Source organism: Synechococcus sp. HK05 (assembly GCF_019104765.1).
GTDB lineage: Bacteria > Cyanobacteriota > Cyanobacteriia > PCC-6307 > Cyanobiaceae > Vulcanococcus.
The window spans coordinates 107,984-165,654 of the sequence record NZ_JAHRXJ010000011.1 but is presented as its reverse complement, the minus strand read 5'-3'; the positions used below and the strand labels follow the sequence as shown (position 1 = coordinate 165,654).

Sequence of the window (57,671 nt, the reverse complement as noted above, 5' to 3'; positions counted from 1 at the left end):
GCTGCTGAATTATCATGGAGCAGCTGCACAAAGGCTGGTTGGCGTAACAGGTTACCGCCGAAAAGCATGCGGTTGCCAATGAGGTTGCGATCCAATTCTTGAGCCAGCTGCGTACGGCTGAAAGCCGCCCCTGGTTTCACGGCGATCTTGAAGCCAAACCAGGAGCAATCGGTGCGGCAACCGCTGCTATCCCAGCAGAAGCCCTGTTCCGGATCCCAGTGGGTTGCATGGGTGGGCAGGGCGAATTCCAAGACGTCCTCCTGAGCCGACAGGCCCCGGCGCAACGTCTCCCAGTTCTGCTTGCGGGCCTCAATGAACTCTGGTAAGCGCCGCAACTGCACCCGGCCGATAGCCGCCTGAGGATCCAGCGGCTTGAGATTGAAGCCCAAGTGACTGTAGGTGTACTTGTGGTCGTATCCCTCAGGCAACTCTCCCAGCTGCCAGCCGAAGCGCTTATTGCAGGTGTTGTCGATGCCACTAGGGCACCAGCAGTCCCGGCCCCAGTCGCGAAAGCTCTCGGCGATTACCTTGAGTTTCTGATCGCGCACGATGTTCACTGCGCCGCCCTCACCCATGGTGAGGTGGTGCGGCGGGTAGAAGCTCTGGGTGCTGATGTCGCCCCAGGTCCCCGTCCAGCGAACAACACGATCCGGCCCATCATCAAGGCCAGGGCTGTTTTCGTTGAAGCCCAGGCTCTCGGCCAGCGGCCGTGGCATCGAGTAGCTGCAACCAAGGGCGTCGCAGTTGTCCTCCACCAACCAGAGGTTGTACTTCTGGCAGAAGGCCAGGGTGGCAGACAGATCGAAGGGGTTGCCCAAGGCGTGGGCCATCATCACGGCCTTGGTTTTACCTGCGATGTAGGCCGCCTCTAGCTGATCGCAGCGCGCATTGCCGGTTATTGGATCAGCATCAATGAATACAGGCACGGCACCCACCTGCACGATCGGGGCCACCGTTGTGGGAAAGCCCGCCGCAACCGTGATCACTTCATCACCGGGCTTGATCCGGCGTTCTTCTGGCAGCTTGGCCGAGGTGAGTGCCGAGATTGCTACCAGGTTCGCGCTGGAACCTGAATTAACAAGCAGAGAGTGGCGAATGCCCAAGAAGGCGGCCAGCTCCTGCTCCATGGCGGCGCCTTCTGAGCCCAGTGTGAGCCAGAAATCGAGAGTGGCGGATACGGCTGCCTCCACCTCGGTCTCCGTGAACACACGCCCGGCGTAAGGAATCGGGCTCCCTTGGGTCCACGGGGAACGAGTCGGATCCGCAGCCGGGCGGTAGGCCGCATGGGCCTGTCGGGCATAATCGCGGGTGAGGCTGAGGATCTGGCTTTTGAGCTCTGTGAGGGATGTCACGCAGGAGAGGGGGTGAGGAAAGCAGCCAGATCGTCCCGGCAGCATTCAAGGGCAGAAGCCTGCCCGTCCTGAACGCGTCGGTACCAGTTAATGGTGCGCTCTACCGTTGTCGCAAAGTCCCAACGGGGAGCCCATCCTAATTGGTGATGGGCTTTGTCGATCACCAAATTTAGACGACTGGCCTCATGCAAGGCATGGGGATCACTCTGGTCGTGCCAAGCTCCGGGCCAGTGGCGCAGTGCCTCTTCAACCAGCTCACGTACTGGGCGGTTCGCCTCGAGGTGCGGACCGAAATTGAATGCACTAGAGTACTCTGCGGATGTGGACAAGTACTCGGCCAGCTGTAGATAGCCCCCGAGAGGTTCCAGAACGTGTTGCCAGGGGCGAGTGGCTCTCGGGTTGCGAACCACAATGGCTTCGCCTCGGCTGAGGGCACGCATCGCATCAGGAACGATTCGATCTTGGGCCCAATCGCCACCACCGATTACGTTTCCGGCACGCGCGCTGGCAACGCGTAGATGCGGCGTTTGATGGGGAGCCGTGCCGCAAAAACTGGAGCGCCAGCTGGCGATGGCGATCTCCGCGGCCGCCTTGCTGCTGCTGTAGGGATCATGCCCACCGAGGGGGTCGTTCTCGCGGTAGCCATAGACCCACTCGTTGTTTCGATACACCTTGTCTGTGGTGATTAGCACCGTGCTGCAGGGCTGATCGAGTAGCCGGAGAGCCTCAAGCAGATGAATGGTCCCCATCACGTTCGTGCTCCAGGTGGCCACCGGCTCTTCGTAGCTATGCCGAACCAATGGTTGCGCGGCAAGGTGAAACACAACGGTGGGTTGTGTTTCATTCACAATCGCTTTCAGTAAATCAGGATCTCGAATATCTCCTACGCGATGGTCAATCAGCCGCTTCAGCTGGAGCTGATCGAAGAGGTTGGGGCGCCCTTCTTGTTCCAACGCTACCCCGGTGACTTGAGCACCCAGCTCCTTGAGCCAGAAAGCTAGCCAGCTCCCTTTGAAGCCTGTATGACCCGTCAGCAACACTTTTTGGCTGTGCCAAAACTGGCGATCGGAATGAGAAAACGACTGTATGCTCGTCATCCGCTCAGCCCCAGAATTTCCAAGGAGCCTGATTTCGCTTCCAGAGATCCTCTAGCAGTGTTTTATCCCTCAGCGTATCCATAGGCTGCCAGAATCCTTCGTGATGGTATGCGGAAAGTTCACCACTCTCAGCCAAGGTTTGAAGTGGTTGCTGCTCCCAGGTGCATTGATCACCATCTACAAGATCAATCACTGAAGGCTCTAAGACAAAAAAACCACCATTGATCCAGTTGCCATCGCCTTGTGGCTTCTCTTCGAATGACAAAACCCGACCGCGCTCAAAAGCGAGTGAGCCGAAACGTCCGGGAGGCTGGACGGCCGTCAGGGTGGCCTTGCGACCTTCGGCTTTATGAAAAGCGGTTAGAGCAGAAATATTAACGTCGGCAACGCCATCGCCGTACGTGAAGCAGAAGGCTTCATCATCAAGATGTTCGCGTACTCTTCGCAAGCGTCCCCCGGTGAGGGTTGCTTCGCCAGTATCCACGAGCGTTACCTTCCAGGGTTCGGCTTTGCGACTATGCACTTTCATAGTATTATCGGTCATGTCAAAAGTTACATCGCTAGAGTGTAGAAAATAGTTGGCAAAGTATTCCTTGATCACGTACCCTTTGTAGCCACAGCAGATAATGAAATCTTTAATGCCGAAGTGGCTATAGATCTTGAGGATGTGCCAAAGAATTGGCATTCCGCCTATTTCGATCATTGGCTTTGGACGACTACCTGTCTCCTCGGAAATGCGAGTTCCCAGGCCTCCGGCAAGAATTACTGCCTTCATGGTTGCGTATCAATAAATGGTGTAATCGGGTTTTGACTCTTCCGAAGTGATAACAAGAGTTAGTTCACCATGTCGCTTCGTTAGGACACCAATCCATCTTAACATCGATTGCACCTGTGCCGCTTGCAATCGAAGCGCTGCTGGACCATCTATTGTGAGTCAGCTGTTGTGATCGGCTTCAAGGTCTGCAAAGTTTTGCTGTAAGCGCGGATTCACCACTAAGGGCTACCGTCAGTGCGCCTCCCTGTGGCGTACGACGGCTCAGTATAATCTACGTGAGCCATGTTCTGATTCTTCCCGGTGTATTGGGTGTGTAAGACTAGTCCATGTAAAGCAGCGTGAAACATGCCTGTCTTTTTTCTGATATCGCAGGTATTTGGGGCTAGATCTGCTGAATTAATCTATTTTACTCCCTTATGTCAGGAATGCAGGTATTTCTGCAGAGTGACACGCTTTGAGGAAAAAACTCCTTCAGTCCTGGAGACCATCCGGTCTTTTTGTGGAACCTTTCATCTGAATCCGATTATTCACCCTCGCAAAGTTAGGGCTGTCACCCCCCCCCCTCTCTTGACAGCAAAGTTGATGCTTCTTCATTTAGATCACTAACGGGGCTTCATAGAGCACAGCAACGCGTCACTACAGCGAGGCCCTCAAGGCTGACGCGAGAAGGCGGACAGGCCCGCCGCACCGGTAGAGTTTGAACCAGGTCACAGCATAGCTGAGCGTTCACGTCGTGACTCTCTACAACTTGAGGAAGGCCTTGAGGTTGCAAAGAGAGGTGGTGCCGGCATCCGAGAATGGCCTGATGGCTTCGGGGCTGTTTACAAGTTCACTGTGGCTCTCGAGACCACTGGGTTGAACGCCACCGCTTCACCTGCTCCGGGTACAGACCCCGCTCCCGGCAGTAGGCACTGATCTCGGTGGCGTTCAGTCCAGCGGTCCCTACCCACATCGTCAGCAGCTCGTAGTCTGCAAAGTGGAAGGCCGGCAACGCTGAGAGGTATTTCACCTCCTGCTCATACCGCCGCCGGCGCAGGGCGTTGAGGCGCTGAACATCTCGGCATGCAATTTGCCCTATTCGGCGGGTTCCTCGAAATCGTCCCTGCCGCTCAGGATCCGCTGCTGCTCCAGCCCCGTTTCACATGGCCGTGCGTTGCCTTGACGATCCCGTTTTCATGGGCCACGCCGCGGCAGGGTCGCCGCAGCCGCGTTGATCCCTTTGAGGCCCATGCCGATCTCATCCCCCAGTGGTTGGAAGCAGAAGCAGACGTGGGCAGCAAGCAGCTCCTGTAGCGGCTGATCGCACTGGATCCAGAGCGCTATGGGCATCAGCACAAACGCACCCTGCAGCGACGGATCAGGGATTGGCGCATAGCCAGGGTGCAGGAGTGCCTGGAGAGCGCAGCACAGCGACCAGAAACCAAGCCAGAGACTGCAGAAAAGATGTTACAAGGCATCATTTAAAACGGGTAACAATTCATTGATGCAAAGCGCCCCTCAACCTGCTTGTCGTCGGACAGAAGGGAGTCATGTCAGTCAGATTCACAATGCCAGCCCCTGACTGTTAGCCGAGTGAATGGCTTCTTTGGCCTCAAGAGAGAGCCCTTCTTAGTTGATTATTGCAGATAAGTCCGCAAGTGCTCAGATGATCATCATGACCAATAATAATCACAAGAATCTGGAGCTAATGGCTATCTCGATCGCCAGTATGTGTAAGGAAAGGACCGCTATTGCCATCTTGTTGGAAGTCTGCAGTTTGATGCAATAGTCTGTGATCCTCGAGTGTGTGGTTAATTACAGCAAAGGCATTGTGATGGATATTTCCACAGATTCCGGCAACCTCGATGAGCTATCTATGACCGTTCAATGCTTCGTTGCCGCCCACTTATATCAATCCATTGCATCAGGATCTGAGAGTGTGCACTTTTCGAGTTAGACGTTGTCTTAAGATGACCATCCGTGCCTCATCGTTAAGAACTTGTACCACGGCGACCACAAGCAGACCATTTGCCCGTATCCTATATCCGGCACATTACAAGCCTAAGGTAATCCTCTCTACCACGACCTATGTGCATCCCTATTAGACATTGTATTGCCTCCTAAGCAAGCTTCTTGCTTTTTCCGCAATCCCTTGCTGCTATGACCATTCCCAATGCCTATGCTACTATGTAATATCAAACTTCTTTTCCGCAATGTATATTGTTACCGGTTGTTGCGGTTTTGTTGGATCTACTCTGACCAAAAGACTGCTCAAAAGGGGTTGTTATGTTATAGGAATTGATAACCTCTATCGACCTGGCTCTGCCGCAAACCTATCCTTTATCCAAGAGATGCCGGAGAGTCTTTGCAATTTCAGATTCATACTTGGCGACATTTCAACACTTGATCTAGCTTTTATCAATTCCGATATTTCTGCCATTTTCCATTTGGCCGGACAGGTTGCAATGACCAAGTCCATTAACAATCCATTGTACGACTTTAACTGCAATGCCTATTCCACATTACGTCTTCTCGAGGCAGTAAGAACCCAGTCTCCCAGTTCATTATTTATTTATGCCTCTACCAATAAAGTCTATGGAGATCTCGAATGGATTGAATATCGTGAAACTGAAACAAGATATATCTGCTCTAATTATCCGGAAGGATTTGATGAGTCTCTTCCACTTGATTTCTCATCCCCTTATGGATGTTCAAAAGGTGCGGCTGACCAGTATACTAATGATTATGCTCGAATCTACGGCCTCCACACTTATTGCTTTCGACATTCTACTATCTATGGTCTAGGTCAAAAAGCCTCTTATGATCAAGGTTGGGTGGGTTGGTTTCTGTCTCAAGTAACCCTTGCTAAGTCTAACCCTGCGCATCGCTTTACCATCAGCGGAAACGGAAAGCAAGTTCGCGACATCCTACATGTGGAAGATGTTTGCACTCTGTATGAGCTAGCCGCTACCGGTAAGTGTCCCTCAGTCACAGCAAACGTCGGAGGCTCCTTTAATAATAGCCTCAGCATCCTCGAGTTACTTCGTTTAGCTTGTAAACATCTTGGCGTGGATCACCAAGAGCTTAACATTGACTATATTCCTGCGCGTATATCCGATCAGCGAGTCTTTATATCGCTTAATCATTGCGCAAGTAACACATTCGGTTGGCAGCCAAGTATCAGTATTGATCAAGGTCTGAGTGAGCTTCTCAGCTCTGTCCCACCTTCTACCTGAATCTAGTCCTTATAACCACACTGCTTCCCCTTCTTCAACTTATCCTTATGTACAGCTTGTGTTCAACAAATCGACGCTGTATTTTCTCTCTGTACTATCCAAGTTATCTCGTGCATTGCATCAATCAACACCATGCAGCCTGAACTTACTAAACAACCCTCACTATGCATCTACGGTTGTATGCGGTTGTGGGTTTGGTGGAGTTGTGATCGTCTAATTGGTGCCCAGCTATCACTAGGCTTCATTTCACATTCTTCTATTCGAACTTAGCTGCCTACTCCTTTTCGTTTCTATTCATGCTTTTGTTGATCTAACTACTTGATCTGATCTTCGCGTTTCCTTGTGTCTCTAAATGTTACGCATTCTTAAGCTATCTTGTCTCTTATTTGCCTAATATCTTCCCATTGGCCCCTTCTTTGGACTATACCCACTGATACACCTATGGACTGATTCCAGTTGTGCCCTTTAGCCTATAGCGATACCTCCGATTTTCTTTGCCGATTAATCTCTAAGTTAATCGCTTTTCTCTTGATGCAATTCTTCGTGTCATTTGCTTCCCTCTCTCATATCACCCGCATAAATCGGCTTTTCCACGTTAATATCTATATCTTCGCCGGCCTAATCTCTTTGGTCCTTCCCTCAAGCAGATCTGCACTATCTTCAGCTTCTATATCTATATGGGCTAAAAGTCTTCTATTACGTGCTCCAACAACATTTTCCCTTTCTCTTCGCTACAACTACCACTATTCACCACAATCCTTTCCGGCTACCTATGCCACTGCTGTCAAATACCTTCGCCGAATCCAAAAATGCTCATGATATCTTAGGCTGATTTGTCATCTCTGTAGCCGTTCTTATTCTTTTTTGTATCATGTAAGTCTGATCACTCACATGCAATCCCACCATCTGCTTATCTCGCGCAGAGCGTTGTGTCCAGAACGTGTGTGCTGAGACTACCGAGCTCCTTCCTACCCAGTTCATGCCCGCTTAGACTAAATCTTTCGTTGGCCTGACATAGTAATTCTCTATTTTCCTTCAAGATATAACGAACTTGGTTTTATCTCCATACATCTTTATCTGAAACCACCCTTCCCTCACTCTTCAACATTTCTTTCTTGTCAGAATTGCCTTCTCGCTCACATTTGATCAATCCTACTCCTCTTTACACCCTCTCCCGTACGCAGGCTTCTTGACGGACGATCCCTAATCACATCCTCTTTTTACTTTCACCCACTTGCTGTCGTAGCTGTTCTTGATCTGTATCCTCAATTCGTCTTATCTTTCTGAGTCAACTTCCTTTCTGCTGTGTAGAACATGTACTTCTCTGCCCTTGGTCTCCCCTGTTGGCCTTTTTCATTCTGTTTTTGAATTACCTCTTGGCAACCATCTCTTTATACTGCAAACTAATCAGATCGCAATCACCATCTCTTCCAAGACTACCGGCGCACACTCCTAAAGATGGTCTTTACTGGACCCAGGTCAACATTCCCGAGCTGATTCTGTTATCCCTATGCACTCGCATTAGAACTCATCGCCTCTGGGTTTTGCATCGCTTCAATCACATACTCTCTAGATCTAGCTTTAAGCCATGGCTTGCCCTGTATTCACGCATTTCTCTATATGTCTTTGCTATGCCACTGTCTACTGTGTATTTAGGCTTCCAGCCTAATGCTTCTAATGGTCTAGTGTCAACCCTTACATCCATTACCTCGTTTGCCCTCATTGGAAGAGTCCCAAATTGAAGGTCAGTCTCTGTATTTTGAAATATTTTCTTCGCTTGCATGACAAACTGTCTTACAGGTATCGATGCACCGGCTCCTACTTCATAGTGCCTATATCCGCATTCCTTCTCCTTCGTTGCGCAATCCATTATCGCTACGAAAGCCGATACCACATCATCAATGTATATGAAGTCCCTTTTCTGTAATCCCTCTGTTAATTCAATGTAGGGTCGACCCGTTATCAGGGACTCGAATACATAAGATGTGAACTTGCCAGGATTATCCCTTGCCCCATAGAAATGCTCAAGTGCTACGTTGGCTATTTTTAGCCTATCGCATCTCTTTTTTATCCACTCTCTGAACTGCGATTTGCTTAGTGAATAATCCGAAACTCTCTTGTCTAATATGGTGTCCGTATTGATAAAGATACCATTGGGCTGGTATTTAACCATCTGTTCCAGCAGCCACAATGGCATTATCAGGTTCGCCTCTACCATTTCCGTTGCACTCCCATTTCCCCTGCCATAGTCCGTGGCGCAATGTATCAGGCATACATCCCTTGCGCTTTTCAATACGACTTCGGCATCCTTTATGTCTACTACGTTAACATTCTCTTTTGCCATGTTGCCTGCCTTCCACATGCTTTGTTTCCGGCAAAGCAAGTATAACTCGTTTGATTTATGCTTTGCTAAGTAATCTGTCAGAGCTCTTCCGAGAAATCCTGTTCCACCAGTTATTGCTATTCTCATGCCTTGTCTCAGTCTGTTAAGCACTAGTATACATGTGCCTAAGTTCCCTTTGCCCGCTTTTATAGGCACAATATTCATAAGCTTCGCCCTTTAAGCAATCCCTCGCGGATCCTCGTTGCTGCCGGAGCAGAAATGCTTCTTGTACAAGCGCATGATAACGCAGGTTAAATTAGTTCTTTTTCGCCCTCTCTGGCTAGTTGTGTAGTCCCAGCAGGTTGTTCAGCTGACAAAGGGGTGTGAGGTCGTCATGGTCCGGGTGTCACCTCCGACCCACTGACCTCACAACCCATGCATACCCACCCGAATGCTCGGCTGACACCCCTCGGCCGTGAACGGTTGCTGCGTCGACACATTGAGGAGCATCTGCCGCTCCCAACGCTGGCTGCCCAGGCTGGGATCAGCGTCCGCAGCGCCTACAAGTGGCTGGCGCGCTACCGCGCAGGCGGTGCTGCTGCACTGGTGGATCGACGCAGTGTTCGCCGCACCCAGCGGCGGACGCTCGATCCACAGCAACTGCAACGCGCCGTTGACCTCCGCCATGAGCGCTGCACACTCAGAAGAGTGGCCAGGGTGTTGGCGGCCCCGCTTTCCACCGTGGGCCGGGTGCTCAAGGCCCAGGGTCTCGGCCGGCTCAAGAACCTCCAGCCTGCAGAGCCTGTGCGCCGGTACCAGTGGGCACGGCCAGGCGACATGATCCACGTCGACACCAAACAGCTCGCCCGCTTTGAGCGCGTCGGTCACCGGATCACCGGAGATCGACGCCTGGGCTCCTCCCGTGGTGCGGGTTATGAGAAGGCCCATGTGGCCATCGACGACGCCACGCGACTGGCTTACGTCGAGGTGCTGCCGGATGAGAAGCAAGCAACCACGGTGGGTTTTCTGCTGCGAGCCGTGGCCTGGTTCGATGGTCAGGGGATCAGCTGCAAGAGAGTGCTCTCCGATAACGGCAGCGCCTACCGCTCAAAACCCTGGCGAGAAGCCTGCAGCGCACTGGGCCTGATCCCGAAACGCACCAGGCCATACACCCCACGAACAAACGGCAAAGCCGAGCGGTTCATCAAGACCCTGCTGGTGGAGTGGGCGTACTCGATGGCCTTTCAGACCTCAACCGAACGGAACCACTGGCTACCGCGCTATCTGGCGATCTATAACGGCCGCAGGTGTCATATGGCCCTGGCTGGCCGCACCCCCATTCAGCAGCTCCGACTGTTGCGGGTTTCTGAATGACCTGATTAGAACACACAACTAGATAATGACCCATGCCTCCCTTTGCTAGGATTGCTTTAATTTCGCTTAAGTCCAGTGCTGAATATTTCTCTTGTTATTCCCTGCGTTGGCAACCCTGCAGATACGCCTGTTTACCGTCAACTACAAGAGTTCATCCTTGTTGATGATGCGTCAGTAACTGTCGATTGCACATTTCTGCTTAATAACCCCGCTATGCATGATTTCACTGCGAATCCTAATGATCGAGTACGCATTAACTGCGTTAGATCTGATCGGTATCTTCTCAGCTGCGAAGAGAACTTATCAAGAATCAAGCTTGTTATCAATGGGCTTGGCGACTACATCCTCATCCTCGGTGAAACTGACTTCGTCGACCTAAAGCTCTTAGCGCGTGTTGTTGAAGCCATGAGGCATTCAGGCTTTGACGTCCTTGCAATCGGTGCATCTAATATTGGATATAGCTCTTCAGGGGATATTCTGAAAGCCCCAAGCCTCTTTACTACTAACTCTGCGCATCTAAATAGTGCCAGTAATCTCTTCAATGCCATTTCCAATCCATCTTCTATTGCTCGTTCGTCTTATTCCTCTATTCTCAATGCCTTGGGACCACTCGACTGGGCCGCTTATATTGGCAGCCATATTTATAGACGTGACGTCTTAGCGACAATTCTCTCCTATCACTATCCAGAGTATGTCTATTCGCTTGTCTATCAGCAACTTCAATTTCATTCTGAGCATTCCGTGTCCTACGGTATCCTTAATGTTCCTGTAATCCAAAGAGATTCTCATGACTATGACAACCGCCTGAGCAGATCCGAAAAGGGAGGCAACATCTCATGGCTCGTCTCACATCGTACTGATCGTGGCCTGTCTCCCTTTTTTCATGTCAGCCACTTCTGCTATTTATCTCAAATACCCTGCGCCAGGTCTTTTGAACTGGTTATGTTCGGATACGCAGAAGCCTTAGCCAGCGACACAGACAGAGTCTTCCGTTCCGTTACTGCGCCTACCCTCGATAGGCTTCTTTCGGAGGCTGCTAAGTTGTTCAAATCTATCTCCGTTATTCAGCCCCTCGGGGACCAAAACTGTCGCCCTTCGTATCTGACAGAAGCTCGGTATATATACCGGGCCATTGACCGCATGCTGCTTTCTCTTGTGAGTGGTAATTATGTTGGTGATCAAATATTTGACAGGTTTCTCCGTTCACTTGTTGGAACGGTCTATGAACTTAGGCTCTCTCTGTTGGCTTACCTCGAAAGTTTCGGATGTCCAACCCATGTTCCTCGTGCCTTGTCTGCCATTTCAATGCTCAGAAAAGCTCTCCAACTGACATCTGACGGCAAGCCTCTCCTTGCCTCTATTTCCAACCAGCTGCATACCTCTTAAATCTGGTATCGTTTCGTTTTAGCGGCATTGTCTTCAGAGCAATATTTCTTTCCCTTCTCAGCATCGTGAATCTAACGTCCTGCTGACTCCTTTGTCTCACCCCATATCCCCCCCCAGCACCCCTTCCACAGCCCTCACCTCAATATCTTGAGTCTTGCCTCCGTGATCTCTCCTTGGCCCTCTATACTTCTTGTGTAGTGACTATCTCATCCCTTCGCTTATCTTCGCGTCCCTGTCTGTATTCCCTCTTAAGTCCTCCTACGTATGACATAGCCTGCTACAGACCGCTGATTTCAGCAACCTTAAGAGCGTCCTCCGTTTATGTATATATTCGAGCCTGTCTAGCCTCTCCCCAATACGCATCTCTCAAAGTACTTATTGCTGATTGAAGCAATGTAGGCCATCTCATTATGCATCTACCGAGTCATGCAGCTGAAGCAATTCATACTCCTTGCCCCAATCCCTCTCGCGCACGCTGTTTAATTGCTTCCACTTACATAATCTCGCAATCTCGCCTCTTCCAGCATTTCTCGCGCTCCAGTAAAGGCTCCCGCTGTAGCCTTTCGTATTCTCTTGCCCAAATCTAGGGTTATTTCCACTATCCACATTCCTATGTCCCAGGGCTGTTTTTTTCTTCGCTTATCTTTTGGATCGCCTCAGGCGTTAGATTGTATCTACTGTTCCTTTTCCTGATTTACTTCTAGCCCAGTCTGCCTTTTCGTTTATTCTGTCTATGCCTTTGTGAAGTTGGTTTCTCCTTGGTGCCTAAGGAAATTTTCATATGTATGTCTTTTCTGCTGACGCATCGTCTTTTTCTTTCGCTCTGCAAGGCTTCTTTTCCTGCTTAGTCCTCTTCTGTGCGTTTTAAAAAGCCTATGCTGAGCGGCAAAGGCTTTCTGACGTCTTTCGAAGGGCTACTCCTGGAATTTCAACCTCACTTCAGGGCTTTTGCTTTCGCCACCACGTTGTCCACGGTGAAGCCGAACTTCTCCATGAGCAGCGGGCCAGGAGCGGAAGCACCGAAGCGATCGATCGACACGGTGTCGCCTTCGAAGCCGGTGTACTTGTGCCAGCCGAAGCTGCTGGAGGCTTCCACCACCAGGCGCTTGCGGCAGGCGGCGGGCAGCACGCTCTCGCGGTAGGCGGCGTCCTGCTCTTCGAACAGCTCCACACAGGGCATCGACACCACGCGCACGTTCTTGCCTTCAGCGCGCAGCTGGGCGGCGGCCTTCACGCAGAGGTCGAGCTCGGTGCCGGTGCCGATCAGGATCAGATCGGGCGCACCGTTGCTGTCTTCGAGGATGTAACCACCCTTGGCCACGTGATCGGCATTGGAGTTGGCCTGGTTGGCCATCGCCTGACGGCTGAGGAACAGCACGGTGGGGCGGTGACGGTTGGCCACGGCCACCTTGTAGGCACCACTGGTTTCATTGCCATCGCCGGGGCGCATCACCAGCATGTTGGGGATCGAGCGCAGGCTGGCCAGGGTTTCGATCGGCTGGTGGGTGGGGCCGTCTTCACCCAGACCGATGGAGTCGTGGGTGAGCACATAGATCACACCCAGCTCGCTCAGGGCCGAGAGGCGCATGGCACCCAGCATGTAGCCGGCAAACACAGCGAAGGTGCCGCCGTAGGGCACCAGGCCGCTGCCGTGATAAGCGAGGCCGTTGAGGATCGAGCCCATGGCGTGCTCGCGCACACCGAAGTGCAGATAGCGGTTGGCTTCGGCGCCCTTCTGGAAACCACCCTCGCCCTTGATGTCGGTGAGGTTGGAGTGGGTGAGGTCAGCGGAACCACCGATCAGCTCCGGCAGGTTGGGGCCGATGGCGTTGAGGCAGTTGTAGGAGTGCTGGCGGGTGGCCAGGCCTTTGTCGTCGGCGCTGTAGCTGGGGAGGTTGGCATCCCAGCCCTGGGGCAGTTCACCACGCAGCTGACGCTCGAACTGAGCGGCTTCGGTGGGGTACTTGGCGCGGTAGTCGGCCAGGGTGGCGTTCCAGGCGGCTTCGGCGGCAGCACCACGCTCGATCGCCTGGCGCCACTGGTCGTAAGAAGCCTGTGGCACTTCGAATTCGCCGTACTCCCAACCCAGGTTCTTGCGGGTGAGGGCGGCTTCATCAGCGCCCAGGGCAGCACCGTGCACACCGGCGGTGTTGGCTTTGTTGGGGGAGCCGTAGCCGATGGTGGTGGTCACCTTGATCATCGACGGGCGATCGGTGACGCTCTTGGCTTCCTCAATGGCGCGGGCAATACCGGCCAGGTCGGTGTTGCCGTCCTGCACGTGGATGGTGTGCCAGCCGTAGGCCTCGTAGCGCTTGAGCACATCCTCGGTGAAGGAAACGTTGGTGTTTCCGTCGATGGTGATGTGGTTGTCGTCGTACAGCGCGATCAGCTTGCCCAAGCCCAGGTGGCCGGCCAGGGAGGCGGCTTCACCGCTCACCCCTTCCTGGTGGCAGCCGTCGCCCATGATCACGTAGGTGGTGTGATCAACGAGCGTGCAATCGGGCTTGTTGAACCTGGCAGCCAGATGGGCTTCGGCCATGGCCAGACCCACAGCGTTGGCGATGCCCTGACCCAGAGGACCGGTGGTCACTTCCACACCGGCGGTTTCGAAGGTCTCGGGGTGACCGGGAGTCTTGGAGCCCCACTGACGGAACTGCTTAATGTCGTCGATGGTCACCGAGTCGTAGCCGGTGAGGTGCAGCAGCGCGTAGAGCAGCATGCAGCCGTGACCGGCCGAGAGCACGAAGCGGTCGCGGTTGAACCACTTGGGATTCTTGGGGTTGTGCTTGAGGAACTTGTCCCAAAGCGTGTAGGCCATGGGCGCGCAACCCATCGGCAGGCCCGGGTGGCCCGAGTTGCTCTTGTTGATCGCGTCGACCGCCAGGAAGCGGATGCTGTTGATGCAGAGGGAGTCGACGGACTGAGTTCCAGCGACGGGTGCGGCGACCATGGGGCTTACGGGTAAGGAGAAGGTGTGAGGAGCGGAAAAAACCGCGGTGAACTGGGGAGTCAGTTCATCCGGCGGAACGCCAGACAGACGTTGTGGCCGCCGAATCCAAAGGAGTTGGACAGCACCACATCCAGTTTCTGTTCCCGGGCTTGATTGGGAACGACATCCAGATCACATGCAGGATCCGGATTTTGATAGTTGATCGTAGGCGGCACCAGGCTGTGTTCCATCGCGAGCACAGCGGCCACGGCTTCAATGCCGCCGCTGCCGCCTAGCAGGTGGCCGGTCATCGACTTGGTGGAGCTCACTGGAATCTGCAGCGCTCGTTTGCCGAGGGAGGCTTTGATCGCTGAGGTTTCGTTGAGGTCGTTGGCGGGGGTGCTGGTGCCATGGGCATTCACGTAATCCACCGCATCCGCATCAAGGCGCGCATCGCGCAGCGCCAGGCGCATCGCTTCGGCCCCGCCCACGCCACCAGGTGAGGGGGAGGTGATGTGGTGGGCGTCGCAAGTCATGCCGTAGCCCACGATCTCCGCCAGGATCTCGGCGCCGCGGGCCTGTGCGTGCTCCAGGCTTTCGAGCACCAGCACACCGGCGCCTTCGCCGATCACAAAGCCATCGCGCTCGGCATCAAAGGGGCGGCTGGCGGTGGCGGGGTCGTCGTTGCGGAACGACAGGGCCTTGGCGCTGGCAAAGCCGGCCACCCCCAGAGGTGTGATGGCCGATTCGGCGCCACCGCAGATCATGGCGTCGGCATGGCCCAGCTGAATCAGGCGGAACGCATCGCCAATGGCGTTGGAGCCCGCGGCACAAGCCGTGGCGACAGCCGTGCTGGGGCCCTTGGCGCCGATGGCGATGGCCGTCAGGCCAGTGGCCATGTTCGGAATCATCATCGGCACGGTGAACGGGCTCACCCGCGATGGCCCCTTGTCGGCCAGCACATGGGCCTGGGTTTCCATCATCAGCAGACCGCCCACGCCGGAACCGATCGCTGTGCCGACGCGATGGGCATTGCTGTCATCGATCGTGAGGCCGGCCTGGGCCACGGCCTGCTTGGCGGCCACGACGCCGAACTGGCAGAACCGGTCCCAGCGCTTGGCCTCCTTGGGCTCGATGTAGGCGGAGGGATCGAAATCCTTCACCTCAGCGGCAAAACGGCAGGCGTGAGCGGAGGGGTCGAACAGGGTGATCCCGGCCACCCCATTGCGCCCTGTGCTCAAGCCTTCCCAATAGGAAGCAACGGTGTTGCCGATCGGTGTGACCGCGCCGAGACCGGTGACGACGACGCGGCGGAGTCCCTCCACCATCAATCAGTTCCTCAGGCCTGCTTGTCCTGGATGTACTTCACGGCGTCGCCCACGGTGGCGATGCCTTCAGCAGCCTCGTCGGGGATTTCGATGTCGAAGGCTTCTTCCAGCGCCATCACCAGCTCGACGGTATCGAGCGAGTCAGCGCCCAGATCGTTCTGGAAGTTGGATTCAGGCTTCACTTCGCCGGCGTCGACGCTCAGCTGCTCGACAACGATCGAGCGGACTTTCTCGAAGATCGCTTCCTGGGACATGGCCGGTGTGGCGGACGCCGCATCCTACGGGGCCACCTGAAACCGCCCTTAGACGTATGAACAAGGGTGACGGAGCATCGGGAGCTGCCTCCCACCGTGGGTACCTTGGGCGTCGCGTCCCGAGGCGACATGTCCCACGCCGTCAAGATCTACGACACCTGCATCGGTTGCACTCAGTGCGTGCGGGCTTGCCCCCTCGATGTGCTCGAAATGGTGCCCTGGGATGGCTGCAAGGCCGGCCAGATCGCGTCCTCGCCCCGCACTGAAGATTGTGTGGGCTGCAAGCGCTGCGAAACCGCCTGCCCCACCGACTTCCTCTCGATCCGCGTTTATCTCGGCGACGAAACCACCCGTTCCATGGGTCTGGCTTACTGAGTTTCGGCTCCCATAAGCTCAAGCCCGGCCCAAGCCGGGCTTTTTTTGTAGGCATCAGGCGGTATGTGCGGCATCGTTGCGGTGATCGGTTCGCGCGAAGCGGCCCCCCTGCTGCTGGAAGGTCTGCGGCAGCTGGAATACCGCGGCTACGACTCCGCCGGCATCGCCACGGTGAACGCGGAGCACCAGTTGAGTTGCCTGCGGGCAGAAGGGAAGCTGGTGAACCTCACCCAGCGCTTTGAGGCCCAGGGTGCAGCCGGCCAGTGCGGGATCGGTCACACCCGCTGGGCCACCCACGGCAAGCCGGAAGAACGCAACGCCCACCCGCACCTCGATGGCCCAGGCCGTGTTGCGGTGGTGCAGAACGGGATCATCGAGAACTACCGCACGCTGCGGGAAGAGCTGCAGGCAGAAGGGGTGGTGTTCCGCTCCGAAACGGACACGGAGGTGATTCCCCACCTGTTGAGCCGTGAGCTGGCCCGGCTAGTGGCGGCTGGATGCAGGCCCAGTGGAGCACTGCTGTTGCAGGCGGTGCAGGCCGTGTTGCCGCGGCTGCATGGCGCCTACGCCTTGGCGGTGGTGTGGGCTGAGTTGCCAGGTGCGCTGGTGGTAGCCCGCAAGGCAGCGCCGCTGCTGATCGGCCTTGGGGAAGGGGAATTCCTTTGCGCCAGTGATACCCCGGCCCTGGCCGGGTTCACGCGCACGATCCTGCCGCTTGAGGATGGTGAAGTGGCCTTGCTCACGCCACTCGGCATTGAGCTGTACGACGCGGCCGGTGATCGGGTGCAGCGCACACCGAGCCTGCTGAGTGGCACGGAGCACGTGGCGGATAAGCGCAGCTTCCGCCACTTCATGCTCAAGGAGATCCACGAGCAGCCGGAAACGGCAGCGCTCTGGGTGGCGCGGCATCTGCCCGAGAGCGGTGGCTTGGTGGCGCTGCCCCTCGATGAGAGCGTCTACGAAGGGGTGGAGCGAATCCAGATCCTGGCCTGCGGCACCAGCCGCCATGCGGCTCAGGTGGGGGCTTATCTGCTGGAGCAGCTGGCGGGGATTCCCACCAGCGTGTTTTATGCCAGCGAATTCCGCTATGCGCCGCCGCCGCTGGGGTCGCACACGCTCACCATCGGCGTGACCCAATCGGGCGAAACCGCCGACACGCTGGCGGCCCTGGCGATGGAGCAGGAGCGTCGCCGGGCCGTGGCCGATCCCGCGTTTGCCCCGCGGCTCTTGGGGATCACCAACCGCCCCGAAAGTTCCCTGGGCCGCCTTGTGGATCAGATCCTCGACATCGGTGCGGGCATTGAGGTGGGTGTGGCCGCCACCAAGACGTTCTTGGGGCAACTGCTGGCGTTTTACGGATTGGCTCTGGCCTTCGCTGAGCGTCGCGGCGGCGGTGCCACGGGCCATGGTCCTGAGCAGCTGCGGCAGCTGGCGGCTGGCCTGCGGGCGCTTCCGGCGCAATTGCGCGCGCTGGTGGATGACCACGACCAGCGCTGCGAAGCGATGGCCCATCTGTTCGCAGACACCCAGGACGTGATCTTCCTGGGGCGCGGTATCAACTACCCCATTGCCCTCGAAGGCGCCCTCAAGCTCAAGGAGATCAGCTACATCCACGCCGAGGGCTACCCGGCTGGCGAGATGAAGCATGGCCCAATCGCGCTGCTGGATGCGCGGGTTCCGGTGGTGTCGATCGCGGTGCCGGGCACGGTGTTCGACAAGGTGCTCAGCAACGCCCAGGAGGCCAAGGCCCGGGATGCGCAGCTGATCGGCGTGGCACCCGAGTGTGCCGATGCGGAGCTGTTCGATACGTTGCTGCCGGTGCCCACGGTGGATGAGCTGCTCAGCCCACTGCTCACCGTGATTCCGATGCAGCTGCTGAGTTATCACATCGCCGCCCACCGCGGCCTGGATGTGGATCAGCCGCGGAATCTGGCGAAGAGCGTCACGGTGGAGTGAGGGCGAAAGGCGTCTAACCCAAGCGCAACCAATCCAGCGGTGCGAAGCGTTCGAAATCCCGATCAAAACTCACCAGTCGCCAGCCCTCGCTGATCGCGAGCCCCGCCAAGTAGGCATCGGTGCACAGCCGAGCGGGTAGATCGCCAGTGCGCAGTAACTGGTGAAACACCTCCCACTCACTCTGCTCGGTCACAGCGAGCTCAACACCTGGTTGCCTGCAAAAGGCCTCCAGGAGCTTTGAGGCTGCAGCCGCGGTCATGGCGGCTGAGCCCATCACCTTGGGTTGGCACACCAAGCGCACAAGTCCCAACGCCGTGACCGTGCAGAACACAACCTGTGGGGAAGCCAGTTGCTCCCAGTAGCGCACGGCCTCTTGGTGATGGCTGTGCTGTGAGCAGGCCAACGCCAGCCAGACATTGAGATCTGGTAGATCGACTGCCCTGTTCACGAGTCCAGGAGTTCGAACAGGCCTGCGTTGCTGAGCTTGTCCGCCGCGATCGGGAGGGGGCCTTGTATCTGGGGCAACGTAGCTCGAGAACGCCGCTCGCTGGGCTTTGCCGCGCGGTCATTCAGTCCTTGTTCCACAAAGTGGCGCAGCAGCTGTTTGAGGGTGAGGCGCTCAGTGGCTGCCCTCGCCTTCAGGCGCGCAAACAAGGGGTCCGGTAGCTCTAGCGTGGTCCTCATCACGTTCGATCGCACGTGTGCGCATTTTAGTGCGCATATTGGCGTGCCGAATCGCTGCGGCCGTAGCGGTCGTCGAAGCGGCGGATGTCGTCTTCGCCGAGATAGGGGCCGCTCTGCACCTCGATCAGTTCCACAGGGATCCGCCCCGGGTTGGAGAGGCGGTGCTTGCAGCCCAAAGGGATGTAGGTGCTCTGGTTTTCACCGATCAGTTCTTCCACGCCATCTTTTTCCACCAGCGCGGTTCCGCTCACCACGATCCAGTGTTCGGCGCGGTGGTGGTGCATTTGCAGCGAGAGGCTGGCACCGGGGTTCACCACGATCTTTTTCACCTGCCAGCGCTCGCCCTCGGTAATGCCGTCGTAGCTGCCCCAGGGGCGGTAAATGCGGCGATGGGCCTTGCTCTCGCGGGCGCCTTCCCGTTCCAGTAGCCCCACGATCGTCTTCACGTCCTGGGCGCGGTCGCGATGGGCGACGAGCACCACGTCGTCGGTTTCCACCACCACCAGGTTGTCCACGCCCAGGCCCACCACCAGGCGGTGTTCGCTGCGCAGGTAGCAGTTGCTGCTGGCTTCGGAGATCACGCGGCCGCGCAGCACGTTGCCGTCGGCGTCCTGTTCCGCGGTTTCCCAGAGGGCACTCCAGCTGCCCACATCGCTCCAGCCGGCGTTGAGCGGCAGCACGGCGCCGCGGTCGGTGCGCTCCATCACGGCCACATCGATGGCCACATTTGGGCAGGCGGCGAAGGCTTCGCGCTCGAGCCGCAGGAAATCGAGGTCTTCGCTGTCGTGCTCGAGAGCGGATCGGCAGGCGCTCACCACCTCCGGTGCCAGCCGCTCCAGTTCCGCCAGGATCGCGCTGGCCTTGAACAGGAACATGCCGCTGTTCCAGGTGAAGCGGCCGCTGGCCAAGAACTGTTCGGCGGTGGCGCGGTCGGGCTTCTCCACGAAGCGGGCGATCGGCACCGGTTGCAGAGGCGCCGGATTGCCGTTGTCGGCTGTGTGGAGTGGTTCGGCGGCCTCGATGTAGCCGTAGCCCGTTTCCGGGGCGGTGGGCACGATGCCGAAGGTCACCAGCTGGCCGGCTTCTGCGGCAGCCATCCCCGCTTCCACCGCCGCGCGGAAGCCGGCGGCGTTCTGAATCACGTGGTCGGCGGCGAGCACCAGCAGCAGAGGGTCGTCGCCGTGGGTGGTGGCCTGCAGGGCTGCCACCGCTACCGCCGGCGCGGTGTTGCGGCCCATCGGCTCCAGCAGGATCGCGGCCGGCTCCACGCCGATCTGGCGCATCTGTTCGGCCACGATGAAGCGGTGGTCTTCATTGCAGATCAGCAGCGGTGGCTGTAGAGCGGCAATGCCCTCAAGCCGTTGATGGGTCTGCTGCAGCAATGTTTCGTCGCCCTCGCCCGCTAGCGCCCAGTACTGCTTGGGATAGGTGGCGCGCGAAAGGGGCCAGAGCCGGGTGCCGGTGCCGCCGCAGAGGATCACAGGAACGAGTGCGGTCATGGGCGGGCTGGGCGCAGCGGCGGCGTCTGTGCGTGCCGCTATTCCAACCCAAGGCCGGTTGACAGCCAAGGCATCTCCCGCACTGTCCAGAATTCTGTACGGACTGTTCGTTGTTTCGGACAGTAGGGAGCTGACCTGATCTCACCCCTGGTCGCTGTCGGAGTCGGTCGCATCAGCCGCATCAGGCCCGGTGTTGGCGCCCAGCTCCAGCAAGCCCGGCGGCGGGGTGATCCCGATCCAGCCCGCCTCCAGTTCCACCACAGGCACGATCGCTTCCACAAAAGGAATCCACAGCGGCGCACCATCGCCGCACGGCTCCACCTCCAGCAGATCGTTGCCGGCGTGGATCAGGTCTTTCACGGTGCCGATGCAACGCCCGGATGGCTGGCCGCTGGTGGCATCTGTGGCCTCCAGGAGCCGCACCTCCAGGCCCACCAGATCCAGCAGGTGGAATTCGCCGCGGGCCAGCTTGGGGCGATCCGCTGCCGGCACCAACAGCTCCTGGCCCACCAGGACCTCCGCGCTGCTGCGGTCGTTCACCCCCTCGAGGCGAATCACAAACAGCTCCTTCCCCGGAAGCTGACGGCCGCTCAGCAGCTCCACCTGCGTGGACACGGCCGTTTCGTTGCGTCGCCCCTGTACAGGGCGCAGCCAGCGGACACCGGGGCGGGTGAAGCGTTCGGGGAAGTCGCTGAGGGGATTCACGCGCAGTTCGCCCCGCAGCCCTTGGGCGGCCACCACGCGACCAACCACCAGCAGCTCTTGCTCCTCGGCCATAGGCCCATGCCGCACCGTCAGCCTCGATAATGGCCCCGCACCCGTGCCGCACCCATGGCTGATTCCCTGCCGATCCTGCCGGGCTCCACCGTGGTGGTGCGCGATGCCACGTCGATTTACAACGGCTACCAGGGCTTCGTGCAGCGCATCAGTGGCCGCAATGCCGCCGTGCTGTTTGAAGGCGGCAACTGGGACAAGCTGGTGACCATGCCGCTCAAGATCCTCGAGCAGGCTTGAGCGCCTGCAGTGCTGCGCGGGCAGCCTGCTGCTCGGCCTCTCGCCTCGACCGACCCCTTCCTTCCGCTGACACCCAGCCATCAAGGTTCACGCGGCATTGGAAGCGTTCTGGATCACCATGGCTTTGGCTGCGCTCTTCCGTGTGGTATCTCGGCAACCCCAGGCCCTTGGCCTGGCTCCACTCCTGGAGGGCTGATTTGCTGTTGCCTCGATGGGGATCGCTCAGCACCGCCTGGCTGGTGCGCTCCCAGATGGGTGTAAGCCAGCGGTGAATTGGCTCCAGGGAACCGCAGGCCTTGTACAGCGCGCCAATCAGCGCTTCGGTGGCCTCGGCTCGCAAGGTGGCTGCTGCGGTGGTGTCACCGCCGGCCTTGCTGCCGATGCGCAGAGCCTCGCTGATGCCAGCGCTCTGCCCCACCTCTGCCAGCCAGCGATCACTCACCAGATGGGAGCGCAGCGCCGAGCGCTCCCCCACCGCCAGAGCGGCGTGGTGGCGTTCGATGTATTCGCTGGCGGCCAGGCGCAGCACTGCATCCCCCAGGAATTCCAGCTGTTCGTGGTTGCGTGCCAGGCCCGCTGAGGTGTGCGTTAACGCTTCATCCAGGGCTGCTAGGCCCGCTCCATCGGCGTGCTGGAAGGGGGCGGCATCGGCTTCGAGCCCCAAACGCGTGAGCAGCTGCTGCAACTGGCAGACGCGGGCTTCGGGGAGGGCGTGGGGCATGGCGGTTCAGCCCTTGGAGCAGAGCACGATCGACGGATTGGCAGCTCGGCAGTTCATGCCAGCGGCTTCTGCTTGGCGGCGGATCTGAGCCACGGTTCCCCCGATTTTGGATCGCCGTACCGGCCGCAGCTTGCCGCCGATGTTGATCGGGATCTCTGGAGCGGGCAGCACGATCCAGTCGTACTGGCTGACGGCGCCGTAGCCGGGTTTCTCTATTTGCTCGATGCGGGAGCGGCCCGCCATGTGGGCGGCGTAGTTGGCGATGGTGAGCACGGAGTCGTTGGGCCCGATCTGCTGTTTGGCCTGTTGGAAATCGCGTGCCTCCTGCAAACGCGGCAGGTAGCGGCTGCTGAAATACGACACACGGCCATAGCCCAGGAAGGCGGCGACACCCAACAGCATGGTGGCGAACAGCACGCGTTTTCTACGCAGCAGCGACGCCTGGTTGCTCTGGGCCAGGGCATCGATGCAGGCGCCGATCAGAAAGGCAAGGATGCCAATTGAGTAGTGGTGGTTGAGTTCCCGCTGGATGCTTGAGGCCGAAATGATGTTGGTGAGATAGATCGGCGAACACCCCAACAGTGCCCTCCAGGAAGCGCGCCCCAGCAGCGCCAGGAAAGGCAGTGTCAGCCCGAGGCTGTAGAGCAGGATCGAATCCGGTGAAGACTCGTGCAACACCACCCAGGGCCTGGTGAGCAGGGTGGTGAGGATCTCCAGCTTGCTGTCGCCTAGATAGGCCAGGCGGATGCCCACGTGATCGCCACCCGCTGATGACATCTCCGTGGCCAGGAACCACCACCCCAGCGAGAGCGCCAGGGTAATGGCGGCTCGGTTGCGTTGTCCTTTGGCGAGGGCGTAGAGACCGAGCCCGATGCCGAACAGCGCCTGGGCGTTCTTAGCGAACAGGGTGAGCAGCAGGCAGGGGTAGTAGAGCCAGCGCCTGGGTTGATCTGCCTCGCGGATCGCCACCAGCATCAGCGGCAGGGTGAGCACATCGGAGTGGAAGTCACCGCGATTCACCAGGAAGCCGTAGGGGGAGAGCACGATGGCGAGCGCCAGGGCCCAGGTGAGGCCCCGATTCACCCCTTTGCGCAGGCAGAGATCTGCCGCCAATGCGGGCATGCAGCCAATGGCGAGCGATTGCAGCCCCAGCAGCGTGTAGGCGTTGGGCGAGAGCTTGTAGACCAGCGCGATCGGGAGCAGCAGCAGGGAGAAGTGGTCCTGCAGGGGGGTGATGTTGCGCAGGCTGCTGATCTGGTTAAGGCCACCGTTGGCGATCAGCCAGTTGAACTGCTCGAAGATTCCTAGATCCCACACCTGGGACCCCAGGAGGTAGTGCTGCCAGGCGGTGGAGCTGAACAGCACCGCGGTGTAGAGAACCGAAAGGATGACAAACGGCCGCCTAGATGGGTGCACCGAGGAAGGCATCGGCATCGGTTCTGGGCGCGAATGGAAGTGCTGCTGAAGGGGTGAAAGCAGGACGTAAGCCGGGTTCTGTTCTCCGAAGTGCCGAAGCGCTCCGGGGGTGATCATCTGTCTGGGACCACCGTTACCGGTGGCCTCGAGCGGCGCGCTTGAAGCGGGACGGGTGTCATGGCCAACCGTTGTCCCTGGGCCTTGCTCCTAGCCGGGGTTTACCGAGCCAGCACCTCTCGATGCTGCTGGTGCGCTCTTACCGCACCTTTGCACCCTTGCCTGATCGGGGGCGAGCCCCCGCCATCGGCGGTGTGTTTCTGTGGCACTCTCCTCACGGTCACCCGCACTGGGCGTTACCCAGCAAGCCTGGCCATTGGGGAGCCCGGACTTTCCTCAACCGACGCGGGCGCCGGTCGCGATCACCTCGCCTGCTTTCAGCACCCATAATGCCGATGCGGGCTTGTCCGCATGGGGCTGTAGCTCAGCCGGATAGAGCGACGGTTTCCTAAACCGTAGGTCGTGGGTTCGAGTCCCGCCAGCCCCGTAGCCCGGATCCTCCACTCGGTATCCAGCACTACGGGTAGCGGGATGGCGAATCAGGCCGCTGCCGCTAGCGTGGCCGCAGTCGCCACGAGCCCATGGCACAGCTGCATGATCTCCGGCTGAGGCTGTTGGTGCAACAGGAAAGCGAGCAGATCGTTGAAAACCTGCCCGATGGGCTGGATCTTTCGGTGATTCAGGCCCGTTGCCTGTGCTGGTTGGCCCTGCTGGCGGAGGCCCATGAAGACAGCGCCAATGAGGCAGTGGCCGATGGCGATACCGATCAGGCCATGGCCTGGTTTGCCGACTCCATGCGCCTGCGGGATGTGATTCAGGTGGTGAGTTCGATTGAAATCCCCATCCCTGGTGCCAGCGATGATCCTGATGGCGCCTGCGAGGATTACCGCGCTGCTTGATGCCATGATGGGCAGTGAAACGCCAAGGGGACTGCGGTGCCGGAAGAGCCCTGCCAATGCCCTGACTGCCAGCGCTTCTACCGGGAGCACGACCGTCTGATCCGGGAGAACCCCACCCTGCGGCAGCAGCAGGAGCTCAGCTGGGCTGCGTTGCAGTCATTTCGCACCCTGGCCGGTCGCGCCCTCGAAGAACTGCAGAAAACCCATGGCGACGCGGAGAACGCCGTGGCCCCTGCCGCCGCTGCTGGTGGCCCCGCCGAGCCCGCTGAGCAAGACGCGATGCAACAGGCCATCGCCGACCTCGAAAACATCAACGCCCATCTGTTTTCGATCGAGGCCCTGATGGAGCGCATCTTTGATGTGCGCGTGCCCGAAGCCGTGGAGCAAACCTTCCGTGAGCTGGCGGGTGAGCTGGCTCCCGATCCACTCAATGCCGATCGGCTGCGGCTCAACCGCCTCCTGCACCAAACACCGGATCTGCCCGGCTGATCAGTCGGGCGATCATGCCCTCTTCATCGGCGGGTACGCGCAGCCAGCCCACGGGACCCAGCCAGCTCAGGGTGGCTTTGAGCTCTTCGAGGAGTTGATCGTCGTGGGCGCCGATGCCGCCGCTCAGGGCGATCTGATCCACGCCCCCCAGGCTGGCGGCCATCGCTCCGATCTCGCGCCGCAACCGGTGCAGGAACACCGCGAGTGCGAGCCGAGCGCCGTGATGACCCGCCCCTGCGGCTGAGCGCAGCTGGCGCCAATCACCGCTCAGCTCCGATAGCCCCAGCAGGCCGCTCTGGCGATTCAGCCCTTGATCCAGGTCCTCCAGGCTCAGGCCCTGGCGTTGCAGATGCAGCAGCAAGCCAGGGTCGACACTGCCGCTGCGGCTGGCCATCACCAGCCCCTCCAGCGGGGTGAAGCCCATGGTGGTGTCGATGCTGCGGCCATCGCGCACGGCGGCCAGGGAGCAGCCCGCCCCGAGATGGGCGCTGATCAATCGTGGGCAGGCCACGGCCTCGGCCACATGCTGGTGATTGAGGCCATGGAAGCCATAGCGGCGGCAGCCCTGTTGCCGCCAGGCGGTGGGGATGGCGTAGGTGCTGGCTTCTGGGGGCAGGCTGGCGTGGAAGGCCGTGTCGAAACAGGCCCACTGGGGGAGTTGTGGCTGCCAGGCCTGCAGCCAGCGGATCGCCTCCAGGGCCGGCGGATTGTGCAGTGGGGCAAGGGCCGAGATCGCATCCAGCTGCTCCAACACCGCGGGCGTCACCCGGGTGGTGGCGGTGAACGCCTCACCGCCATGCACCACCCGATGGCCGGCTGCCTGGAGCTGGGGCCGCCAGGGTTCCAGCTGGGGCGCCAGCCACTGGCTGAGTTGCTCCGCCAGTGGGCCCTGCCGATCCGCTTCGGCGCGCCAGTGTTCGCAGGCGCTGGCCGCCGTGGCGGTGAGCACGGCGGCCTTGAGGCTGGAGCTGCCCACATTGAGCACCAGCAGCATTGCGGCTCTACTCGTCGAGGTTGCAGGTGATCGTTACCGGGAAGCTTTCCGCCTTCCAGATCCGCTCGGCGTAGTCGCGGATCGAGCGATCTGAGGAGAAGAAGCCGGTGCGGGCGCTGTTCAGTAGCGACATGCGGTTCCAGGCGTTGCGATCGGCCCAGGCCTGGCTCACCTGCTGCTGCACCCGCAGATAATCCGCAAAATCCGCCAGCACGAAGAAGGGATCGCGGCCGGTGAGGTTTTCCAGCAGTGGCCGGAATAGATCACCATCGCCGTTGCTGAAGTGGCCCTGCTCCACCAGCTTGAGCACTTCGCGCAGCTCGGGTTGTTGGGCGATCAGCTCCCAGGGGCGATAGCCCTCGGTGTGAAGAGCGGTCACTTCCGTTTCGGTCATGCCAAACAGGAAGAAGTTGTCGGCGCCCACCTGCTCGCGGATCTCCACATTGGCGCCATCGAGTGTGCCGATCGTGAGGGCGCCATTCATGGCGAATTTCATGTTGCCGGTGCCGGAGGCCTCCAGGCCGGCGGTGGAGATCTGCTCGGAGAGATCGGAGGCCGGATACACCCGTTCCCCCAGCTTCACGTTGTAATCCGGCAGGAACACCACCCGCAGGCGCCCATCCATGTCGGGATCGGCGTTCACCGTTTCGGCGATGCCGTTGAGGAAGCGGATGATCAGCTTCGCCATGTAGTAACCCGGCGCTGCCTTGCCGCCGAAGATCACCGTGCGCGGCGCCATGCCTTCGGCCTGGCCGTTTTTGATGCGCAGGTAGTGGGCGATCACCTGCAGGGCGTTGAGGTGTTGACGCTTGTATTCGTGGATGCGCTTCACCTGCACATCAAACAGTGAGGCGGGATCCACCAGCAGGCCACTCTGGCGGTGGATGTAGCTGGCCAGGTGGCGTTTGCTGGCGAGCTTGGTCTGCTCCCAGCGCTCCAGGAAGCTGCTGTCGTTCTGGTATTGCTCCAGCTGGCGCAGTTGATCGAGATCGGCAACCCAGCCCTCGCCGATGGTTTCGGCCAGCAGCTGGCGCAGGGCTGGATTCGCCAGGGCTACCCAACGGCGGGGGGTGACGCCATTGGTCACATTGGTGAATTTCTCGGGCCAGAGCGCCGCGAATTCCGGCAGCAGCTTGGTGCGCACCAGTTCGCTGTGCAGGGCCGCCACGCCGTTCACGTGGTGGGAGGCCACCGTGGCCAGGTTGGCCATTCGCACGGCCTTGCTGCCCTCCTCATCAATGATCGACACCTTGCGCAGCAGTGCTTCGTTGCCCGGATACTTCAGGCGCACGGTTTGCAGGAAGCGGCGGTTGATCTCGTAGATCAGCTCCAGGTGGCGGGGCAGCAACGAGCCGAACAACGGCAGGCCCCATTTCTCCAGGGCTTCCGGCAACAGGGTGTGGTTGGTGTAAGCGAGTGAGCGGCTGGTGATGTCCCAGGCCTGATCCCACTCCAGGTGCTTGTCGTCGATCAGCAGCCGCATCAGTTCGGCCACCGCGATCGCCGGGTGGGTGTCGTTGAGCTGCACCGCCCAGTGATCGGGGAACTCGTGCACGGGGATGCCCCGCTGGTCGAGGTTGCGCAGCATGTCTTGCAGGGAGCAGCTCACGAAGAAGTGCTGCTGCTTCAGGCGCAGGCGGCGGCCCTCATCGGTGCCGTCGTTGGGATAGAGCACCTTGGAGAGGGTCTCGCTGCCCACCTTCTCTTCCACGGCGCCGTAGTAGTCGCCGATGTTGAAGGCATAGAAATCGAAGCTCTCGCTGGCATCGGCCCGCCAGAGCCGCAGCCGGTCGCAGGTGTTCACGCGGTAGCCGAGCACCGGCACGTCGTGGGGCACACCGATGGCATGTTCCTCCGGGATCCAGCGCACGCGGTAGTTGCCGCGTTCATCGCGGTAGCTCTCGGTGCGGCCGCCGAAGCCCACGAAACAGGCCTGATCCGGGTGGGGGATTTCCCAGGGCCACCCCCCCTTGAGCCATTTATCGGTGATCTCCACCTGCCAGCCATCGCGGATCAGCTGATCGAAGATCCCGAACTCGTAGCGGATGCCGTAGCCGGTGGCCGGGATCTCGAGGCTGGCCAGCGATTCCATGAAGCAGGCCGCCAGGCGCCCGAGGCCGCCATTGCCCAGGCCGGGCTCCTCTTCCACTTCGAGGATTTCGTCGAGCCGTTCGATGCCGAAGCGCCGCAGGGCTTCTTCGGCTGCCTCCTGGATGCCGAGCATCAGCAGGTTGTTGCCCAGCTGCGGGCCAATCAGGAATTCGGCCGAGAGGTAGGCCACCACGCGGGTGGGGGTGGCGTTGATCGCTTCGATGCCCGCCAGATAGCGGGTCATCAGCCGGTCGCGCACGGCGTGGCTCAGGGCCAGGTAGAGGTCGTGGCGACTGGCGGTGGGGGCGAGCTTTCCGAGGGTGTAGAAGAGGTGTTCGGCCATGCCGTCGAACACGTCATCGGCGCTGAGGCCGCTGCGGTCGGGGTCGGCGTAGCAACCCGGGGTGGGCAGCTGCAGGTGGCGGGGTTGGGGCTCGTGCATCAGTTGGCCTCCTGGCAGTTGCGATCGGTGGCGGTCCATTGCCAATCAGTGATGGCGGGGGCATCCATGCCGTGCTCATGGGCATAGCGCCGATTGGCGAGGATCGCCTCCTTCATCTGCTCTTTCACATGGGCGGCGCGTGACCCTAACCCCGGTACACGGTCAATCACATCGATCACCAGATTGAAGCGGTCGATCTGGTTGTTCATCGCCAGCTCGAGCGGGGTGTTGATGTTGCCCTTCTCCTTGTATCCGCGCACGTGGAAGTTGCCGTGGTTGGTGCGGCGGTAGGTGAGGCGGTGGATCAGCCACGGGTAACCGTGGAAGTTGAAGATCACCGGTCGGTCGGTGGTGAACAGTGTGTCGAAATCACGATCACTGAGGCCGTGGGGGTGCTCGCTGGGCTGGGTGAGGGCGAAGAGTTTCACCACATTCAGCACGCGCACCTTCAGGCTTGGGATCTCGCGTCGCAGGATTTGCACCGCCGCCAACGTTTCCTTGGTGGGGATGTCTCCGGCGCAGGCCATCACCACATCGGGTTCATCGGGCTCATGGCCGTTGTGGTCGTTGCTTGCCCAGCTCCACAGGCCGATCCCCTTGGCCACATGGGCACGGGCCTGCTCCAGGGTGAGGTACTGCAGGTGCTTCTGCTTATCGCTCACGATGATGTTGCACACATTTGGCTCCACCAGCGCCTCTTCAGCCACCGCCAGCAGTGCATTTGCATCGGCGGGGAGGTAGACCCGCACCACATCGCCGCTCTTGTTGCCCGCCAGATCGATGAAGCCGGGATCCTGGTGGGTGAAGCCGTTGTGGTCTTGCCGCCACACGGTGGAGGAGATCAGACACGTCCAGGGGGCGATCGGCGCGCGCCAGGGGGCGTGATGCAGGCAGCTCTCCAACCACTTGGCGTGCTGGTTGAACATCGAGGCGATCACATGGGCGAAGGCCTCGTAGGTGTGGAAGAAGCCGTAACGGCCGGTGAGCAGATAACCCTCCATCATTCCCACCAGTGTGTGCTCGCTGAGCATTTCCACCACGCGGCCGCTGCGGGAGAGCTCGCTGCCGTTGAGGTCTTCCGGCAGGAAGTCCTCCATCCACACCTTTTTGCTTTGCTCGTAGATCGCCTGCAGGCGGTTGGAGGCGGTTTCATCCGGGCCGAACACCCGCAGTGAATCGGGGTTCAGGCCAATCGCATCCCGCAGGAGTTCGCCGAGCACCGCCGTGTTCTCGTGCTGCACGCTGCCCGGCTTGGGCACCGCCACGGCGTAGTTGGCGATGGCAGGCAGCTGCAGCTTGCGCCGCAACAGACCGCCATTGGCATGGGGATTGGAGCCCATCCGGCGGTTGCCCTGCGGTGAGAGGGCCTGGAGCTCGGGCTTGAGCCTGCCCTCTTCATCGAACAGCTCCCAGGGCCGGTAGCTCTTCAGCCAGCCCTCCAGCTGCTGCAGCTGGGCGCTGTCGTGGCGGGGGTTGGGCAGGGGCACCTGGTGGGCCCGCCAGAACCCCTCCAGCTTCTTGTCGCCCAGGGCGGCAGGACCGGTCCAGCCTTTGGGGGAGCGCAACACGAGCATCGGCCAGTGGGGCCGTTGGGCTTCGCCGCTGCGGCGTGCTTCGGTCTGAATGGCTTGGATGCGGCCGATGGCGTGGTCCATGGCGGAGGCCATGGCGGCGTGCATCGCCATCGGCTCACTCCCCTCCACAAACAGGGGCTCCCAGCCGTAGCCCCGCAGCAAACTGGCCAGCTCCTCCCGCGGGATCCGCGCCAGCAGGGTGGGGTTGGCGATCTTGTAGCCGTTCAGGTGCAGCACCGGCAGCACGGCGCCATCGCTGATCGGGTTGAGGAACTTGTTGATGTGCCAGCTGGTGGCCAGCGGGCCGGTTTCCGCTTCGCCATCGCCCACGCAGGCCAGGGCGATCAGATCGGGGTTGTCGAACACGGCGCCGCAGGCGTGCGAGAGCACGTAACCCAGTTCGCCTCCCTCATGGATGGAGCCGGGGGTTTCCGGGGTGCAGTGGCTGCCGATGTGGCCGGGGAAGGAAAACTGCTTGAAAAACCGCTGGAGCCCAGTCGCATCCTGCGATTTGTCGGGGTAGATCTCCGAGTAGGAGCCATCGAGATAGGTGGGTCCGAGCACCCCCGGTGCCCCGTGCCCTGGCCCCGACAAATAGATCATGTCGAGGTTGTGCTCGCGGATCAGCCGGTTGGCGTGGGCCCAGATGAAGGCCTGGCCCGGGCTTGAGCCCCAGTGGCCCAGAAGGCGGTTCTTGATGTGTTCGGGCCGCAGCGGCTCGCTGAGCAGCGGGTTGTCCTGGAGGTAGATCATCCCCACCGCCAGATAGTTGGCGGCGCGCCACCAGGCATCGATCCGCTCAAGCTGCTCGTTGGAGATGGCAGCCGCTGTGTTGGCTGGGCTCAGGGTCATGGGGAGGCACCCTCAGGCTCTTCGCGGAACGTAGCCGTTGTCACAGGGCGTAGCCCGGCAGGGCGAGACTCTCGTGCGGAATTGCCCACGTCGTTGATGCCGGAGATCGGAGCGCACCAGCTCGAGGTGGCTGAAACCCTGATCGGGGTTGGCCGCTTCCTGGTGATTTTTGTGGCCGCCAGGTTGCTGGCTGAGCTGCTCGTGCGCTGGCAGCTGCCCACGATCCTTGGGGAGCTGGTCGCTGGTGTGATCATTGGTGCCTCCGGCCTGCATCTGATCGTTCCGCCGGAAACCCAGGCCGCTGTGAGCCAGGGCCTGTTGCAGCTGGTGGGCTCGCTGGCGGATGTGCCGCCGGATGTGGTCACGCACCTCTACGCCGAAACCTTCCCCTCGCTGCAGACCGTGGCCACCCTCGGACTGTTTGCGCTGCTCTTCCTCACAGGGCTTGAGAGTGATCTCGATGAGCTGGTGGCGGTGGGTACCCAGGCCACCACGGTGGCTGTGGCAGGGGTGGTGCTGCCCTTCGCCCTGGGCACCGCTGGCCTGATGGGCCTGTTTCACGTGGAGGTGATCCCGGCGGTGTTTGCCGGGGCCTCGATGACGGCCACGAGCATCGGCATCACCGCCAGCGTGTTTGGCGAGCTGAAGATGCTGCGCTCGCGCGAGGGCCAAATTGTGATTGGCGCCGCCGTGCTCGACGACATCCTCGGCATCGTGATCCTCGCGGTGGTGGTGAGCCTCGCCGGTGGCGGCAGCCTGGAGGTCGGCCCGATCCTCAAGCTGGTGGCCGCCGCGGTGGTGTTTGTGGTGGCGGCCATCGGCCTGAGTCGCACTGCGGCGCCTGGCTTCGATTGGGTGATTGATCGGCTCAAGGCCCCCGGTGATGTGGTGGTTGCCTCCTTCGTGGTGCTCACCCTCTGCTGCTTCGCCGCCACCGCCATCGGTCTTGAGGCGGCGCTGGGCGCGTTTGCGGCCGGCTTGATCCTGAGCAAGTCGAACCACAGCCACGCGATCGAAGCCGCGGTGAAGCCTGTGGTGGCGCTGTTCGCCACGATTTTCTTTGTGTTGATCGGCACCGGCATGGATCTCTCGGTGCTCAACCCCCTCGATCCCGCCAACCGCCCAGGCTTGGTGGTGGCCGCCTTCCTGCTGGTGGTGGCCATCGCCGGCAAGGTGGTGGCGGGCTGGTGCTTCCTCTCCAACCAACCCACCCAGCGCCTGGTGGTGGGCTTAGGGATGATGCCCCGCGGCGAAGTGGGCTTGATCTTCCTGGGCCTTGGCACCCAGGCGAAGCTGCTCAGCCCTGCTCTTGAGGCCGCCATTTTGTTGATGGTGATCGGCACCACCTTCCTGGCGCCGGTGCTGCTCAGACTGGTGTTGGCTGGCAAGAGCGATGGACCCGACCTCGACCCCCTCGCCGAAATCCCCACTTAAAGGCTGGCAATTCAGCTGGGGCGGTTGGTTTGACAACCGCCACGGCGAATGGTGGCTGCTCGCGCAGATGCTGCTGATCGCGGCCCATCTGTTACCCCCCTGGCCGGCGCCGGGCAGCTGGGGGTACGCCTGGCCGCTGCCGGTGGCTTTGGCTGGCGCCTTGCTGTTTGTGGTGGGCCTGCTGTTGGCGGCCCAGGCCTTTTGGCGGCTGGGGTCCAGCCTCACGCCTTTGCCGGATCCCAAACCTGGCGCTGCCTTGATCACCAGCGGCGCTTACGGGCGCTGCCGCCATCCGCTGTATCAGGCCGTGTTGCTCTGCTCGCTGGGGGTGGTGCTGGCCCTCGGCAGCCTGTTGCACCTGGCGCTGCTGTTCGGGCTCTGCGCCGTGTTGGGTGGCAAGGCCCGGCGAGAGGAGCGGATGCTGCTGGTTGTGCACCCGGAGTACGTGGCCTATCGGGCATCGACCCCGGCGATCATCCCCGGATTGCCTTGGCTGGACTGGCGGTGTTGAACCGTCTACTCGTTGCGGCTGGCGGCCAACCCCCAGAACAGTCCGTAGAGCGCCGCCACGAGGCCCAGGCTTGTGCCCCAGCCCGGGCCTAGAGCCCAGCCCAGGGCCAGGTTGATCACAGCCCCAGCGCCCAGGGCCAGCAGCAGGCTGCTCACCACCAGGGCCACCAGCTGGCTGCTCTCATCCAGTGGCCCTGCCGCCAGAGCCTCTTCGAGGTGGCTGAGCGGGGCACTCAGCGGTAAGTACACCGCCAGGGCCCACAGCGCGGTGCCGGGCAGCAGCAGGGCCCAGCTTTCGGGAATCCAGTCGGGCACCAGCAGCCGGCGGGGAAGGTCTCCCTAGCATCCACCACCCAGCCAGGTGTTGCCGGTGACCGTTGCAGCGGCGTGGTCCTTTGAGGGCCATCCGATCCACAGCCTTAGCCGTGAGCCCGAGGGCGCGACCCAGGGCCCCGCGATTCTTTTGGTGCATGGCTTCGGGGCGTCCACCGACCACTGGCGCTTCAACATCCCCGTGCTTGCCGAGCACTACGAGGTGCACGCCCTCGATTTGCTGGGCTTCGGCCGCAGTGCGAAGCCCGCAGGCCCCCGCTACGGCGGTGCGCTGTGGCGCAATCAGCTGGTGGCCTACGTGCACGAGCGCATCGGCCGGCCCACGGTGCTGGTGGGCAATTCTCTCGGCGGTTACGCGGCCCTGGCGGCCGGGGCCGCGTTGGGCGATCAGTGCGCCGGCGTGGCCTTGCTGAATGCAGCCGGCCCCTTCTCCGATGAGCAGGGTGAACCGAAGGGCTGGGGTGCGATCACCCGCCGCACCATCGGCAGCGCTTTGCTCAAGAGCCCAATCCTGCAGCGGCTGCTCTTCGAGAACATGCGCCGCCCCGGCAATGTGCGCCGCACTCTCAAGCAGGTGTACATCGACCCCACCAACGTGGACGACGCGTTGGTCGAGTCGATCCTGCGGCCGAGCCGCGACCCTGGTGCCTTCGGGGTGTTCCGCACCGTGTTCGATATTCCCCGCGGCCAGCCCCTTGATGAGCTGTTTGCACAGCTGCAGGCCCCGCTGCTGCTGCTCTGGGGGATTCGCGACCCGTGGATCAATGCCGCCGGTCGTCGCGGTGCTTTCCAGCGCCATGCCCCGGCCAACACCACCGAGGTGGTGCTCCAAGCCGGCCATTGCCCCCACGACGAGGTGCCGGATCAGGTGAACCGGGCCATGGTGGAGTGGCTGGCCACGCTCCCATGACCCTCACCCGCCACGATGCTCCCTTTCCCCATTGGGTGTTAACGGCGGCCAGCGGCGATCAGCTGCGGGTGGTGCCCGAACGGGGTGGTTTGGTGGTGGGTTGGCGCTGCGGCGGCGAGGAGCGGCTGTATTTCGATGCCGAGCGTTTTGCGGATCCCAGCAAGAGCGTGCGCGGTGGCATCCCGGTGCTCTTTCCCGTGTGCGGGAACCTGCCGGGCAATCAGTTGGTGTTGCCTCAGGGTTCGTTCCCGATGGCGCAGCACGGCTTTGCGCGGGATTTGCCCTGGGACCTTGCGGCGCTGGAGGCTGGCGATGGGATTCGCCTCACCCTCAGCGATAGTCCCGCCACCCACAGCGCCTATCCCTTTCGGTTTCAACTGAGCCTCGACTATCAGCTCGAGCCCGATGCGCTGGCGATTCGAGCGGTGGTGGAACACCGGACCGGTGCGGCAGACGCTGGGCCGATGCCGTTTGCCCTGGGCCTGCACCCCTATCTGCAGGTGGAAAGCCTCGCTCAGGCCCGGGTGGATGGCGTGCCTGAGCAGTGTTGGGATCACCTCACAGCTGCCGAGGCAGCCACGGCCGACCAGCTGGCCCGGCTGGAGCAGGGCGTGGACCTGCGGGTGGAATGCCTCGGCGCTGCTGGTTCAGGGCCTCAGGTGTGCACCGGTGATGGCACCGCTGTGGAGCTGCAGATGCAGCCGCCCTTCGTCCATGCCGTGTTGTGGAGCGATCCGCCCAGGCCGATGCTCTGCCTTGAGCCCTGGAGTGCACCCCGCGGCGAGCTGGGACAGCACCTGCTGCCCGGTGAACGCTGCGAACTTCGCTGTCGCTACCGGCTAACAGTGGTCTGAACCACCCCCGGCAGCCGGCCGCGGGCCAGTTGTTGCAACGGATCGAATTCCCGTTTCAGCGCTTCGATCACGGCGGAAGCGGGACTGGCTTCCCAGCAGGGCAGGGGCGGGTTTGCACTCGCCGGCTGCAGCAGCACACTCAGCTGGCCGCCCAGGGCACGGCAGCGCTGCCGCAGCTGCTCCACCCGGTAGCTGGGCAGGGTGGCGGCTTCAGCCCAGGCCACGCCCAGGCCGGGCCCCGCCGCCAAGCAGCAGGCCACCCCGTTCAAGGCAGGATCCGCCAGAAGGGCCGCCGCCGAGGCGGGCTTCACGCCCAGTTGCAGGAGCCAGGCGCCGCTGCCCTGGCGGCTCTGGCTTTCCAGCTCCAGCAGGACATCGGCATCCAAGCCCTGCACCTCCAGGCCGAGTGCCGCCGCCGCCTCGCAATGCTGGCTGAGCTGATCGGTGATGGCGGCGCTGCTCACGCTGGCGAGGGCGAGCAGCAGGGCCGGTTGACCATGGCCAGCGAGCGCTGCGCTCCACCAGTCGAGTCGCTGGGGCATCAGCGGAGCCTGGAGGCAACGGCGTCGCAGCTGCTCGAGGTTCTCCAGGGGGCCTTGCACCAGCAGGCCGCGGCGATGCCGAGGCAAGGGATAGGTGCGCAGGGTGAGCTGAGTGATCAGGCCGAGGCTGCCCCAGCTGCCGCAGAACAGGCGCATCAGGTCGTAGCCGGCCACGTTCTTCACCACCTTGCCGCCTGCTTTGGCGGCCGTGCCATCGGCCCGCAGCAGGCTGAGACCGATCAGCTGGTCGCGCACCCCCATATAGCGCTGGCGTAGGCCCCCGGCCAGGCCCCGGGCCACCAAGCCCCCCACCGTGCCGCTGGCTTCGCCGTTGGGGCCACTGCCCCAGGGCCAGTCGATGGCCAGCCATTGGCCCGCTGCCCTCAGCTCTTCTTGCAGGGTTTGCAGGGGCATCCCCGCTTGCACCGTCACCGTGAAATCGCCGGCGCAGTGCTCAACGAGTTGGTTGAGCTTGCGCGTGCTGAGCACGCGTGGTTCGCTTTCCCCACTGCCGGGCAGCACCGGCGCGCCCCACTGCAAACGGCTGCAACTGCCGGCGGCGAGCCAGGGCAAGGCCTGCTGATGCCAGTCCCGCACCAGCTCCTGCAGCTCGCTGGGCTCAGGGCAGATCACGGCACGATGGTGCCATGGCAGAGCGGCGCAAAGTCATCGTGTTGGATGACGACCCCACGGGGTCGCAGACGGTGCATAGCGCGCCGCTGCTGCTGCGCTGGGACCCGGACAGCCTGCGGCAGGGTCTGCGCCATCCCTCGCCGTTGCTTTTCGTGTTGGCCAACACCCGGGCCCTGGAGCCTGAAGCGGCCCGGGAGCGGGTACGGGAGATCTGCCGGGCGCTGCGGCTGGTGCTTGAGGAACGCGCCGCTGCAGGTGAGCTGGATCGCTGGTTGATCGTGAGCCGTGGGGATTCCACCTTGCGGGGGCACTTCCCCGTGGAGGTGGATGCGATCGCCGAGGAGCTGGGGCCGTTCGATGCCACCTTGCTGGCCCCCGCCTTCTTGCCCGGTGGGCGGACCACCCGCGGCGGCGTGCACTACTTGCACGGGGAACCGGTGCACACCACGGCCTTTGCCCGCGACCGCCTCTTCGGCTTCCGCAGCAGTGATTTGGCTGAGTGGGTCGAGGAGAAAACAGCTGGGCGTATTCCAGCGGCGGCGGTGGAGCGGATCGATCTGGCCGATCTGGAGGGGCCTCCCGAGAGCCTGCGCGCCCGGTTAGCAGACCTGCACGATCATCAGGTGGTGGCCTTGGATGCGGAGCAACCGGCGCAGCTGGAATCCCTCGGTGCCGCCATCTGGGCGGTGAGCGATTCGTCCTCAGCGCGGCCGCGGCGGTTGTTGCTGCAGACGGCGGCCAGCCTGATCAATGGGTTGGTGCCACTGCCGCCGCAGCCCTTGGATGCCGCCGGCTTGGCGGAGCTGCGCCGCCGGGATCAGAGCGGTGCGCCGCTGCCGGTTTTGGTGATGGTGGGTTCGCACGTGCCGCTGGCGGATCAGCAGCTCGAGCAGCTGTTGCAGGAGCCGGGTTGCCGCGGGATGGAGCTGCCGGTGAAGACCTTGGCGCGGGTGCTGGATGGGCCGGTGCCTCGCGAGCTGCTCGGGTCTCTGGAGCAAAGCTGGCTGGCGGAATTGCGCCGATGTTTGGAGCAGGGCCTAACGCCGGTGTTGTTCACCAGCCGTGGTGAATTGGCCTGTGCTTCTGCTCAGGAGCGTCGGCGCCTCGGTCAGGAGTTGGCGGCGTTGATGGCGCGTTTGGCGGCGGCCCTGGCCCCTGAACTCGGGCTGATCATCAGCAAGGGCGGCATCACCACGCACACGTTGCTGGCCGATGGGCTGGATCAGGCCTCGGTGGAGCTGCAGGGGCAGCTGTTGCCGGGGCTATCGGTGGTGCTGGCGGGGGATTTGCCGGTGATCACCTTTCCTGGAAACCTTGGAGATGCGGGTACGTTGCGGCAGGCCTGGCAGCTGGTCGGCACTGAGCTGGCGCTCTGAGAGCACTCCTGGCACGCTGGTCCCTGTGTCGCACAAAGCCTGTGCTGAATCGCGCTCTTGTCGTGGTGGCTTGCGTTGGCGTTCTCCTCACGGGCGTTTCAGTGAAGGCGAATGAGCGAACGACACCCGTTCGCAGCAGTACAGCGGGTGCTGTCTGGAGTACGTCGCCCGCCGCCTTTCGCCAGTTTGTGCAAACAGGTGTGGTGGCTGATCGGGGTCTGGGTCAGCTGATTGCTCGTTCGGGATGGACGAAGGATGAACTCCGCGCAGCCTTCGTGAAGGAGTATCCCGTTGATCTTGGGGCGGTCTCGACGTTTTTAAGTAGCGAGCCAGGTGTGATCTGGTTGCGCAATCAGACGCGCAGCTATACCCCGTTTGCGTCTCTGAGGCGTTATGCGCCGACCGCGCTTCGCTCGGCGATCTTGGCTGATGCTCGCGATGGTGTGATCTCGGCTGCCGGGATCATGGCGGCACTGCCAACAGACTTCAGACTGACCCGGGGATATCGGGACTTTGATGGGGTGCAAAACGTTTGTGCAGTAACTCGGTGTGAAGATCCGAGGCAATGCACGTCGCTGCTGTCGTGGTTTTATTTTTTGCCTGCATGCATTCAGGCTGATGCTGTTAGTAGTGCTGTTGACCAGGCTTTTGACCGCGTGCAGAAGCGCTAATTTGCGAACTACTTTTTATTGCTGAAAAGCGGCCAAAGCCTGCGGGTTTTTGGATTGAAAAGTGCGTCGATCCTCCTCGCCGAAACCGAGCGCAGCGCGCCGAGTCGCTCCGCGTTGATGGGGCAATAGTCAGCGATGCATGTAAAGCACTCCGGATCGTCCTCTCGCGGTGCTGTGTTGATCAGGACTGGATCCACATCAGGGAAGTTGAGACCCCGCTCCCGTAGCCAATCAAGATCATGGGAGCGTCGGATGATCGACGCTTTGGCCTGCTCTGTGAGTGACGGCCTGCACTGGCCTCCCACGGATCGATCGGCATCACGCAGGATATCGACCACCTTGGATCGCCGGTGGTCGTAGATATTCTCTCGCAGAATCGGCCGCTCTTGAACGAGTTCTTCCAGAATAATAAGGGCTTCGTTGGACACGCTCGAGTTGGCTTGTTCGACGCCCTCGCGGTTCAGTGATTCTGCTTGGAATGTGGGAGGTAGGTGATGGGTGCAGAAGTCGTCGATGATGTCGCCATTGCTGAGTTGGCTGCGGTCAAAGATGCGCCAGCTATAGTGATTGAAGCCAACGCTCTCCCAGGCTTGAATTGCGCTGCGGTAATAGTTTGGGCGCGGTAGGAAAACTTCGCGATAGTTCCTCAGCTTCTGGTTGATCATTGATGTGAAGTACGAGGCTGGGCTTTTCAGGTATCCCGCGACGCTGACTTCACTGGCGATGCTCTGAATAGCTTCGCGGAAGAAGCCAATCTTCTCTTCGCTGGCTTTGCGGAGGATCCAGAAGCCTTCAGCGCTCAGGATGAGATGCTCGGGTCTGGTATCTCTGATCTCTTGGACAAGGGATTCCCAGTACCGTTGCGAGAGCTTTTTCAGGTGTTCGTTTTTACAGCGGCCGCGTCTGCGAATCGCTTCATTCTCAAGGCCGAGAAGCCAGGGGATGGCAAAAGCGTGTTTGTACTCCGATGGAGTGGTGCGCGTTGGGTAAAGGATGGAAGCTTCATCCAGTAGTTTTTTTGCGTTCGCAGATAAAACAGATTGCAGAGCGGTGGTGCCTGTCTTCGGGTGCCCAATGTGCAAAAGAAGACGGGTCATGAATCCTGTGCTGCCTGGAATGGATGCACAATACGGCTCATGCGCTGGGTTGTTTTGAGCGCATGCGTTGTTGCCAGATTTCACCGCACAGCCCGCCCAAGCCCACCAGCGCCAAGGCCAGAAGGCTGTCGGCTGTATCGCTCACCAAGGCCCCGATCAGAAAGGCCAGCGATCCGGCTCCCACGAGCCAGGGGGTGAGGGGGTACCCCCAGCTCAAGTAGGGCCGCGGCAGCTCCGGTTGCTGGCGGCGCAACCACAGCTGGGCTGCGATCCCGCTGAGGGGTAGGCCCACGTAGAGAAAGGCGCCCATGCCGAGCAGGTGGTCGAAGGAGCCCGCCAGCACGAGCAGGCCGGCGAAGCCGCTGGTGAGCACCAGAGCGGCGGTGGGTGTGCCGCCAGGGTTTACGCCACTGAGCGTTGCCGGCATCAGCTGATCGCGGCTCAGGCCAAACAGGATGCGCGGCGCTGCCATTACCACGGTGTTGATGAGGCCAAGGAGTGAGATCAGGGCCACAGCGCTGATCACTTGCCCGCCGGGCTGGCCCAACAGGCTGCGGGCGGCGTCTGCAGCCGGCAGGTTGGCCTGGCTGAGTATAGGCATGGGCAGCACATGCAGCAGAGCTGCGTTGATCAACAAATAGAGCGCCAGAACGGCTAGCACCCCGCCAATCAGGGATCGGGGCAGGTCGCGGCTCGGGTCGCTGAATTCTTCAGCGAAATACACCGGTGACGCCCAGCCGTCGAAGGTGGTGATCACGGCCTGCAAGGCCAACACGGCTCCGATGGCCAGGGCCGGCCCCTGGTTGAGCAGGCCAGCAGAATCCGCGGCGGCCGAGGCCACAGGATCGGCCGCAGGCAGCACAAAGCTGGCTGCAGCGAGGCTGAGAAAGGCGACCGCTTTCACCAGGCTGAGCAGCTCCTGGCTCGCGCCGCCGGCTCGTACTCCCAGTAGCTGAACGGCGCTGAACAGGGCCAGCACGAGCAGCGCTAAGGCTCGGCCCTGCCAGTTTGTGGCCACCTCAGCTGTCAGCCAGTCCGCCAGTAACTCACCCACGGTGGTCGCCACCCAGGCCAGGCCGATGCAGTGAGCGAGCCAGTCAGTCCACCCCACCAGCCAACCGGCCCGCCGGCCGAAGGCCTGCTCGGCATACACATACCAACCGCCAGCTCTGGGCATGCTTGCCGCTAGTTCAGCGATGCAGATGGCGCCGAGCAGGGCATAAAGACCTCCCACCAGCCAGGCCAACAGCGCCAGGGCTGGTGTGTGCAGCTGGGCTGCCACAAGCCCTGGTGTGCGCAGGATGCCGGCGCCGATGGTGCCGCCTACGGAACCCGCCAGGCCGAAGGCCACACCCAGCACCGACAGCAGCTTGCCCGTCTGGGGGGCTGTGGGTGCTGGATCGCTCAAGCCTGGCCGCCGCAGGCGCTGCGATGCAGCAGTTCGATTGGATGGGCCACGGCCACTGCCGGCAGGTGCCGGCGCAGCTGCATCGTGCAGCCGATGTTGGCGCTGGCCACCACGTCAGCTCCGGTGCTTGTGAGATCGGCGGCCTTGATCGCGCCCAGTGCTGCCGCCTCTTCGGGTTGCACCAGGTTGTAGATGCCAGCGCTGCCGCAGCACACGCCGGCTTCGGTGGCTTCCCGCAGCTGCAGGTGCGGAATGGCGCGCAGCAGTTGGCGCGGTTCGGCGCTGATGCCTTGGCCGTGGAGCATGTGGCAGGCATCGTGATACGCCACCACCACTGGGTTGTCGGCGCTGGCGGGCTGGCTATCGCTGTGGCTGAGTGGCTGGAGCCCGGCCTGGAAGGCGTCGCTGAGCCCCAGCTCCGCCAGGAACTGGTGAACGTCACGCACCTGGGACGCAAAGGCCGCGCCCTGATCGCTCTCCAGCAGCCGGTCGTAGTGCTTGAGGGTGTGGCCGCAGCCGGAGGCAGCCACCAGCACGGCATCGAGGGGCTCTGGCCCCGCCGCTTTGCCAGGACCCACCACGGCTTGGAAGCTTTCGATCAGGGCGTTGGCCAGTTCTCGGGTCTGCTCCAGTTCGCCCTGGTGATGGGTGACGGCCCCGCAGCACCCCTGGCTCGGCGGAATCACCACCTCCACGCCGTTGGCCGTGAGCACCTCCAGCGTGGCGGCGTTCACACCGGGATCAAACAGCCGTTGCACGCAGCCCAGCACCAGCCCCACGCGGGCGCGCCGCTCTCCCCGGGCGGGAACGACCAGCGGCAGGCCATCGCGGAAGGCCTCCGGTTGCAGCGGCGGGAGCAGCTGCTCCATCGCCTCGAGTTGCGGCCCCAGCATTCGGGTGAGGCCACTCCAACGGGCTAGGCGTTGCAGTGGTGTTCCTGCGTATCCCCGCAGGGGGGTGAGGACGGCCCGCAGCCGTTGCGGGTAGGGCAGCAGGGCGAACAGCAGCTGGCGAAAGGCCCGCTGGGCAGGGCTGCGCAGCTCGGGCGCGTTCAGCTTGGGCCGCGTGGCTTCGATCAGCTCGTCGTAACGCACCCCGGAGGGGCAGGCGCTCACGCAGGCGAAGCAACCGAGGCAGCTGTCGAAATGGCCGGCAGTAGTGGCATCGAGCTCCAGCTCACCGGCTTCGATTGCCTTGAGGGCATGGATCCGCCCGCGGGGCGAATCCATCTCGGTGCCCAGCACCCGGTAGCTGGCGCACGTGGGCAGGCAGAAGCCGCAGTGCACGCAGGGATCCGTGGCGTTGGCGGCAGCTGCGGCGGTGCTCATGGGAGCCAGTGTCGCCTGATCAGCCCCCGAAGTGCTTGATCACCGCATCGGCGAAGCCGCTGCAGCTCACCGGCTCTACGCGGGGTTCCATCAGGCGGGCCAGGTCGTAGGTGACCTCCTTGTTGGCGATGGCGGCGCTGAGGCCAGCCGTGATCAGATCTGCGGCTTCCTGCCAGCCCATGTATTCGAGCATCATCACGCCGCTGAGGATCACCGAGCCGGGGTTGATGCGATCGAGGCCAGCGTGCTTCGGAGCGGTGCCGTGGGTGGCTTCGAAGATGGCGGCGTTATCGCCAATGTTGGCGCCGGGGGCCATGCCCAGGCCGCCCACCACCGCGGCGGCGGCATCGGAGATGTAGTCGCCGTTGAGGTTGAGGGTGGCGAGGATCGAGTAGTCGGCCGGGCGGGTCTGGATCTGCTGGAAGATGCTGTCAGCGATGCGGTCGTCGACCATCACCATCTGCTTCCACTGGCCGTTGCCGTGGCTGGCGCCGATGGCATCGAGCACGCCCTTCACCTCAGCGCAGATCGCTTCCTTTTTCTCTGGAGTGAGGGCGTCGTAGCCGGGATCCACCATGCGGGCGTTGGCTTCGATGCTCAGGCCGGGATTGCTGTCGGCGTTATCGAGGATCCAGCTCTCCCGCTCGGTCACGCAGTCAGCGCGGAATTCGGTGGTGGCGAGCTCGTAGCCCCAGTCGCGGAAGGAGCCTTCCGTGAATTTCATGATGTTGCCCTTGTGCACAAGGGTCACGTGGCGCTTGTCGCCCTCCAGGCGCAGGGCGTGTTGGATCGCCTTGCGGATGTGGCGCTGGCTGCCGTGCTTGCTCACGGGCTTGATGCCGATGCCTGAGCCGGCCGGGATCTGGCGCTTGCCGAGCTTGCCGTTGGCCGGGATCACCACCTCATTGAGGTGCTTGATGAGCTCGAGGCACACCGGATCAGTGGCTTCCCACTCGATCCCCATGTAGATGTCCTCGGTGTTCTCGCGGTACACGATCACGTCGAGGTCTTGGGGCCGCTTGTGAGGGCTGGGGGTGCCTTCGTAGTAGCGGCAGGGGCGCACGCAGCAATACAGATCGAAGATCTGCCGCAGCGCCACGTTCAGGGAGCGAATGCCCCCACCGATCGGGGTGGTGAGGGGCCCCTTGATCGCTACGCCGTAGGTGCGGATCGCCTCGAGGGTGTCCTCCGGCAGATATTGATACGTGCCGTAAAGGTCGCAGGCTTCATCGCCGGCGTACACCTTGAACCACTCGATGCGGCGCTCACCGCCATAGGCCTTGGCCACCGCCGCATCGAGCACTTTCTGGGTGGCGGGCCAGATGTCCACGCCGGTGCCATCGCCGCGGATGAAGGGAATGATCGGATCGTTGGGCACCACCGGCTGGCCGTTCTCGAAGCGGATGGCCGTGCCCTGGGCTGGGGCGGTGAGCTTCTCGTAACTGGCCATGGGTGCTTGCTGACCGAGGGCGGCGTGAACAGTGGAGCGAGCCTAGGTTTTGGGGATTCGCGGTTCTGCTGCAGGGGCAACGGCATGAATGCGTCCGACCAGGTCCGATCTGTGGAACTGGCGCAGCGTGTGGCTTCCGTTGCCGTGTTGTTCCGCCAGCATTTCCCCGACGCCCGCGCCAACCTCACCCCCTGGCGCGACGACCCCCAGACCCGCGCCCACGCCGAGCAAGACAGCCTCGATCTCTCCTTTCACCTGCCGGGCTGGAGCCCCCGCAGCCAGTGCCGCTCCTTTCTGGTGCAGCTGCGGCTCGAGCAGTCGCCTGCAGGCGGATCGGCCCGGCCACGGCTGTTGGGGGTGACGATCCGCGGCCTCACCTATGAGTCGGAGCGTTGGCGGCTGGCGAGCGTGGGCGATTGGCAGCCCACCGGCACGCATCTGCCCCAGCCAGCCGTGGTGGAGGCGTTGCAGGGGTTTGTGCGGGAGGTGTTTGCGCTGTTCAGCCCCGGTGCTTCGGCTCACGCCGCTTGAGAGAGGGCCAGCCCAGCTGCGTAACCCTTCGCAACCTTGTCGGCGCTGCCGTGGATGACGCCACTACGGTTGGCGATCTGCCCGAGCGCTGACCGCGGACCGATCACCATGTCTGTCGCCCTTGCTGCCCAACTGCGTGAAGGGACGAAGAAGTCCCACACCATGGCCGAGAACACCGGCTTTGTGAGCTGCTTCCTCAAGGGTGTGGTGGATAAGGCCAGCTACCGCAAGCTGGTGGCTGATCTCTACTTCGTGTACGGCGCGATGGAGGAGGAGATCGCCCGGCTGAAGGATCACCCGGTGCTGGCACCGATCGCCTTCTCCCAGCTGAATCGCCGCGAAGCCCTCGAGCAAGACCTCGCCTATTACTTCGGCGCTGACTGGAAGAACCAGATCCAGCCCTCCCCCTCGGCAGCCGCCTACGTGGCCCGCATTCACCAGGTGGCGCAGGAGTCGCCGGAACTGTTGGTGGGCCACCACTACACCCGCTACCTGGGCGATCTCTCTGGCGGCCAGATCCTCAAGAACATCGCCCAGAAGGCGATGAACCTGGGCGACAACGACGGCCTGAACTTCTACGAGTTCCCCGCCATCGACGACGAGAAGGCCTTCAAAGGCACCTATCGCGCCGCGATGGACACCCTGCCGATCGATCAGCCCACCGCCGATCGCATCGTGGAGGAGGCCAATGAGGCCTTCCACCTCAACATGAACATGTTCAAGGAGCTGGAGGGCAATCTGGTGGCTGCCATCGGCAAGGTGCTGTTCGGCTTCCTCACTCGCCGTCAGCGCGCCGGCAGCACCGAGGCTGTGGCCGCTTGAGCCAGAGTTGGCCTTCAGGCCAGTCTCCCTTGCGCTCGATTCGCATTCTTGTTCCCGGCACCACGGGCCGGTTTCGCTGTGGCGGTCTGCTGGTGGAGCTGCAGACCGCCAGGTTGTTGGCGCAGATAGCCCGTGTGCAGGTGGTCACCTACCGGCAGCGGGAGCCTGATCATCCTTTCCTTGCGGATCTGCTGCGGCAAGAACCGGCTGATTGCTCAAGCCGTTCTCCCCTGTGGTTGGTGAGTTGGGGCTTTGATGTGCCGTGGTTGCTGCGTCGGCTCAAGGGCCGAGCCTGCGCATATCACGCCCACAGCAGTGGGTATGGCTTTGATCTGCCGGCGGGGGTGCCGGTGGTGGCCGTGAGCCGCAACACCCTCGGCTACTGGGGTGATCGGGCGCCCCGCAATCCCCTCACGCTGGTGCCCAATGCCCTTGAGCCGATGTGGCTGGAGCGAGGTGATCGCAACGGCCAGGCCCCCAGGCCGATTGATGTGCTGGTGCAGCGCCGCAAAACCAGCACCTATGTGTTGGAGCAGTTGGTGCCTGCGCTCCGGGAGCGTGGACTGCGGGTGGAGGTGCAGAGCGGCTGGGTGGACGATCTGGTGGACCTTTTCAACAGCGCCACCGTTTACCTCTACGACTCAGCTCCCTATTGGCGCAGCCGCGGGGTTAGCGAGGGATTTGGGCTGCCGCCGATTGAGGCGCTGGCTTGCGGCTGTGTGGTGTTCAGCAGCGTGAACCATGCCCTGGCCGACAACCTCGACCCCGGGCGGATCGGCCATCAGTTGGCTGCCGGCACGCTTCAGGCCGATCTTGAGCGCGTTACGGCCGCGGTCCGAGACCCTGCGGCGTGGCGGGCTGAGCCCGATGGGCTGAATCAACTCCTCCAGGCTTGCTCGGAGCCAACGCAAACCAGGCGTTGGCAGCAAGCGCTGCAAGAGATCAATCAACATTGGGACCGATTGGCATCCGGAGCCTCACCGCTGCTAACGACGTCCCAGGGCCTGCTGCCCTGGGCCCGGATCCGTCAGGGCTTAGCCAATCAGATCTCTGGCTTCGTCTGGGCTTTGAAGAATCGTCGCGGATCGGTGAACCGATAATTTGCTCACATGCAAAGCCGGACCCTTGACCAGCTGCGGCAGCTGTTCCGCTTGTTGCCGCCGCAGCGTCTGAGGGCCGTGCAGGCCTTGGTGCCGGTGTCCGTGTTGCCCGGCGCCTTGGATCTGGCTTGTGTCTGGTTGATTGCCCAGCTCACCGGTTCGCTCGTGGGTCAGACGGGGCTTCGGCCATCGGTTGGTGCTGAGGCTGTGGATCAGAGCCTGTGGCTGATCGGTGGTTTTGTGCTCGCCTGCTGGTTGGCGTCGGCGTCGAAGCTTGCCTTGAGACTGCGGCAGCAACGCCTGGCAGCGCGGATCTGGCGCGATCTTTCGGATCAGATTTACGCCCGACTACTGAGGCAACCCCTGCTGTTTCATCTGGAGTCGGGCTCAGCTGAGCTCAGTGCGCGGGTGTTGGCCAATCTCAATCACCTGGCGGTGAATGTGATCACGCCGATCCTGCAGTTGATCAGCGGCGTTGCCTCCATCGCCTTGCTCTCCATCGGGATTCTCTGGGTGGGCCGCTGGCTCTCCGTTGCCCTGGTGTTGGGGTTGGTGCTGGCTTACGTGCTTGTTTCACTGAGCGTGACCCCGCGGTTGCGTGCAGCCAGCTCCGTGCGGGTGGCGATGGAGAGCCGCTCATCTCAGGTGTTGCTCGAATCCATTGATGCGGTTCGCGATATCCAGCTCACCAGCAGCGAACCCCACTTCCAATCGATTTTCGGGCGCTCCACCGAACTCTCCAGGCAGAGCATCTGGTTGGCTGAATGGTTACCTGAGCTGCCGCGTGGCTTGATTGAGCCGCTGGGCATCACGGTGATCTTTGCGATCGGGGCCCTGCCGGCGCTGCTCAGCGGTAACCCCCAGCGGGTGCAGCAGATCCTGCCCTTCCTGGCGATGATTTCCGTGGCTGCTCTGCGGTTGACCCCTCCGCTTCAAGACGCGTTTCGGGCCGTGACCCGCATTCGCGGCTCGCTGCCTTTGCTGGGGGATGTGGTGGAGCTGCTGTCCTTGCCCGAGCAGCGTCCCACCCTGCGCACCCCGGGCGTGCCATCTCCTGCGGGAGTCGCTCCCCGTCATTTCGTGCGCTTGCGCGATGTGTGGTTCCGCTACCCCCAGTCGCACGACTGGGTGCTCAAAGGGGTGGACCTCACCATCCCTGTTGGTGCCCGTGTGGCTCTGGTCGGCACAACGGGCAGCGGGAAAAGCACCACAGCCCATCTGCTGCTTGGCTTGCTCAGTCCTCAGCAGGGGGCCCTTGAGCTCGACGGTATTCCCGTGGACGATTTGGAGGTGCCGGCCTGGCAGGCCAACTGCGCTCACGTTCCCCAGTCGATCCATTTGCTGCACGGAACCATCCTGGACAACGTGGCCTTCGGCGAGCTCATGGAGCACGTGGATGAGCACCGCGTCTGGGAGGCGCTCGAGGCGGCACGGCTCGATGACTTTGTGGCCCAGTTGCCGTTCGGGCTCCAAAGTCCCGTTGGCGACGATGGGCTGCGCTTATCAGGTGGGCAACGGCAGCGCCTTGCCCTAGCCCGGGCTTTTTATCGCCGCTCCAGCTTCCTGGTACTGGATGAGGCCACCAGTGCCCTCGACAACCGCACGGAATCTGAGGTGATCGATGCCTTGGAGCTGGTGGGCCGCCGCTGCACCACCTTGGTGGTGGCCCATCGGCTGAGCACGGTGAGTCGTTGCGATCGAATCGTGGAGTTGGTGGATGGTGGCATCAGGGCTTATAGCAGTGTTGACGAGTTGCAGAGCTCTTCCGCCACCTTTGAAGAGCTGGTGCGTCTAGACGATCACGCCATCGGTTTGGCAGGCCACTGAAGTCCTGCTGGGGCGATCGGTTGGCTGGCTGGCCTTGCCTTGGCGACGGCTTTCGCCTTGGCCACATAGCGTGGTCCTAGACAGGGGATCCCGGGCTGGATGGCGCAGCTTCCAAGCAAGACGCTGCAGCAGGTGGTCCAGTTGGCCGGTCAATTGCCGCCCCATTTGAGGCGCCGCATTCTTTTCCTGTTGCCCATCTCAGTGGTGCCAGGCATCCTGGATGCCGCATCGATTGCGGTGGTGGCCTGGATGATGTCCACCCTGTTGGGCACTCGGCTGCGCCAAGGCATTCCGTCCTTGCCGTTTCTTCAGGGTGATCGCCTCGATCAGGCTCTTTGGCTGATTGCTCTTTTTATCCTGTTTTCCTGGCTGAGATCACTCTCCAAGCTGCTCGTGCTGGGTTTGCAGGAGCGGATGACAGGTCAGCTCTGGCTGTGGCTGACGGAAACAATCTATGCCCGCATTTTGTCGCAGCCCTATGAGTTTCATATCGGCAAAAATGATAAGAAGCTTGCGACCCAGTTGCTGTCTAACGTAACGCACGTCGTCAAGGGTGTTTTTTCGCCATTGCTGCACTTGCAGTCGGCCCTAATCACGGTTTTCTTCTTGTTTGCTGGCCTGATTTATGTTGGCCGCTGGTACGCGATGGCACTCTTTTTCTGCCTGGTGATCGCGTATGGTGGTTTTTCGGTGTTGCTAACTCCATATCTCAGGCGTGCATCGTCGCAGAAGTTGCGCTTGGCCTCGGCCATGAAGCAGGGCTTCTTTGAGTCGATGAATGTGATTCGTGAGATTCATCTCTCATCGGCAGAGCCCTTCTTTAAGCGGGCTTTCGGAGTGGATTCGCGAAAGGCAAAGCGCGTAGAAGCGCTTAATAATTTCCTTCCTAACTTGCCGAAGCAAATTATCGAGCCTGTTGGGATCACCCTGATTTTTTCTTTTGGTGCATTGCCCGCCCTCTTGGGTAAGGGGAGTGTGGGAGACCTGAAGCAGATCATTCCGTTCCTCGCCACGCTTGCGCTGGCTTCTCAGCGCATCACCCCAGCCATGAACGAGCTGTTCAAGGCTCTGACCCGCTTGCGCGCATCTCTGCCCAACCTCACCAGTGTGCTCGGTTTTATGGCGCTGCCTGAACCAACGGGGATGGCGCTTGGATTGGCTTCAGCGGGGATCAGTCCGGAGGGCATCAGGCCGAGGCGCTCGATTCGTTTGCATGATGTGAGCTACAGCTATCCAGGCCGGGATGAGCCGGTGATCTCAGGCCTCAACCTCACGATTCCTGTGGGTTCCCGCGTCGCGCTGGTGGGTTGCACCGGTAGTGGTAAGAGCACGACGGCCCACCTGCTGTTAGGCCTGCTCACCCCCCAACAGGGTGCCCTCGAGATTGATGGTCTTGTGGTGGAGCCAGATGATCTGCGGGCTTGGCAGTCGTGTTGCGCGTACGTGCCGCAGATCGTGTCGTTTTTGCGGGGCAGTGTTCTTGAAAACATTGCTTTTGCAGAAGATCCGATGCAGGTTGATCAGGATCGCGTTTGGGAAGCCCTCGAAGCGGCTCAGCTGCAGGATGTGGTCTCCAGCCTCCCATACGGTCTCTACACCCCTGTTGGTCGCGATGGTTTACACCTCTCGGGTGGCCAGCGTCAGCGCCTGGCTTTGGCTCGCGCCTTTTACCGCAAGGCTGAGTTTTTGCTGTTGGATGAGGCCACCAGTGCTCTGGATAACCGCACGGAGTCAGAAGTGATTGCAGCGCTTGAAATTGTTGCCCGTCGCTGTACCACGGTGGTCATCGCCCATCGGCTATCCACGATTGAGCGTTGCGATCGGATTTTTGAATTTGAGGCAGGGCGGCTCAAGGCATCCGGCACGTTTGACCAGCTGCGAGAGCGTTCCGACAGCTTCAAGGACCTGACCCAGCTCGAGGGTCGTTTTGCGATTCAGCAGGAATGAGTCGGGATCCCACGAGCACCAGCAGGCCCAGAGATGTTGTGTTGCTGGCAACGGCCGACTGGGATCATCCGTTCTGGACGAACAAGCAGCATGTAGCCATGGCCATGGCTCAACTGGGCCATCGTGTGCTGTACGTGGAATCCGTGGGTCTGAGGCCACCGCGCTTCGAGGGCCAGGATCTCGGCAGAATCTGGCGACGCTTACGCCGTGGTCTCAAGCCTCCCCGTCGTGTAGCGGAGAACATTTGGGTTTGGTCACCCCTGTTGATTCCTGCAGCGCATTCAGGCTGGAAGCGTGAGCTGAATCGTTGGTTGTTTTCTTTCTGGCTTGAAGTTTGGCGCCGCGTGCTTCGCTTCAAGGCTGATCTGCTTTGGACTTACAACCCGCTTTCGGGATTGCTGATCACACTGCCGCAATCCCACTATCAACAGCTTGTATATCACTGCGTGGATGATCTTGCGGCTCAGCCCTGCATGCCAGCCGCATTGATTGTGCAGGAGGAGGAGCGCCTTTGTCGCTGCAGCGACCAGGTGTTTGTGACCTCGCTTGAGTTGCTGCGAACCCGTTCGGCCTTTAACGCACGAATTCGTTACGATTCGAACGTCGCGGATCTCGATTTCTTCGCCCAGGCCCGTGAGCACAGGATGCCGATCGCATCTGATTTACTGGCGTTGCCAAAGGGGCCCCGTCTGGGTTTTATTGGAGCTGTTAGTGCCTATAAACTCGACGTTGATCTTTTGTTTGAGCTGGCGAAAGCTCGCCCCGATTGTCAGATTATTCTGATTGGAAGGCTTGGTGAAGGTGATCCATCAACCGACCTTCAGCGCGTGGAGAGCCTTCCAAATGTGCACTTCTTTGGTCCAAGGCCTTATGCGGAACTGCCTTGTTATCTGCGGGGTTTTGATCTGGCTCTGTTGCCATGTCCAATCAACGACTACACGCGCTCGATGTTTCCGATGAAGTTCTTTGAGTACATGGCTGCTGGTGTGCCGATCGTGTCAACTGAGCTGCCAGCCCTTCAGGATTATGGCAACCTTGCGCGCCTGTGCAGATCGCGTGATGATTTTATTGGAGCTATTGATTATTTGCTTGGTTCCAAGGAGCGGCGGAATCAAGCCGTTGTGCCCCTTTCTCAAATTCCAGAGCATTGCAGTTATCGTGGCCGCACTCACCTCATGATGCAGGTTTTAGACCATCTGCTGGCTGGCGTATGATTGATTGATGATGAAGCGCACCGCCCTCGTTCATATCGGTCTTGAAAAGACAGGATCGACGGCGATCCAGCGGTGGCTTGCCTCCAATCGCCAGTGCATTCAGCAGGCTGGGATTTTCATGCCAACTTCGATTGGCTATCCCAATCACACCAAGCTTGTTTCGGCTTGCCTGGACGATGGTGTTATCGATAATATCAAAAGCCATCAGCTATTCGTTTCTGGCCTTTCGGAGCATCGCTTTCGAAAGCATGTTTTCGCATACCTTGATTCGGAGCTTCGTCGGGCCCCGCCCGATTGGCACACGCTGCTGATTACGTCAGAGCTGATTTCGAGCCGCTTGTCAACTGCGTCTGAGATTGACCGGCTTGTTGGTCAGCTGCGTCAGTATGTCGATACTATTCGGTTCGTCATCTTTTTGCGACGGCAAGATCAACTGGCTCTCAGTCGCTTCAGTTCGATTCTGAGGTCCGGCCATTCTGAGTTTTCCAATTTGTTTGTGGACTACTCGCCTTGTAACTTCCTGAAGGTTCCGGATCAGAGAGAGCTTAGTGATGATCTGTTCTTCTATAACTTCGAATCCATTCTCGAGCGCTTTGAGCGTGTTCCCGGTGCAGAGCTGCGCGTGTTTTTCTATGGGGCGGATCGTCCGGTGGATGTTTTGGTTCGGCTTCTTGGGCTGGCGTCTCAGGTGCATGTGAATTCTTTGGGTCGACATAATTCGGCGTTGAGTGCCGAAGCCCAGTACATCCTTGCGACCTTGAATCAGGTTTATCCTGTTCAGTTCTCTTCTGGTATGCGCAATGATGCCTATCGCCGCCTGCAGCGTTGCGTTGAGGAGGAAGTGACCGGTCAGCCCCGCACGGTTGCACGGCACGAGGCGGAGGTGTTTCAGAATCGCTATCGGCCGATGAATGAGCGCATCGTTCAACGTTATGGGCTGGATGCTGGAGCTGTCTTATTGGCTGATCCATCGGGATACCCAGATTGCGTTGATTATTCTCAGCTGCCTCTACTTCTGAGCGAGGCCCTGGCCCATTACCAACACATTGCCAAGGCTACGGTGCCCGAGGTGGAAACGATGTCGTTGCGCATCTATAATCAAATGCGTCAGGTCAAAGCCTCTTTGAGGCGGGCTGTCAACGCAGTTGTCCGCTGATCATGTGGCTTCCTTATCGTCTGACCCAGTTGTTCCCCACGCGGGCGCGTCTGCGAAAGGCTTGGTATGGCTCGCTTCCGTTTCGCGCCGAGCGTGAGATCAAGCGTCGTTGGACCCTTTCACGAGGCGACTGGGCGCTGGAGGGTCAGCATGCGGAGCTGCCGACTGTCACTCTTTGCCGGATCATCGGCAATGATTTATTTCCCAGACAGCAGAGTGGTCAGGCTGTTGCCAACCTTAAAACCATCCTCCAGCGGGAAGCAAATCCGTTCGGTTGGCAAAAGTTATTCGTTCTGAATCGCTTTATTGATGCCGAGCTTCAGTCTGAGGCCGTTGAGCTGATCCGGCAGGCTGGTCATGTTTGTGAGGTGATTGCATTTGATCCGGCGGCTTATCAATCTCTGCGCTATCGGCCGGAGCTCTTTGGAGGCTTAGATTATTTCTCTTCCTCTGAATTTGCGCTCAAGGATCCGTTCTGTCAGGATCGTGAGCGGATTTGGGCCTGTGGCGAAAAAATTCGTTACCTCATGAACATTAATGGTGCCCGTAACCAGGGATTGGCACTTGGGAGGATGGCTTCGGATTGGACGTTCGTGCTGGATGGGAGTTGCTTCCTGACCCGCCCCGTTTTTGAGGCTTTTCAAGCCGATCTTCTGTCGTCTCCTGGCGCTCCATACCTGGTTGTGCCCATGCGTCGGCAGGTTGAGGCGAGTGATCTGGAACAACTCGATGTCACCCCCACGCATCGGGAAGAACCGCAGATTGCTTTTCGCTTCGATGCCGTTGAGCAATTTGATGAGGCTTATCCCTATGGCGTCCGTGATAAGACCAGCCTGCTCAACCGGCTAGGCGTGCCTGGTCCTTGGTGTGCATGGGCACCCCTCGACTGGCATCCGGACTCTTCAGCTCGCTCCACCGATCGCCATGCCTATCAATATGCTTCTGCTTCTGTGGTTCGCCTCACCTCTGGCGTTGCCAATGGTTCTTTAGAGCAGGCTGGTGCCCAGATGAAACGCTACCGATCCCGCATCACAGCGATCTTCGCCACATTGCAAGCCGTTGATCGGAGCTGTGGAGCTCCGGATGCTGACCTGCTGGCTGGTATCGCAGGTTCTTCAACCACACCGTAAGACGCGTTTTCCCGATGGCGATACTCCCCGACTCTCTGCGCAGCGTGATCAAGCGGGTTGTCCGCGGCAAGCCTGCTCCACCACCACTTCCCTTGGCTCAGCGCCAACTCGTGCTCGGGCTAGGGGCCATGAAGTCGGGTACGACATGGCTTTCCGACTATTTGGGCGGTCACCCTCATTTCTTTCACTCTCCGATCAAGGAGATGAATACCTTTGCCTCTCTCTATCCCGACAATCCTCTTTATCCCGGCTATATCTATAAGCCTGGAAACGCATACCGCATTTGGCGGATGGAGAGAATTGTTCTCTCCTATGGTGTGAAGCCTCCTCGGCTCGATCAGACTGATGCTGAGCGAGAGCGTTTTGACCGCCTGCGTGCCCTTGCGCAGTTGGGTCGCATTACAACGACCGATGCTTACCTGAGCTTTTTCGCCGAACGACTAGGAAACCAGTTGCATTTCGGTGAAATCTCACCGTCCTATGCGCATCTGCCCTCCAAGGCTTACGCCCAGATGGCTTCGCTGACGCAGGATGTGCGGTTTATTTTTCTCATGCGTGATCCGACGGATCGCGCGGCTTCGCATCTTCGCCATGCGCGGCGGCGTGTCGATAAGGATATTGAGCTCGACGATCTGCTGGAACGTGTTGATTCGTCCAGCCCGATTTACATTCGTTCTGATTACCGCTACACACTGAAGACGCTGCGCGATTTGGGTCTTGCTGAGCGCTGCCGCTTTCTGATTTATGAAGACCTCTTTAACCAAGACTGTATGGATAGTCTTTGTGATTGGCTTGGTCTCCCCCGCCATGAAGCTGTTTTTGACAAGCGACTGAACCCTGGCGTTGGCGATGCTCTGAGTGAGGACCAGTTGTTAAGACTGAGAGATCGACTGGCGCCGATCTACGACGACCTCCGCTCTGATCCCGCGGCCGCCTCGGCTGCGTCATGGCGCTGGTAATCCGATGAAGGGAGTAGGGTCCGAAGCAGGTGGAGCGGCTGTTTGATGGCGCAGGGGTTCCTTGCTGGACTGAATGATGCTCAGCGCCGAGCCGTTGACCATCACGTGGGTCCGTTGCTGGTGGTCGCTGGTGCGGGTAGCGGTAAAACGCGTGCGCTCACCCATCGCATCGCCCATCTGATTGGTCAGCATGGGGTGGACCCAGCGGAATTGTTAGCGGTCACCTTCACCAATAAGGCGGCTCGAGAGATGAAGGAGCGGCTGGAATTGTTGCTCGCCCAGAAGTTGGCTCAAAGTCAGTTTGGCCAGCCCTGGAGCACCTTGCCTGCGGTTGACCAGCGTCAGCTCCGCTCCAGGATCTATCGCGATGTCATCAAAGATCTTTGGATTGGTACGTTTCACGCGTTGTTTGCGCGCCTTTTGCGTTTCGATATCGATAAGTTCCGCGATCCAGAGGGTTTAACCTGGACTCGTCAATTCTCGATTTACGATGAAGGTGATACGCAGAGCCTGGTTAAGGAAATTGTCACGCAAGAACTTGGCTTAGACCCCAAGCGTTTTGAGCCCAAAAAGGTTCGTTGGGCCATTAGTAACGCTAAAAACCAGGGTTGGATGCCAGAGCAGCTCGAGGCTGATGCGGGTGGCCAGCGTGGCAAGCTCATGGCTGAAACGTATCGGCGTTATCGCAGGGCTCTCGCTGCCAACAATGCCCTCGACTTTGACGATCTATTGCTGCTTCCTGTACAGCTGCTGCGTCAGAATGAGGAGGTTCGTCATTACTGGCACCGCCGTTTCAAGCATGTTCTGGTGGATGAGTACCAAGATACGAATCGCACGCAGTATGAGCTGATCAAACTCCTTGTTGCCGACGGCCGTGATCCGGCCGACTTTGCAGACTGGCAAGGTCGTTCCGTGTTTGTTGTCGGGGACGCCGATCAAAGTATTTATAGCTTCCGAGCGGCCGACTTCACCATCCTGATGGGCTTTCAGGATGATTTCGGCGATGGAGCGCCGGATGATGCCACGCGCACCATGGTGAAACTGGAGGAAAACTACCGCTCCACTGCCACGATCCTGGAGGCGGCGAATGCGCTGATTTCTCATAACACAGAGAGGATTGATAAGGTCCTGCGGCCAACGCGTGGTGATGGTGAGCTCATTACCCTCACCCGTTGCGACGATGAGATTGCTGAAGCTGAGGCGGTTGTGCACCGCATGCGCATGCTGGAAGCCGCCAACCCCGATCTGGGCTGGCGCGATATGGCAGTGCTGTATCGCACGAATGCTCAGAGTCGTGCCATGGAGGAGTCGCTGGTCCGTTGGGGCATTCCTTATGTGGTGGTGGGGGGACTCCGCTTTTATGATCGACGTGAAATTAAAGACATTCTTGGTTATTTGAAATTGCTGGTGAATCCAGCCGATACGGTCAGCCTTCTCCGGGTGCTCAATACTCCAAAGCGCGGGATTGGTAAAACCACCATCGAGCGTTTGAGCGATGCATCCAATCAGCTCGGGATTCCTCTCTGGGATGTGGTGAGTGATCCCGAAGCGGTGCGTTCCTTGGGGGGGCGTTCTGCCAAAGGCCTTCTGCAATTCAGCGAGCTGATTCGTTCGTTGCAAGCCCGTGCGGAGACGGCGCCACCTTCGGAGCTGGTGCAAGTGGTGATGGAACAGAGCGGTTATCTGGCTGAGTTGATTGCTGCCGGTACGGATGAGGCCGAAGACCGCAGGCGCAACTTGAATGAATTGGTGAATGCGGCTCTTCAATACCAGGAGGAAAACGAAGAGGGGTCTCTCGATGATTTCCTGGCTTCTGCCGCTCTAGCCAGCGACGCGGACAGCAAAGACACAGAGCAGGATCGCGTCACGCTCATGACGCTGCATGCGAGCAAGGGGTTGGAGTTCCCTGTTGTGTTCTTGGTTGGGCTTGAGCAGGGTCTATTCCCCAGTTACCGCTCCTTGGACGATCCAGCGGCGATGGAAGAAGAGCGTCGTCTTTGTTATGTCGGCATCACCCGTGCCAAAGAGCGCTTGTTCTTATCCCACGCCAGTGAGCGCCGCCTCTGGGGTGGGATGCGTGAGCCGGCTGTGCCTTCCTTGTTTCTCTCGGAGTTGCCGGAAGAACTTGTGCAGGGTGACCTACCCCGCAGCGGTGGCGCTGCCCTGCGGAGGGAGAATCGTTTGGACCGTCTCACCCGCGTTGATCGTGCCGAGAGTGAGCGGGTTCGTGCTGGCGGAGATGCGGCACAGCCGGCCAATGCCGTGCGTCGTCGCGTTGCCGCTGGCTCCGGCAAGGTCTGGGCCGTGGGCGATCGATTGATCCATAGCTCCTTTGGTGAAGGGCATGTCACGCATCTGTTTGGCAGCGGCGAAAAAATCTCGATCGCCGTGAAATTTGAGGGGATGGGCCCCAAGATTCTCGATCCGCGCTTGGCGCCGATTCAGCCCCTATGACCACGCTGGTGCTGCATATCGGTTCGCCGAAGACCGGCTCCTCCGCGATTCAGTCGGCGATTCGGCCGCAGCGCTGGCGCCGCCGTTCGGATGCGTGGTGCGTGCTTCCCTCCAACCCCTATCGGCAGCCCGAACCCGCGGGGTGTATCGCAGCGCTCTACCAGTCTCCCGATGATCTGCCGCGTGTCTGGGCACAACGGCGGCAGGCCAATCCGCATCGCTTTGAGCGCGACACTGCGCGCTATCGCCAGCTGTTAGCTCGTCGCCTTCAGCCGCGTTGGCGCTCCAAGCCCAGGGCGGTTTTCCTCTCCAGCGAATATCTCTGGGCCTTCAGTGCTGACTTGATCGAGCAGCTACGGCGCGACTGGCTGGATCTCGGTGTTAGCCGCTGTCTGGTGGTGGCCTATGTGCGTTCGCCGGTGTCGTTGTACCGCTCTGCTCTGCAGCAACACGCCAGGCTGTCGACCAACTTTCGCCGGTTTCGCCCGCAGCGTTGGACCTATCGCTTTCGTCAACGCCTGGAGGCTTGGCGCACGGTCTTCGGTGAAGCGCTCATCGTGCGGCCTTTCGATCGAACCCAGCTCCATCAGGGCTGTGTGGTGCAGGATCTGTGCGAGACCATCGATGGACAACTCACCGACTGCGCTCCGATGCCGTTTGGTCGCGCTCCCGTCGGTGTGAACGAATCCGTGCGGGCGGAGGCACTCATCGCCATGCAGGAGTTGATGCAGCGCTTCCCGGCTCGCTCCGCTGATGGCACTTGGCGCCGTAGTCAGGCTCTTTGGGCTACGTGGAACCGGCTCACGCGTTTGCAAGCACGTGACCCTGCGCTTGGCACACCGGTCGCGATCGCCCCTGCTGCGGAAGCGTTGATTCATGCCCGTCATCA

General features: G+C 60.5%; 47 protein-coding genes, 1 tRNA gene and 1 other RNA gene (2 of these 49 running past the window's edge). 27 read left to right on the top strand and 22 right to left on the bottom strand.

Annotated features, from left to right (window positions below):
- The 3 genes in view from rfbH to rfbF are tightly spaced (at most 4 nt apart) and all read right to left on the bottom strand, a layout consistent with a single transcriptional unit that may run on beyond the window.
- Positions 1 to 1,352, bottom strand: the 5' portion of a protein-coding gene (gene rfbH, locus KUL97_RS10290; protein WP_368656139.1) for a lipopolysaccharide biosynthesis protein RfbH. 163 nt of this gene lie to the left of the window's left edge; the window shows 1,352 of its 1,515 coding nt (coding positions 1–1,352); it begins with the start codon at positions 1,350 to 1,352; its stop codon lies beyond the left edge, outside the window.
- Positions 1,349 to 2,449 (bottom strand): CDP-glucose 4,6-dehydratase, encoded by a 1,101-nt coding sequence (gene rfbG / locus KUL97_RS10285; protein WP_217796894.1) that lies wholly within the window; start codon positions 2,447 to 2,449, stop codon positions 1,349 to 1,351. The genes rfbH and rfbG overlap by 4 nt, the downstream gene beginning before the upstream one ends.
- Positions 2,450 to 2,453: 4 nt before the next feature.
- Positions 2,454 to 3,224, bottom strand: coding sequence for a glucose-1-phosphate cytidylyltransferase (gene rfbF, locus KUL97_RS10280; RefSeq protein WP_217796893.1), 771 nt, complete (start codon positions 3,222 to 3,224; stop codon positions 2,454 to 2,456).
- A gap of 1,062 nt (positions 3,225 to 4,286) precedes the next feature.
- Here rfbF and KUL97_RS13765 point away from each other — a divergent pair.
- Positions 4,287 to 4,517 carry a hypothetical protein gene (locus KUL97_RS13765; protein ID WP_254896417.1) on the top strand — a complete coding sequence of 77 codons (231 nt, stop codon included), beginning with the start codon at positions 4,287 to 4,289 and terminating at the stop codon, positions 4,515 to 4,517.
- An 899-nt stretch (positions 4,518 to 5,416) separates the two neighbouring features.
- Positions 5,417 to 6,439 (top strand): GDP-mannose 4,6-dehydratase, encoded by a 1,023-nt coding sequence (locus KUL97_RS10270; RefSeq protein WP_217796892.1) that lies wholly within the window; start codon positions 5,417 to 5,419, stop codon positions 6,437 to 6,439.
- A gap of 1,558 nt (positions 6,440 to 7,997) precedes the next feature.
- Here the strand turns inward: KUL97_RS10270 and KUL97_RS10265 are convergent.
- Positions 7,998 to 8,987 (bottom strand): NAD(P)-dependent oxidoreductase, encoded by a 990-nt coding sequence (locus KUL97_RS10265; protein WP_217796891.1) that lies wholly within the window; start codon positions 8,985 to 8,987, stop codon positions 7,998 to 8,000.
- A gap of 210 nt (positions 8,988 to 9,197) precedes the next feature.
- Between KUL97_RS10265 and KUL97_RS10260 the strand changes: the two genes are divergently transcribed.
- The gene (locus KUL97_RS10260) at positions 9,198 to 10,136 is read left to right on the top strand and encodes an IS481 family transposase (RefSeq protein ID WP_217796890.1); all 939 of its coding nucleotides are present in this window, start codon (positions 9,198 to 9,200) and stop codon (positions 10,134 to 10,136) included.
- A 75-nt stretch (positions 10,137 to 10,211) separates the two neighbouring features.
- Positions 10,212 to 11,522, top strand: a complete 1,311-nt coding sequence (locus KUL97_RS10255) for a hypothetical protein (protein ID WP_217796889.1) — start codon at positions 10,212 to 10,214, stop codon at positions 11,520 to 11,522.
- A 934-nt stretch (positions 11,523 to 12,456) separates the two neighbouring features.
- Here KUL97_RS10255 and tkt read toward each other — a convergent pair.
- From tkt to acpP, 3 genes are read right to left on the bottom strand one after another with little or no spacing between them, the layout of a single operon-like run.
- Positions 12,457 to 14,472, bottom strand: a complete 2,016-nt coding sequence (tkt, locus tag KUL97_RS10250; protein WP_217796888.1) for a transketolase — start codon at positions 14,470 to 14,472, stop codon at positions 12,457 to 12,459.
- A gap of 59 nt (positions 14,473 to 14,531) precedes the next feature.
- Entirely contained in the window at positions 14,532 to 15,779 is a 1,248-nt protein-coding gene (fabF, locus tag KUL97_RS10245; protein WP_217796887.1) for a beta-ketoacyl-ACP synthase II, read from the bottom strand.
- 11 nt (positions 15,780 to 15,790) lie between these two features.
- On the bottom strand, positions 15,791 to 16,033 hold the full coding sequence (gene acpP / locus KUL97_RS10240; RefSeq protein WP_010312348.1) for an acyl carrier protein: 243 nt from the start codon (positions 16,031 to 16,033) through the stop codon (positions 15,791 to 15,793).
- Positions 16,034 to 16,162: 129 nt separating this feature from the next.
- Here acpP and psaC point away from each other — a divergent pair, with 129 nt between their 5' ends.
- Positions 16,163 to 16,408, top strand: coding sequence for a photosystem I iron-sulfur center protein PsaC (gene psaC / locus KUL97_RS10235; protein ID WP_006850103.1), 246 nt, complete (start codon positions 16,163 to 16,165; stop codon positions 16,406 to 16,408).
- 63 nt (positions 16,409 to 16,471) lie between these two features.
- On the top strand, positions 16,472 to 18,364 hold the full coding sequence (gene glmS, locus KUL97_RS10230; protein ID WP_217796886.1) for a glutamine--fructose-6-phosphate transaminase (isomerizing): 1,893 nt from the start codon (positions 16,472 to 16,474) through the stop codon (positions 18,362 to 18,364).
- A 13-nt stretch (positions 18,365 to 18,377) separates the two neighbouring features.
- On the opposite strand, the gene KUL97_RS10225 is transcribed toward glmS, so the two are convergent.
- From KUL97_RS10225 to rimM, 3 genes are all read right to left on the bottom strand, one after another.
- A complete protein-coding gene (locus KUL97_RS10225; protein ID WP_217796885.1) occupies positions 18,378 to 18,812 on the bottom strand; it encodes a TA system VapC family ribonuclease toxin in 435 nt (144 codons plus the stop codon).
- 262 nt (positions 18,813 to 19,074) lie between these two features.
- On the bottom strand, positions 19,075 to 20,547 hold the full coding sequence (locus tag KUL97_RS10220; RefSeq protein WP_217796884.1) for a mannose-1-phosphate guanylyltransferase/mannose-6-phosphate isomerase: 1,473 nt from the start codon (positions 20,545 to 20,547) through the stop codon (positions 19,075 to 19,077).
- A 141-nt stretch (positions 20,548 to 20,688) separates the two neighbouring features.
- Positions 20,689 to 21,324, bottom strand: coding sequence for a ribosome maturation factor RimM (gene rimM / locus KUL97_RS10215; protein WP_217796883.1), 636 nt, complete (start codon positions 21,322 to 21,324; stop codon positions 20,689 to 20,691).
- Between the two features lie 54 nt (positions 21,325 to 21,378).
- On the opposite strand from rimM, the gene KUL97_RS10210 reads away from it, so the two are divergent.
- Positions 21,379 to 21,561: an NAD(P)H dehydrogenase subunit NdhS gene (locus KUL97_RS10210; protein ID WP_217796882.1), complete on the top strand. Its 183-nt coding sequence runs from the start codon at positions 21,379 to 21,381 to the stop codon at positions 21,559 to 21,561.
- Here the strand turns inward: KUL97_RS10210 and rnc are convergent.
- The 3 genes from rnc to rnpB form a co-directional block, all read right to left on the bottom strand.
- Positions 21,539 to 22,282, bottom strand: coding sequence for a ribonuclease III (rnc, locus tag KUL97_RS10205; RefSeq protein ID WP_217796881.1), 744 nt, complete (start codon positions 22,280 to 22,282; stop codon positions 21,539 to 21,541). The two genes, KUL97_RS10210 and rnc, sit on opposite strands and share 23 nt — an antisense overlap.
- A gap of 6 nt (positions 22,283 to 22,288) precedes the next feature.
- Entirely contained in the window at positions 22,289 to 23,716 is a 1,428-nt protein-coding gene (locus KUL97_RS10200) for a DUF2079 domain-containing protein (protein ID WP_254896414.1), read from the bottom strand.
- 33 nt (positions 23,717 to 23,749) lie between these two features.
- Positions 23,750 to 24,134: RNase P RNA component class A (gene rnpB, locus KUL97_RS10195), an RNA gene on the bottom strand.
- Positions 24,135 to 24,168: 34 nt separating this feature from the next.
- On the opposite strand from rnpB, the gene KUL97_RS10190 reads away from it, so the two are divergent.
- The 3 genes from KUL97_RS10190 to KUL97_RS10180 all read left to right on the top strand — a co-directional run bounded on the left by KUL97_RS10190 (position 24,169) and on the right by KUL97_RS10180 (position 25,143).
- Positions 24,169 to 24,242, top strand: a tRNA-Arg gene (locus KUL97_RS10190).
- 94 nt (positions 24,243 to 24,336) lie between these two features.
- Positions 24,337 to 24,654, top strand: coding sequence for a hypothetical protein (locus tag KUL97_RS10185; RefSeq protein WP_217796880.1), 318 nt, complete (start codon positions 24,337 to 24,339; stop codon positions 24,652 to 24,654).
- Between the two features lie 36 nt (positions 24,655 to 24,690).
- Positions 24,691 to 25,143: a hypothetical protein gene (locus tag KUL97_RS10180; protein WP_217796879.1), complete on the top strand. Its 453-nt coding sequence runs from the start codon at positions 24,691 to 24,693 to the stop codon at positions 25,141 to 25,143.
- On the opposite strand, the gene KUL97_RS10175 is transcribed toward KUL97_RS10180, so the two are convergent.
- From KUL97_RS10175 to KUL97_RS10165, 3 genes are read right to left on the bottom strand one after another with little or no spacing between them, the layout of a single operon-like run.
- On the bottom strand, positions 25,103 to 26,137 hold the full coding sequence (locus KUL97_RS10175) for an acetate/propionate family kinase (RefSeq protein ID WP_217796878.1): 1,035 nt from the start codon (positions 26,135 to 26,137) through the stop codon (positions 25,103 to 25,105). The two genes, KUL97_RS10180 and KUL97_RS10175, sit on opposite strands and share 41 nt — an antisense overlap.
- A 7-nt stretch (positions 26,138 to 26,144) precedes the next feature.
- Complete coding sequence (locus tag KUL97_RS10170) at positions 26,145 to 28,670, bottom strand: glycogen/starch/alpha-glucan phosphorylase (protein WP_217796877.1); 2,526 nt, start codon at positions 28,668 to 28,670, stop codon at positions 26,145 to 26,147.
- Positions 28,670 to 31,096: a phosphoketolase gene (locus KUL97_RS10165; protein ID WP_217796876.1), complete on the bottom strand. Its 2,427-nt coding sequence runs from the start codon at positions 31,094 to 31,096 to the stop codon at positions 28,670 to 28,672. Before KUL97_RS10165 ends, KUL97_RS10170 begins: the two co-directional genes overlap by 1 nt.
- A gap of 96 nt (positions 31,097 to 31,192) precedes the next feature.
- Here KUL97_RS10165 and KUL97_RS10160 point away from each other — a divergent pair, with 96 nt between their 5' ends.
- Positions 31,193 to 32,530: a cation:proton antiporter gene (locus KUL97_RS10160; RefSeq protein ID WP_217796875.1), complete on the top strand. Its 1,338-nt coding sequence runs from the start codon at positions 31,193 to 31,195 to the stop codon at positions 32,528 to 32,530.
- Entirely contained in the window at positions 32,490 to 33,041 is a 552-nt protein-coding gene (locus KUL97_RS10155; protein WP_217796874.1) for an isoprenylcysteine carboxylmethyltransferase family protein, read from the top strand. Before KUL97_RS10160 ends, KUL97_RS10155 begins: the two co-directional genes overlap by 41 nt.
- Positions 33,042 to 33,046: 5 nt before the next feature.
- Here the strand turns inward: KUL97_RS10155 and KUL97_RS10150 are convergent, their stop codons facing one another.
- Positions 33,047 to 33,355 carry a hypothetical protein gene (locus tag KUL97_RS10150; RefSeq protein WP_368656138.1) on the bottom strand — a complete coding sequence of 103 codons (309 nt, stop codon included), beginning with the start codon at positions 33,353 to 33,355 and terminating at the stop codon, positions 33,047 to 33,049.
- Between the two features lie 55 nt (positions 33,356 to 33,410).
- Between KUL97_RS10150 and KUL97_RS10145 the strand changes: the two genes are divergently transcribed.
- Both KUL97_RS10145 and KUL97_RS10140 read left to right on the top strand, forming a co-directional pair.
- Positions 33,411 to 34,283 carry an alpha/beta fold hydrolase gene (locus KUL97_RS10145; RefSeq protein WP_217796873.1) on the top strand — a complete coding sequence of 291 codons (873 nt, stop codon included), beginning with the start codon at positions 33,411 to 33,413 and terminating at the stop codon, positions 34,281 to 34,283.
- Positions 34,280 to 35,137: a galactose mutarotase gene (locus KUL97_RS10140; RefSeq protein ID WP_217796872.1), complete on the top strand. Its 858-nt coding sequence runs from the start codon at positions 34,280 to 34,282 to the stop codon at positions 35,135 to 35,137. The genes KUL97_RS10145 and KUL97_RS10140 overlap by 4 nt, the downstream gene beginning before the upstream one ends.
- Here KUL97_RS10140 and KUL97_RS10135 read toward each other — a convergent pair.
- Entirely contained in the window at positions 35,116 to 36,312 is a 1,197-nt protein-coding gene (locus KUL97_RS10135; RefSeq protein WP_217796871.1) for an FAD-binding oxidoreductase, read from the bottom strand. The two genes, KUL97_RS10140 and KUL97_RS10135, sit on opposite strands and share 22 nt — an antisense overlap.
- Before the next feature lie 14 nt (positions 36,313 to 36,326).
- Here KUL97_RS10135 and KUL97_RS10130 point away from each other — a divergent pair, with 14 nt between their 5' ends.
- Positions 36,327 to 37,688, top strand: coding sequence for a four-carbon acid sugar kinase family protein (locus KUL97_RS10130; protein WP_217796870.1), 1,362 nt, complete (start codon positions 36,327 to 36,329; stop codon positions 37,686 to 37,688).
- A gap of 41 nt (positions 37,689 to 37,729) precedes the next feature.
- Positions 37,730 to 38,359: a protein phosphatase gene (locus KUL97_RS10125; protein ID WP_368656137.1), complete on the top strand. Its 630-nt coding sequence runs from the start codon at positions 37,730 to 37,732 to the stop codon at positions 38,357 to 38,359.
- 8 nt (positions 38,360 to 38,367) lie between these two features.
- On the opposite strand, the gene KUL97_RS10120 is transcribed toward KUL97_RS10125, so the two are convergent.
- From KUL97_RS10120 to KUL97_RS10105, 4 genes are read right to left on the bottom strand one after another with little or no spacing between them, the layout of a single operon-like run.
- Positions 38,368 to 39,456, bottom strand: coding sequence for a hypothetical protein (locus tag KUL97_RS10120; protein ID WP_217796869.1), 1,089 nt, complete (start codon positions 39,454 to 39,456; stop codon positions 38,368 to 38,370).
- 37 nt (positions 39,457 to 39,493) lie between these two features.
- Positions 39,494 to 40,864: an APC family permease gene (locus KUL97_RS10115; RefSeq protein WP_217796868.1), complete on the bottom strand. Its 1,371-nt coding sequence runs from the start codon at positions 40,862 to 40,864 to the stop codon at positions 39,494 to 39,496.
- Complete coding sequence (locus tag KUL97_RS10110; protein WP_217796867.1) at positions 40,861 to 42,192, bottom strand: (Fe-S)-binding protein; 1,332 nt, start codon at positions 42,190 to 42,192, stop codon at positions 40,861 to 40,863. The genes KUL97_RS10115 and KUL97_RS10110 overlap by 4 nt, the downstream gene beginning before the upstream one ends.
- A 19-nt stretch (positions 42,193 to 42,211) precedes the next feature.
- The gene (locus KUL97_RS10105; RefSeq protein WP_217796866.1) at positions 42,212 to 43,642 is read right to left on the bottom strand and encodes an NADP-dependent isocitrate dehydrogenase; all 1,431 of its coding nucleotides are present in this window, start codon (positions 43,640 to 43,642) and stop codon (positions 42,212 to 42,214) included.
- 84 nt (positions 43,643 to 43,726) lie between these two features.
- Here KUL97_RS10105 and KUL97_RS10100 point away from each other — a divergent pair, with 84 nt between their 5' ends.
- From KUL97_RS10100 to KUL97_RS10050, 11 genes are all read left to right on the top strand, one after another.
- Positions 43,727 to 44,173, top strand: coding sequence for a hypothetical protein (locus KUL97_RS10100; RefSeq protein ID WP_217796865.1), 447 nt, complete (start codon positions 43,727 to 43,729; stop codon positions 44,171 to 44,173).
- Between the two features lie 108 nt (positions 44,174 to 44,281).
- Entirely contained in the window at positions 44,282 to 44,995 is a 714-nt protein-coding gene (locus tag KUL97_RS10095) for a heme oxygenase (biliverdin-producing) (protein ID WP_217796864.1), read from the top strand.
- Positions 44,996 to 45,024: 29 nt separating this feature from the next.
- Positions 45,025 to 46,095: a glycosyltransferase gene (locus tag KUL97_RS10090; RefSeq protein WP_217796863.1), complete on the top strand. Its 1,071-nt coding sequence runs from the start codon at positions 45,025 to 45,027 to the stop codon at positions 46,093 to 46,095.
- A 9-nt stretch (positions 46,096 to 46,104) separates the two neighbouring features.
- A complete protein-coding gene (locus tag KUL97_RS10085; protein WP_217796862.1) occupies positions 46,105 to 47,922 on the top strand; it encodes an ABC transporter ATP-binding protein in 1,818 nt (605 codons plus the stop codon).
- A 99-nt stretch (positions 47,923 to 48,021) separates the two neighbouring features.
- The gene (locus KUL97_RS10080) at positions 48,022 to 49,869 is read left to right on the top strand and encodes an ABC transporter ATP-binding protein (RefSeq protein ID WP_254896413.1); all 1,848 of its coding nucleotides are present in this window, start codon (positions 48,022 to 48,024) and stop codon (positions 49,867 to 49,869) included.
- A gap of 41 nt (positions 49,870 to 49,910) precedes the next feature.
- Complete coding sequence (locus KUL97_RS10075; RefSeq protein ID WP_217796861.1) at positions 49,911 to 51,083, top strand: glycosyltransferase; 1,173 nt, start codon at positions 49,911 to 49,913, stop codon at positions 51,081 to 51,083.
- Between the two features lie 10 nt (positions 51,084 to 51,093).
- Entirely contained in the window at positions 51,094 to 52,239 is a 1,146-nt protein-coding gene (locus tag KUL97_RS10070) for a hypothetical protein (protein WP_217796860.1), read from the top strand.
- Between the two features lie 2 nt (positions 52,240 to 52,241).
- Positions 52,242 to 53,369 carry a hypothetical protein gene (locus KUL97_RS10065; RefSeq protein WP_217796859.1) on the top strand — a complete coding sequence of 376 codons (1,128 nt, stop codon included), beginning with the start codon at positions 52,242 to 52,244 and terminating at the stop codon, positions 53,367 to 53,369.
- A 14-nt stretch (positions 53,370 to 53,383) separates the two neighbouring features.
- Complete coding sequence (locus tag KUL97_RS10060) at positions 53,384 to 54,328, top strand: sulfotransferase (protein WP_217796858.1); 945 nt, start codon at positions 53,384 to 53,386, stop codon at positions 54,326 to 54,328.
- 45 nt (positions 54,329 to 54,373) lie between these two features.
- Positions 54,374 to 56,782, top strand: coding sequence for a UvrD-helicase domain-containing protein (locus KUL97_RS10055; protein ID WP_217796857.1), 2,409 nt, complete (start codon positions 54,374 to 54,376; stop codon positions 56,780 to 56,782).
- Positions 56,779 to 57,671 carry the 5' portion of a hypothetical protein gene (locus tag KUL97_RS10050; RefSeq protein WP_217796856.1) on the top strand. 205 nt of this gene lie beyond the right edge of the window, so only the first 893 of its 1,098 coding nucleotides appear in the window; it begins with the start codon at positions 56,779 to 56,781; the stop codon falls past the right edge of the window. Before KUL97_RS10055 ends, KUL97_RS10050 begins: the two co-directional genes overlap by 4 nt.

Coding starts and splice junctions, on each gene's coding strand:
- KUL97_RS10095 (WP_217796864.1), top strand. CDS start 44,282: ATGTCTGTCGCCCTTGCTGCCCAACTGCGTGAAGGGACGAAGAAGTCC.
- fabF (WP_217796887.1), bottom strand. CDS start 15,779: ATGGTGGAGGGACTCCGCCGCGTCGTCGTCACCGGTCTCGGCGCGGTC.
- acpP (WP_010312348.1), bottom strand. CDS start 16,033: ATGTCCCAGGAAGCGATCTTCGAGAAAGTCCGCTCGATCGTTGTCGAG.
- KUL97_RS10170 (WP_217796877.1), bottom strand. CDS start 28,670: ATGCACGAGCCCCAACCCCGCCACCTGCAGCTGCCCACCCCGGGTTGC.
- KUL97_RS10200 (WP_254896414.1), bottom strand. CDS start 23,716: ATGCCGATGCCTTCCTCGGTGCACCCATCTAGGCGGCCGTTTGTCATC.
- KUL97_RS10210 (WP_217796882.1), top strand. CDS start 21,379: ATGGCTGATTCCCTGCCGATCCTGCCGGGCTCCACCGTGGTGGTGCGC.
- rfbF (WP_217796893.1), bottom strand. CDS start 3,224: ATGAAGGCAGTAATTCTTGCCGGAGGCCTGGGAACTCGCATTTCCGAG.
- KUL97_RS10270 (WP_217796892.1), top strand. CDS start 5,417: ATGTATATTGTTACCGGTTGTTGCGGTTTTGTTGGATCTACTCTGACC.
- KUL97_RS10105 (WP_217796866.1), bottom strand. CDS start 43,642: ATGGCCAGTTACGAGAAGCTCACCGCCCCAGCCCAGGGCACGGCCATC.
- KUL97_RS10110 (WP_217796867.1), bottom strand. CDS start 42,192: ATGAGCACCGCCGCAGCTGCCGCCAACGCCACGGATCCCTGCGTGCAC.
- KUL97_RS10055 (WP_217796857.1), top strand. CDS start 54,374: ATGGCGCAGGGGTTCCTTGCTGGACTGAATGATGCTCAGCGCCGAGCC.
- KUL97_RS10080 (WP_254896413.1), top strand. CDS start 48,022: ATGGCGCAGCTTCCAAGCAAGACGCTGCAGCAGGTGGTCCAGTTGGCC.
- KUL97_RS10100 (WP_217796865.1), top strand. CDS start 43,727: ATGAATGCGTCCGACCAGGTCCGATCTGTGGAACTGGCGCAGCGTGTG.
- KUL97_RS10220 (WP_217796884.1), bottom strand. CDS start 20,547: ATGACCGCACTCGTTCCTGTGATCCTCTGCGGCGGCACCGGCACCCGG.
- KUL97_RS10175 (WP_217796878.1), bottom strand. CDS start 26,137: ATGCTGCTGGTGCTCAATGTGGGCAGCTCCAGCCTCAAGGCCGCCGTG.
- KUL97_RS10140 (WP_217796872.1), top strand. CDS start 34,280: ATGACCCTCACCCGCCACGATGCTCCCTTTCCCCATTGGGTGTTAACG.
- KUL97_RS10165 (WP_217796876.1), bottom strand. CDS start 31,096: ATGACCCTGAGCCCAGCCAACACAGCGGCTGCCATCTCCAACGAGCAG.
- rimM (WP_217796883.1), bottom strand. CDS start 21,324: ATGGCCGAGGAGCAAGAGCTGCTGGTGGTTGGTCGCGTGGTGGCCGCC.
- KUL97_RS10260 (WP_217796890.1), top strand. CDS start 9,198: ATGCATACCCACCCGAATGCTCGGCTGACACCCCTCGGCCGTGAACGG.
- psaC (WP_006850103.1), top strand. CDS start 16,163: ATGTCCCACGCCGTCAAGATCTACGACACCTGCATCGGTTGCACTCAG.
- KUL97_RS10155 (WP_217796874.1), top strand. CDS start 32,490: ATGGACCCGACCTCGACCCCCTCGCCGAAATCCCCACTTAAAGGCTGG.
- KUL97_RS10065 (WP_217796859.1), top strand. CDS start 52,242: ATGTGGCTTCCTTATCGTCTGACCCAGTTGTTCCCCACGCGGGCGCGT.
- KUL97_RS10120 (WP_217796869.1), bottom strand. CDS start 39,456: ATGACCCGTCTTCTTTTGCACATTGGGCACCCGAAGACAGGCACCACC.
- KUL97_RS10265 (WP_217796891.1), bottom strand. CDS start 8,987: ATGAATATTGTGCCTATAAAAGCGGGCAAAGGGAACTTAGGCACATGT.
- glmS (WP_217796886.1), top strand. CDS start 16,472: ATGTGCGGCATCGTTGCGGTGATCGGTTCGCGCGAAGCGGCCCCCCTG.
- KUL97_RS10060 (WP_217796858.1), top strand. CDS start 53,384: ATGGCGATACTCCCCGACTCTCTGCGCAGCGTGATCAAGCGGGTTGTC.
- KUL97_RS10185 (WP_217796880.1), top strand. CDS start 24,337: ATGGCACAGCTGCATGATCTCCGGCTGAGGCTGTTGGTGCAACAGGAA.
- KUL97_RS10070 (WP_217796860.1), top strand. CDS start 51,094: ATGAAGCGCACCGCCCTCGTTCATATCGGTCTTGAAAAGACAGGATCG.
- KUL97_RS10085 (WP_217796862.1), top strand. CDS start 46,105: ATGCAAAGCCGGACCCTTGACCAGCTGCGGCAGCTGTTCCGCTTGTTG.
- KUL97_RS13765 (WP_254896417.1), top strand. CDS start 4,287: ATGCAATTTGCCCTATTCGGCGGGTTCCTCGAAATCGTCCCTGCCGCT.
- tkt (WP_217796888.1), bottom strand. CDS start 14,472: ATGGTCGCCGCACCCGTCGCTGGAACTCAGTCCGTCGACTCCCTCTGC.
- rnc (WP_217796881.1), bottom strand. CDS start 22,282: ATGCCCCACGCCCTCCCCGAAGCCCGCGTCTGCCAGTTGCAGCAGCTG.
- rfbG (WP_217796894.1), bottom strand. CDS start 2,449: ATGACGAGCATACAGTCGTTTTCTCATTCCGATCGCCAGTTTTGGCAC.
- KUL97_RS10130 (WP_217796870.1), top strand. CDS start 36,327: ATGGCAGAGCGGCGCAAAGTCATCGTGTTGGATGACGACCCCACGGGG.
- KUL97_RS10160 (WP_217796875.1), top strand. CDS start 31,193: ATGCCGGAGATCGGAGCGCACCAGCTCGAGGTGGCTGAAACCCTGATC.